The following is a 42,196-nucleotide window of genomic DNA, read 5'->3' on the forward strand; positions in this document are numbered from 1 at the left end:
GGTTCATCACCTGCCGGATCACCCGCACATGATCGAGAGAAATCGCCCCCTCATCGAGAGCTTGAGCCGCACAGGGCAGGACCGGCGCCGCATCGGTATCGTCGCCGACGCGGTGCCACACCGCGAGGTCTTCCGCCGCACGCCACCGGTTGATCGCATCCGCGTGCGAGATGTGCAGGACCGCTTGCAGATACAGGGCCGGGCTACCGGACCCGTTGCGGGCGGGCAGGGACCGGGCACACGCTTGCACGATCAGATCCCGCATGACCGAGGACAGTTTGCGGGTGCTGGTTTCGATCTGCTGCATCAACTCGACAATGTCGGTGTCCGACACCGGAATCAACGACAACGCGGTGAGAGAATCGACCGCCGCGGCCAGTGCTTGCGCACCGGTCGCGATTGCGGTTTCTGCCCCTGATTCCATGCCTCTATTCTACTCCCGGAAAACAGGCCCGGAAAGGCGAATTCCGTTGTGATATAAGCCTATTCAGAATCCTCGGGTTTTATCTTTGTTCTTGTTTTGCTTCTTCTTGTCCAGGCGTCTTTCGTCTTTACCGCTCACCCCGTCGACCGTTATCGACCACGGCGATGAATCGGGTCAGGTCCTCGGTCAACGTCTCTACGGCGTCGGCTGCTCCTCCGTCGTCGTGGTGGTGGAGCCAGTCGGCGACCAGTTCGAACATTCCTCCGATGGTGGCCAGGCACAGCGCTAGGCCCTGGCGTTCGGTGAGTGAATCCTGCTGTGGCCATTGATGGTTGAGAAAGGCGGCGGCCCAGCGGCGGTTACTGCGGCGTTTGGCCTCTACCGCCGGTGAGATTCCGCCTGCTTCGCCGAATGTCACTTTGGCCAGGCGCGCGTCGTCGGCGATGGCGTGGACGAAGGCTTCGGTGATTGCCTGCAGGCGTTCGGGCCAGTCCTGGTCGGCGGTGTCGGCGGCGATTGCAGCGACACGCTGCTGGATCTGTGCCGTGATCTGTTCCAGGAGCGCGGTGTACAGCGCCTCCTTGCTGTCGAAGTGGTCGTAGAAGCCTTTGGTGCCGACGTAGGCCTGCTGACAGATCTGCTCGATCGATGTTCCCGAATAGCTTTGCTGGGCAAAGAGTTCGGTGGCGGCGGCGAGCAGTTGCCGGCGCCTTTGCGCGCTGCGCTCGTCCGCGTCGAGGCCGCGGATCCGGCGCCGCACGGGGGTCCGGTCTGGCGCCGCGGCCGGTTTGCTGCGGGTCATGCCATGACGATAGCCGGGAGTGTTTCAGAAAGACATCTTGTTGACAACAGGATGCCGTGTTGTAATCGTCGTCACGTCGATGAGGAAGGGAACAGACGTGGCTATCAATGGGGATCGCCGGCGGAGGGGGTGGCGGCGGTTTACCGCGGCCGCGCTCTCGACGGCAATGACGGCATCCATCGCGGTGCTGCTGGGGGGCGCGGCCACGACACCGGCCGCCGCACAACCGGAACCGGTGAATGTGGACCAGTTCTACAGTGCGCCCGACGGTTTCGAATCGACCGCACCGGGCACGATTCTGCGCTCGCGCCCGGTGCAGCTGGCGGTGCTCACCGTACTGCCGGTGCATATCCGGTCCTGGCAATTGCTCTACCGCACAACCGATTTGAATGGTCAGCCCGCCGTGGCGGCCACCACCGTCGCGATTCCGGAAGGCGCCGATACCTCGCACGGCCGCCCGCTGGTCTCGCATCAGTTCTTCTACGACAGCACCTCGCCGAACTGCGCACCGTCGTATGTATTGCAGCAGGGCGGCGGACTGCCCGCACTGGAGGGCATCCACTCCACAGTCGAGTACCTGGAGCTGGCGGCGTCCATCAGCCAGGGCTATGCCATCAATGTTCCCGACTACGAAGGGATTTACGGGCATCTCGCGGTCGCCAAGGAACCCGGCTACATGATTCTGGACAGCGTGCGTGCGGCGGAGAGCTTCTCCCCGCTCGGCCTGGACGGCGTCAATACCCCTGTCGCACTGTGGGGTTACTCCGGCGGCGGCATGGGCAGCGGTTGGGCGGCGGAGATGCAGCCGACCTACGCACCCGAGCTGAATATCAAGGGCATCGCCATGGGCGCACCCGTCTCGGACGTGGAATCGCTTCTGCACGTGAATGGTTCGATGTTCGCCGCCCTGATCGGCGTCGGCATCGCATCACTGCGCAATGCCTACCCGAAGTTCGCGGACGCCGTCGATCGCTATATGACACCGGAGGGCCGGGCGATCATGGATCGCACCGCCAACCAGTGCCTGCCGCGCAATGCGCTCACCCTCATGTTCACCGACTACCAGCGCATGCTGACCATCCCCATCGCCGACTTCCTGGCGCTGCCGGAGGTCAAGGAGGTCTTCGATTCGACCGTGCTGGGCAGTAATCCGCCCACCGCACCGACCATGGTCTATCAGGGCGTCTACGACGAGGCCGTGCCCTGGTACACCAACGACCGCATGGTGCAGCGGTGGTGTGACGGCGGCACCTCGGTCTACTACAAGCGCGATCACCTCAGCGAACACCTGACCCTGACCACCCTCGGCATGGCCGATGCCTTCAACTGGATCAAGAGCCGGCTCGCGCCCGGCGCACCCGATCCGGTCGGCTGCCGCACCGACAATGTCGTCACCATGCTCGGCAGCCTCGACGCCCTCGCCACCCAAACCGAAATCAGCCTGAACGCCACCTTCGGCGCACTGGGCTGGCCCATCGGCCCGCAGGAGCGATGAATTACCGGGCGGTCTCTCGTCTGCACAGGTATCGACCATCGTCCGATCAGGAGCACCGTCATGCAGAAGATCGTCACCAACCTGTGGTTCGACACCGAGGCCGAAGAGGCCGCCCAGTTCTACTGCTCGCTGTTCGAAGATTCCAAGATCATCGAAATCCAGCCGTACACCGAGGCCGGGCCGGGCGAAGCGGGCAGCACGCTGCTCGTCGAATTCCAGCTCAACGGCCAGCAGTTCACCGCCATCAACGGCGGCGGCGACTTCCACTACACGCACGCCATGTCCCTCCTGGTGAACTGCGATGACCAGGAGGAAGTGGATCGGCTGTGGGCGGCCCTGCTCACCGATGGCGGCCAGGAGGTCCAATGCGGCTGGATCAATGACAAATACGGCGTGCCATGGCAGATCTTCCCGGTCGAGGCGACGGAATTCATCGCCGGTCCCGACCGGGAAGCCCGTACCCGCGCCACCCGCGCCCTCTACACGATGAAGAAGATCGAGGTCGCGAAGCTGCGCGACGCCTATGCGGGCAAAACTGTGTGATTATCCGAGTCCGCGCACTCCGGCAACCCGGTAAGGTCGGCCACGGTAATCATGCCAACGGGGGCTCGCACCAGCGGGCTGAGAGGACGGCTAGCCCATTCGGGCGGAGCAGGGCCGTCGACCGTATGAACCTGACCGGGTAATGCCGGCGTAGGGAGGATTCTCATGTCATCGAAGTCTGTCGCGCGCAAGGGCGGTTCCGCCGTAGTCGACACCGTGACAACCGGGCCCATTCAGGGCAGCGTCAAGCATTACGAGCAGGTCGAGGCCGATGGCACGACGCTGCAGATTCCGGTGCGGCGCATCAACCTCACCAATGGCGAGAAGTTCGACGTCTACGACACCTCGGGGCCGTACACCGACGACACCGCCGTCATCGACCTGGAAGCCGGGCTACCCAAGGTGCGCGACACCTGGACCAAGCCCGATGTGCCGGGTCCGCGCACCCAGCTGGCCTGGGCGCGCGCGGGCATCATCACCCCGGAGATGCATTTCATCGCAGCCCGCGAAGGCGTCTCCCCGGAACTGGTGCGCGACGAGGTCGCGGCCGGTCGCGCCGTGATCCCGGCCAACCACAATCACCCCGAGTCCGAGCCGATGGTCATCGGCAAGAAGTTCCTGGTGAAGATCAATGCCAATATCGGCAACTCGGCCGTGAGTTCCTCCATTGCCGAGGAGGTCGAGAAGATGGTGTGGGCCACCCGCTGGGGCGCCGACAACATCATGGATCTGTCCACCGGCAAGAACATTCACGAAACCCGCGAGTGGATTCTGCGCAACTCCCCCGTCCCGGTCGGCACTGTGCCGATCTACCAGGCGCTGGAGAAGGTGAACGGCGATCCCACCCAGCTGACCTGGGAGCTGTACCGCGACACCGTCATCGAGCAGGCCGAGCAGGGCGTCGACTACATGACCGTGCACGCGGGCGTGCTGCTGCGCTACGTGCCGCTCACCGCCAAGCGTGTCACCGGCATCGTCTCGCGCGGCGGCTCCATCATGGCGGCGTGGTGTCTGGCGCATCATCAGGAATCGTTCCTGTACACCAACTTCCGGGAACTCTGCGAGATCCTGGCCAAGTACGACATCACCTTCTCGCTCGGTGACGGCCTGCGCCCGGGTTCGGTCGCGGACGCCAATGACGAGGCCCAGTTCGCCGAACTGCGCACCCTCGGCGAGCTCACCAAAATCGCCAAATCCTATGGCGTGCAGGTGATGATCGAAGGTCCCGGCCACGTCCCCATGCACAAGATCGTGGAGAACGTGCGGCTGGAGGAGGAACTCTGCGAAGAGGCGCCCTTCTACACCCTCGGCCCGCTGGCGACCGATATCGCGCCCGCCTACGACCACATCACCTCCGCTATCGGCGCGGCCATCATCGCCCAGGCCGGCACCGCCATGCTCTGCTACGTCACGCCCAAGGAGCACCTGGGCCTGCCCAACCGGGACGACGTCAAGGTCGGCGTGATCACCTACAAGATCGCCGCCCATGCCGCCGATCTGTCCAAGCAGCACCCGCACGCTCAGGATCGCGACGATGCACTTTCCAAGGCGCGCTTCGAATTCCGCTGGCACGACCAGTTCGCGCTCTCCCTGGACCCCGATACGGCCCGGGAGTACCACGACGAGACGATGCCCGCGGAGCCCGCCAAGACCGCGCACTTCTGCTCCATGTGCGGGCCGAAGTTCTGCTCCATGCGCATTTCCGCGGATGTCCGCGAATACGCCGCGAAGCAGGGGCTCACCGATGTGGCGGCCATCGAGGCGGGCATGGCCGAGAAGTCGGCCGAGTTCGCTTCGACGGGTAATCAGGTCTACCTGCCGGTCGTCTCCTGAGAAACACGTAATACGCACTGGGCGTGCACTACTCGGAGTCCGTCCGAGTAGTGCACGCTCGGTTCGTTTGTGCCGGAGCGATATTCACCGACGTTGTTATGCCACAACCTATTTCTTATCGGCGGTGAGCGTTCCCCCGATGGCCCAGCTGTCGGTGGGGACCTCCTGGATCCACACCTGCACGGCTTCGGCGGGAATCTGCAGGGCGTCGACGAAGGCGTCGGTAATGCGGCGCACCAGATCACGCTTCAGTTCGACGGTGCGGGGACCCTGCTGAATGGTGACGATAGGCATGACTGTTCTCCTCTTGCGCAGTGGTGAATTCGACTGGCCCCGTCCGATTTCCGGTTCTTCCGGCGGCCTGAGAACAGTTCACCGCAACGCGAGGCCGCAACCAATGGGCAGTACGCGAACGCAGTGATAAGCAATCCTTATCGCTCTGCGCCGTCCGCCTGTTCACTCTCGGAGAGCAGCTCTACCAGCAGATTCAGGTGCGGCGACACCGTTCCCGCCCGCACCGCGAGACCGATGGGCAGCGCCATGGCGGCATCGTCGAAGGGCCGGAACACCACACGCGGGTTGTGCACCAGCCGCGCATTGGAGGCATAGACCACGGTCCACATGGGTGCGCCGGTGCCGACAGCCGCGAGCGTGTCCTGCAGGTTGCCGGCGGCCGGAGCGGGCGTCGGCTCGAAACCGGCCCGCTGGCACGCGGACAGCACCAGATCCACCAGGACCGGATTATTACGCCGCTCGGTCAGACGCAAGGGCAGCGCGGCCAGATCGGTGATCCGCAGCCGCTCCTGGGCCGCCAGCGGATGCCGGGCGGGCAATGCCACCACCAGCGGATCATCCCATGCGGGAAGGAAATCCAGCTCCGGACTGTCCTGCGGGGACCGTACGAACGCCGCGTCCAGCCGCCCGTCCGCCACCTGCTTGACGCGCTCCTGCACCGGCAATGCCACCAACTCGATCTGCACCTGTGGCGCGCGCTCGGCGAACCCGTCCAGCACGGCGGCCAGTCGCTCCCCGAGTCCGGTCACCGTCCCGATCCGGAACACAGCCGCCCGCCCGCCGGCCAGGTCCGCCACCGAAGCCCGCGCCTGATCGGCCGCGGCCAGCACTGCGCGCGCCCCCGGCAGGAAGCGCGACCCGGCCTCGGTCAACCGCACCCGGCGCGGAGAGCGTTCCAGCAGTTGCACTTTCAGATCCCGCTCCAGCCGCTGCACCTGCTGACTGACCGCCGGCTGCGCGATATGCAGCCGCTCGGCGGCCCGCCCGAAGTGCAATTCCTCGGCCACCGTCACGAAGTACCGCAACTGACGCAGTTCCATCTACTGCGCCTGAATCGAACTCACGTCGACGGGAAGCTTCGGGCTGCCGTCGCCCGGCCCCATCTTCTCGTCCGTCCCACCGCCCGCTACCTTGTCCAGGACCGTGAGCCCGGCCGCGTCGATGGTCCCGAAAACGGTGTACGAGGGCGGCAATTGCGAATCGCCGTAGACGAGGAAGAACTGACTGCCGTTGGTGCCCGGCCCGGCATTCGCCATGGCGAGCGTGCCGCGCGGATACAGCACTGGTGCGGATGCCGCCGCGGCATCGGTCGAGCCGAAGGTGTCCGTCGGATACTCGTCATCGAATTCGTATCCGGGACCGCCCATTCCGGTACCTGTCGGATCACCGCACTGCAGCACCTTCAAGTCGTCGGCGGTGGTCAACCGGTGGCAGTGCGTGCCGTCGAAGTAGTGCTGCGCCGCCAGACTGCTGAAACTATTGACGGTGCAGGGTGATTCGGCGCTGTTGAGACTCAGCCCGACGCTCCCCTGCCCGGTCGCCATCACATACTGCGTCACCGAAGAACTCGAATTCGCTGGAACACCATCGGTTTTCGGCAATTGCGCCTGCCCCTGCTGCGCCGCCGCCTTCGTCCGGTAGACACAACTCACCGCAGCGGGTTTCGTTCCGGGAGCCGGTAGTGCGCCTGCCGCCGGTGCGGCCGGTGCGGTAGTGGAATCAGGGGCCGACGCGGCGGCCGACGTCGTCATGGGCAGGGCGGTGCCCGTCTCCTCGGACTTCTTCGAATAGACGACCGCTGCGACCACGAGCACAACAAGGGCCACGACCACCGCGGGAATGACCACCAGCAGCCACCTCGGCACCCTTCGGCGCGGCGGGCCCGGCGGCGGATATCCCGGACCGGGGCCGTACACCGGCGGACCGGGCGGGTAGGCGCCCGGCGGCAGCGCGGGATACGCGTCCCGTGCCGGATGAACCGGTTGCTGCTGTGGCGGCATCCCCGCCGGATCCTGATTCATGCTGTCCTCTCACCTGCGCTACCCGCCGCACCTTACCCAGGTGCTGTTACCAGCCGGTTCTGAAGAGGGATCGCGCTGCTACTCGGGTGAGTAGAAGGTGCCGCCACCGGCAATGTGCGGGAAATTGGTGTCGATGGTGACCTGGACGCGGCCGGGACCGGTGGGCAGGGTTTCGGGGACCCAGAGCGCATCGGTGGGGCCGAACGGAGTGTCGTCACCGAGCGGGACCGGCGGGAAGGTGCCGCTCGCTCCGCTGTCGAGGTTCTTCCAGCTGAGGGTCGCGGTCGCGCCGCAACCGCCGGTCAGAACAGGGAGATAGGTGAAATCGGCTCGCACCCAGACGGTTTGCTTGCCGTAGAAGGTGTTCTGCGGGTCGTGAAACGCCAGGATCTGACCGGCGCAGGGGAAGGCCCCACCGCCGATCGTATAGGCGGGCGTGAAGGTGGTGACGGGATCGGCCTGGGCCGGTGCGGCAACGGCGAGCAGCGCTCCGGCAGCGAACGGCACGGCAAGCAATGAGCGGAACCAGCGCATCGAAACTCCTGTGGTCGATAACGGGGTACGGCTTATGTGTCGAAGACGAGATCGCAAACGCTACGCGGGACTAAGGATCCAGGCGGCGAGTCGCCGGAATCAGCGGCCGGCCGGTTGCCAGCGGTGTGCGAATTCATTCGGGGCCGGGGGCGGGCCCGGGAGGTCTCCGGCGCCGGTCAGGCCGTCGATGAGCAGTGCCAGGACGCGGCGGCGCAGCTGGGCGGCGCGATGCGGGTCGGGAAGTGTGATGGCAGCACAGGATTCGAGAATCAGGCCCAGATCCGGGGTGGTGACATCCTTGCGCAGTCTTCCGGATTCGCGTGCGCGGCGCAGGATCTCGTCGTTCAACTCGGCAGAGCGCATCACATCCGGGAGGATCGACTCGTCGGGGGTGAAGGTGCCGGCCAAATGTGTGGTCAGCGAGTGCACATCGGCGTCGACCACACGTTCCAGGAAGCCGACGAAACCGTGCCAGCCATCCGAATCTGCCAGTGCCGCTTCGGCTTCGGTGTTGTAGCGGCGTAGCCCGTCGTAGCAGAGGGTGCGGAGCAGGTCCTCCTTACTGGGGTAGCGGCGGTACAGAGCGCTGATGCCGACCCCCGCCCGCTCGGCGACCGCGGAGATCGGGGCCTTGGGTTCGGCGAGGAAGACATCGCGGGCGGCAGCCAGGATGAGCTCGTCATTACGAGCGGCCTGCGCCTTGCGGCCGGGCAGGGCGCGCCGAGCTGGGACTTCGACTGATTCGGGCATAAATCGAGAATACCACTTGAACGGAATGATCCGTTCCGATATGGTTTGAAACAGAACGAAACATTCCGTTCCAACAAGGAGAATCTCATGACCGCCATCCGCCCCTTCCGCATCGACGTCCCCCAGGCCCAGCTCGACGATCTGGCCGATCGACTGCACCGGGCGCTGTGGCCGAACGAGCTCCCCGGCGTCGCCGACTCCTACGGCGTCCCCAATGACCGCATTCGCGGCCTGGCCGAGTACTGGGCGCAGAGCTTCGACTGGCGGGCCCTGGAGGCGAAGCTGAATGCCTACCCGCAGTTCACCACCGAGATCGAGGGCGAGGACATTCACTTCCTGCACATTCGCTCCGAGCGCCCGGATGCCACGCCGGTCATCCTGACCCACGGCTGGCCGGGCTCGATCCTGGAATACCTGGATGTCATCGCGCCGCTCACCGCGCCCGAATCCGCCGACGATCCGGCCTTCCACGTGGTCATTCCGTCGCTGCCCGGCTTCGGCTTCTCCGGCCCGACCCGCAGCACCGGCTGGAACCGCTTCCGCACCGCCCGCGCCTGGGTGGAACTCATGAATCGCCTGGGCTACCAGCGATTCGGCACCATCGGCAATGACGGCGGCTCGTTCGTCGCACCCGAAATGGGTCGCCTCGCCCCCGAGCAGGTCATCGGAGTCCATGTGACACAGCTGTTCTCGTTCCCTTCCGGCGATCCGGCCGAGATGGCGGACCTGTCCGAGGAAGACCTGGCCGGACTGCAGCAGCTGCAGTGGTTCTACGAGAACAAGATGGCCTTCAGCTCACTGCACGGCCAGCAGCCGCAGACCCTGGCCTTCGCGCTCGCGGATTCACCGGTGGGGCTTCTGGCTTGGAACGCACAGCTTTTCGGCGAGGGACTCGATCCCGAATTCGTGATCGGCAATGTGGCCATCTACTGGCTGACCGGCACCGCGGGGTCCTCGATCCGCTTCTACTACGAGGACCAGCACGCCACCGAGCAGCCTGCCGAACCGACCACCACACCGACCGCGCTGGCCATGTTCAAGGGCGATTTCCAGTCCATCCGGCGCTTCGCCGACCGCGATCACAAAAACATCGTGAGCTGGCACGCCTACGACGTGAGCGCGGCGGATTCGACCGGCGCCAATGATGCGGCCGGGCACTACGCCGCACACGAGGCGCCCGAGGTGCTGGTCGCCGATATCCGGCAGTTCTTCGCCCAGCTGAGCTGAAACTCGCAGCAGCGGCCCGCATTCCGACATCGGAGTGCGGGCGCTGACGCGTTTCAGGCGTGCTCGTGCGCAGGTCCCCAGGACGGGAAGGGATCGCGGAAACCGAGCCACGCCTGCCGCCCGGATTCCATTTCGGCGTCGGTGAGCAGTGCGGAGTACAACAGGTCCCGCACATGCGGGCGATCCAGTTTCACCCCGATGAAAACGATCTCCTGACCGGGCTGCATCTCCAGGGCGGACCAGTACGCCCCCGCCTCGAAGGTCAGATTGGGGCCGGCCTGCGACCAGATGGCCGCCATATCGGGCCGGCTGGCGAGCCAGAAGAAGCCCTTGCTGCGCAACAGCCGATGCAGTTGCGCCAGCGCCGCGTCCAGGCGTTCGGGATGGAACGGCCGATCGGCGGTGAAGGTAATGCTGCTGATCCCGTATTCCTCGGCCTCCGGGGTGTGCCCGCCCGCGAGTTCGGAGTCCCAGCCCTCGAATTGGGCGGCGATATCGGGGTTGTAGAGGCCGGTGCCGAGCACCTCGGTCAGCTCCACCACACCGTGCGTGGCATGCACGATGCGCGCGGCCGGATTGAGCCGCCGGATCGTAGCCTCCACGGTGCCAACGGCTTTCGCGCTCACCAGATCGGTCTTGTTGAGCACCAGCACATTCGCGAACTCGACCTGATCCACCAGCAGATCGGCAATGGTGCGCGCATCCCCTTCGCCCGCTTGCAGATTCCGCTCCGCGAGCGCCTGCCCCTGCACCACCTCGGCGAGGAAGGTGGAGGCGTCGACCACGGTCACCATGGTGTCGAGCCGGGCCAGCTCGCCGAGCGTGAAGCCGTCCTCGAATTCCCATTCGAAGGTGGCGGCCACCGGCATGGGTTCGGAGATGCCGGTGGATTCGATAATCAGCTGATCGAAGCGGCCCTCGCGGGCCAGCTGACCTACCGATTCGATGAGGTCCTCGCGCAGCGTGCAGCAGATGCAGCCATTGGTGAGTTCGACGAGCTTCTCCTGCGTGCGGTCCAGATGCCCCTGGCCGGCGATCAGGGCCGCGTCGATATTCACCTCGCTCATGTCATTGACGATGACCGCCACCCGGCGGCCCTCGCGATTGGCGAGGATGTGGTTGAGCAGGGTCGTCTTACCCGCGCCGAGGAAGCCGGAGAGCACGGTCACGGGCAGCTTGGCGGGTTCTCGGTCTGAAGTCATCAGGTAATGATAATGGTTTTCATTAGCAGGTGTCAGGGTGGGGTCGCCCCACGCGCGGCGGCGAGAAAAGTAGGGTCTGTGTCGTGAAACTCCTGCCGCTCTCCCCCAACGGGCAGACACCCGTCCGCGCGCTCACCATCGCGGGCACCGACTCCGGCGGCGGCGCCGGCATCCAGGCCGACTCCCGCACCATGGCGCTCTGCGGCGTGCACGCGTGTGTGGCGGTCGCCGCGGTCACCGTGCAGAACACGCTGGGCGTCAGCGGTTTCCACGAGATACCGCCGCAGATCGTGGCCGGCCAGGTGCGCACCGTGGTGAGCGATATCGGGATCGGCGCCGCCAAGACCGGCATGCTGGCCTCCACCGCCATTATCGAAGCGGTCGCCCAGGTGTGCCAGGAAGTCGGCATCGGCCGCAACGGCACCATTCCGCTCGTGGTGGATCCGGTCGCGGCTTCCATGCACGGCGACCCGCTGCTACACGCCGAAGCATTGGACGCGCTGCGGCACACGCTCATTCCGCTCGCCACTCTCGTCACCCCCAATCTCGACGAGGTGCGGCTGCTCACCGGCATCGAGGTCGTCGACGAGACCACCGCCCGCAAGGCCGCCGAGGCTCTGCACGCCCTCGGCGCGCAGTGGGCCATCGTCAAGGGCGGGCACCTGCGCACCTCCGACATGAGCACCGATCTGCTCTTCGACGGCGATACCTTCCACGAACTCCGCGCCCCGCGCCTGGCCACCGGCAATGACCACGGCGGCGGCGACACCCTGGCGGCCTCGGTGACCTGTGCACTCGCGCACGGCTATTCGGTGCCGGACGCGGTGGCCTTCGGCAAGGAGTGGACCTTCCACTGCCTCGAGGCCTCGTACGATCTGGGCGCCGGCCACGGGCCCGTCTCCCCGCTGTGGCGGCTGCACACCGGCCCGCAATAGCCCCGGACTGTCGGTGCCCGCGGGCATACTCGATGGCATGGGAGAAATGGAATCGGCTGGGACAGAGCAAAATCGCGCGAACACCTCGTACGACGATCCAGAAGCCCCGTGGAACCGGAAGTTCACGGAGGAGGAGTTCGCCGGTTGGAACAACGGCGTCATCGCGGAGTTCCGGACCAATGACGGCAAGGTCGGCGGCGACTACAAGGAAGCCACCCTCCTGCTGCTCACCACCACCGGAGCGAAAAGCGGTAAGCAGCACGTGGTTCCGCTGGGTGCCGCGTACCGCGACACAACGCTGTACCTGAGCTCGTTCATCGAGGGCCGCTACCCGGCGTGGGTCCACAATATCCGGGCGACTCCGCAGGTCACGGTCGAATTGGGCGATAAGACCTATCAGGCCACCGGACGCGTCCTCGAAGGCGCGGAGTACAACGAGTTCGCCGCGTGGATCACCGTGCACAATCCGTTCCTGGCCGCGCATCAGGCCAAGGTCGAGCGTCCGGTGCCACTGGTGGTGCTGATCCTCGGCGACGAGGTCTGAACGGGTCTGGGCCGCCGGTACCTGAGGCTCAACAGCTGGGGCGTGAGATCACTACAGCGAATGTGTCGCAAACTCATCGGACACTTCGATTTCCGGGCCACTTTCGGCGGCTTCCTGCTGTTCACCTGCACGCACACGGTATTTTTGTGGCCCATGCTCGGACTACCGGCCGGTCCGATGCCGACCGCGATAGCTGATCAATAGCACGACGTCGCGAACAAACAGCAACGTGCTCCCAGGAACTTCCCAGCTGTGCCGCAGTCCTGGCCCAGCGTGGTCGGCGAGCGTAGTGATCATGTCGGAGACCGTGACCGCCGTCCGGGCGGCAGCACCAGTAGAGTCCTTGACCACGCCCGTAGTGGATGTGGTCATTCCTGTCTACAACGAGGAAGCCGACCTCGGGCCGTGTGTGCTGCGGCTGCACGCGTTTCTCAATGACAATTTCCCGTTCACGGCGCGAATCACCATCGCCGACAACGCATCCACCGATTCCACCCTGCAGGTGGCGAAGCAGCTCGCCGCCCGGCTCGAAGGGGTGCAGGTCGTGCACCTCGATCGCAAGGGCCGCGGCCGGGCACTGCGGGAAGTCTGGCAGGGCTCCGATGCACAGGTTGTCGCGTACATGGACGTCGACCTCTCGACCGATCTGAACGCATTGCTGCCGCTGGTGGCGCCGCTGGTGTCCGGACATTCGGATCTGGCCATCGGCACCCGGCTCGCCGCCTCCTCTCGGGTGGTCCGCGGACCCAAGCGCGAATTCATCTCGCGCTGCTACAACCTCATCCTGCGCACCTCGCTGCAGGCCAAGTTCTCCGATGCGCAGTGCGGCTTCAAGGCCATGCGCTCCCAGGTGGCCCGCATGGTGCTGCCGCTGGTGGAGGACGGCGAATGGTTCTTCGACACCGAACTACTGGTGCTGGCCGAGCGCATCGGACTACGCATCCACGAGGTACCGGTGGACTGGATCGACGATCCCGACAGCAGCGTCGACATCATCGACACCGCCCGCAAGGATCTGCAGGGCGTCTGGCGAGTCGGCCGGGCGCTGGGCAGCGGCCGCCTGCCCATCAATGAACTGCGTACCGCCATCGGCCGGGAACCGCTCATGGAGGGCGTGCCGCTGGGCATGGTCGGACAGCTGGTGCGGTTCGGCATCGTCGGCATCGGCTCGACTCTCGCCTACATACTGCTCTACGTACTGCTGCAATCGTTCACGGGTGCACAGGTCGCCAATTTCCTGGCGCTGCTCATCACCGCCGTCGCGAACACCGCGGCCAACCGCACCTTCACCTTCGGTGTGCGCGGCGCCACCCAGGCGGTATCGCACCAACTGCAGGGCCTGCTGCTCTTCGGCATCGGCCTGTTCCTCACCAGCGGATCGCTCTTCGCCCTGCACCATTGGGCTCCGGACTCCGCCGTGCACCTGGAACTGGCAGTGCTGGTCATCGCCAACCTGCTGGCCACGCTGATCCGATTCGTGGGCTTGCGCTGGGTGTTTCGTCAGGCCGGAGCCTCGCCGCACCGGACGGTGACAGGGATCCGCGCGTGACGGCGACACTGGCCGATCCCCGGCCGATTGCCCCCGACCTGCCCCCGACACAGGCGCACGCCCGGCGCTGGGAGTACCCGGCGCTGGCGGCGCTGCTGATCGGCACCGCGATCGCCTACCTGCAGAACCTGTCCATCAACGGCTGGGCGAATTCGTTCTATGCCGCTGCGGTGCAGGCGGGTTCGGTGTCCTGGAAGGCCTTCTTCTTCGGCTCCTCCGATGGCGCGAACTCCATCACGGTGGACAAGACTCCGCTGTCGCTGTGGCCGATGGAAATCTCGGTGCGGATCTTCGGACTGCACTACTGGAGCGTCCTGCTGCCGCAGGCGCTCATCGGCGTGGCCTCGGTGGCGCTGCTGTGGGCGACCGTACGCCGGAGCTTCGGCCCGGTCGCCGGGCTGCTGGCCGGACTGGTCCTGGCCGCGACTCCCGTTGCGGCACTGATGTTCCGGTTCAATAATCCGGACGCACTGCTGGTGCTGCTCATGGTCGGCGGCACCTGGGCCATGACCCGGGCGGTGGAGGACGGGCGCTGGCGCTGGCTGCTTTCCGCCGGTGTATTCCTGGGCCTCGGCTTCCTGACCAAACAGCTGCAAGTGCTGCTGGTGGTGCCGCCGCTGGCGCTGGCCTATCTCATCGCCGGACCGCCCAAGCTCGGCAAGCGCATCGCGCAACTGTTCACCGCGGGCGCGGCCATGGTGGCGGGCGCGGGCTGGTGGCTGGTCATCGCGGAACTGTGGCCGGACGACGATCACCCGTACTTCGGTGGCTCCCAGCACAATTCGATTCTCGAACTGACCTTCGGCTACAACGGCCTCGGCCGCCTCAACGGCGATGAGACCGGTAGCACCGGAGGCGGGGGCGGAGGCGCGGGCGGGCACGGCATGTGGGGCGAGACGGGCATTACCCGCCTGTTCCAGCCCGCACAGGGCGGGCAGATCGCCTGGCTCATTCCCGCGGCCCTCGTGCTGCTGATCGCCGGACTCGTCCTGCGTGGCAAGCTCGCTCGCACCGATCAGAAACGTGCCGCACTGATCATGTGGGGCGGCTGGCTGCTCACCACCGGGCTGGTCTTCAGCTTCATGAAGGGCATTTTCCACCAGTACTACACGGTGGCATTGGCCCCGGCGGTGGCGGCTTTGATCGGCATCGGCGTAGTGCAGCTCTGGGGTGAGCGCGAAAAGCTCTGGGTGCGTGCGACATTGGCGCTGGCACTCGGCCTGACCATTGCGACGTCGTGGATGCTGCTGTCCCGCACCGAATCCTTCCAGCCCTGGTTGCGCTGGACCGTGCTGATCGCCGGAATCATCTTCACGGCAGCACTTCTGATCCGGCTGCCGCGCAAGCTCGAGCTGATCGCGGCGAGTGCCGCGGTACTCATCGGCCTTGCCGGACCGCTCGCCTACACGGTGGATACCCTCGCGACCGGACATGAGGGACCGATCCCCAGCGCCGGACCGGCTGTGCGTGGCGGCTTCGGCGGCTTCGGCGGACCGCGGCAGGGTGGCGGCGGCAATCACGGCCCGAACACGGGTGGTGGCAATCAGCGCACCAATGCCGGACCGGGCGCAGGCCAGGGAGCCGGCGCGGGCCAGGCACCGGGCGCGGGTCAAGGTCCGGGGGCAGCAGCCTGGGGCGGCGGCGACAACCGCATGGGTGGCGCGGCAGGCGGTCTCATGATGGCCAGCAAGCCGAGTGCGCAGGTCACCACCCTGCTATCGGCGAACGGCGACTCCTACACCTGGGTGGCCGCGGCCATCGGCTCCAATAGCGCCGCCGGATTCCAGCTGGCCACCCAATTGCCGGTCATGCCGATCGGCGGGTTCAACGGCAGCGATCCGTCGCCGACACTGCACCAGTTCCAGCAGGATGTCGCGGGCGGCGAGATCCACTACTTCATCAGCAGTGGTGACGGTGGCGGCGGTGGCGGTCGCGGCGGTACCGCCGGAACCGGTGGCAGCAATGTGAGTTCCGAAATCTCCAAGTGGGTGCAGGCGAACTTCACCGCACAGCAGGTCGACGGGATCACCCTCTACGACCTGACCGCACCGAAGACCGCGACACCGCAGTAAAAACCTCGCAGCCGGGCACAGCCCGGTAGCCAGGGGACAGCAGAACGCCCGTCGCCGCAGTAGCGGGACGGGCGTTTTGTTGTCTATCGCCAGTGACGTATTACCACCGGTGAGGCATCCGAATCAGGCGAGGCCCCACGCGTGCAGCAGATACGTGATGTTGGACGCGATGCTGGTGACCAGATTCGCGAGATTCAGTGCGGCAGAGCCGAGATCGATGATGGGCACAACATTGTCCTTCGAGGATCGGGTTCAGAATTGTCCCCAAAGGTATGCCACTGGACAAGCGCCCAACAATGATGCAATTCACGTATCGCCGCAGTTCAGGGGAGATTCCCACCACCTGCGACCGGTAGTAGTGGCGGCAGTCACCGCACGAAGGACTCCGCCATCCCGGCAGTCATCCCGGCACAGCAACCCGTCATCCCGGCGCGCTTTTGGCCGGGATCTACCCCTGAGTTGCGACCAGCATGCGTGGATCCCGGCCGAAAGCATGCCGGGATGACGAGGGGGTGGACCGTGCGGTCAGCTCTGGGTGGCGGCGAGTGCGGTGTGGAGCGTGGCGGCCCACTGTTGGACGATTTCCTTGCGGCGCAGGGAGTCGTCGGTCAGTACATCGGCGAGTCCGAGGCCGCGAGCGAGGTCGAGGGTGGCCTGAACCAGGTGGTGCGCAACGGGATCGGAGTCGTCGACGCCGAGGGCCTCCACCGCCATGCGGTGCGAGACGCGGCCGAAGCGGGCCTCCAGGGGCACTATGCGTTCGCGCAGGGCGGGATCGGCGGCGGCGTGCGTCCACACCTGCAGGGCGGCTTTGAACAGCGGGGTGGTGAAGCCCTCGACCAGCGCGGTCACCACGGCCTCGGTGCGTCCCACGCCCGCGGCCACCTCACCGATGGCCTTGGAATCGGCCAGGGACTGGGCCATGCGCGTGTCGAACATGTACTCGAGGGCGGCGGTGATCAGCTCCTCCCGGGTCGGGAAGTGATGCTGCGCCGCGCCCCGCGACACCCCGGCGCGTTCGGCGACCACGGCAACCGTCGCCGCTGCCCAGCCGGTCTCGGCCAGGCAGTCGATGGTCGCTTCCAGCAGCCGCTGCCGGGTGGCCCGGCTGCGGTCCTGCTTGGGTTCGTGGGGTGTAGCCATGGTGGCTATTCTGCCCAGCTCGGCGGGCGGCGCTCGAAGAAGGCCGTCATGCCTTCGATGACCTCGGCGGTGCCGAAGAAGCTGCCGGAGCGCTTGGCCAGGGTGTCGGCGTGGCGGTCGAACTCGCCGAGCGTGGCCGCGGTGGTGAGCCGCTTGCTCTCGGCCAGTCCCTGCGGGGAACCCTTGAGTAGCGCGCTGACCAGCCCGTTCACCTCGTCGACCGGATCGTCGGCGGCAACGGTGATGAGGCCGGTGCGTTCGGCTTCCGCGGCGTCGAAGGTCTCGCCGGTCTGGAAGTAGCGGGCGGCGGCACGGGAGGTCATGCGCGGCAGCAACGTCAGCGAAATCACGAAGGGGGCCAGCCCCAGCCGTGCCTCGGTGAGCGCGAAACTGCTGCCGCGACCCGCCACCGCGATATCGCAGGCGGCGACGATGCCCATGCCGCCGGCACGCACATTGCCGTCGATCCGGGCGATCACCGGCTTCGGCAGTTCCAGGATGCGGCGCAGCACCTGCACCATCCAGCCGGTCCGGATGCCGGCTGCCGCCGACGGATCGGCGTCGATGGCCTCGCGCAGATCCGCACCGGCACAGAAGGTATTGCCGGTGTGAGTGAGCACCACCCCGCGCACCTCGGTGTCCTCGGCCGCGCGGCCGAGCCCCTGCAACAGCTCGGTCACCAGCCGGGACGAGAGCGCATTGCGATTGTGCGGGGAATCGAGGGTGAGCACGGCGAACCCGTCCTGCACCTCGTAGCGCACGAACGGTGCGTCGGGGGTGGTGTCACTCATCAGATCTCCTGGCTTCTCGAATATCGTTGCGGCTCAGTACGACCGGGGCAGTCCGAGCGAGTGCTGCGCGACGAAGTTGAGGATCATTTCGCGACTGACCGGGGCGACCCGGGCAATGCGCGAGGCGGCGAGCATGCCCGCCAGACCCACATCGGAGGTCAGGCCCGCCCCGCCGTGCGTCTGGATGGACTGATCGAGTGCCTTGATACTGGCTTCTGCCGCAGCGTATTTCGACATATTGGCCGCCTCGGCCGCCCCGAATTCGTCACCGGCGTCGTAGAGGTGCGCGGCCTTCTGCATCATGAGCTTGGCCAGCTCCAGCTCGATCTTCACCTGGGCCAGCGGGTGCGAAATACCCTGGTGCGCACCGATCGGCACGCCCTTCCACACCGCACGCTCCTTGGCGTAGGCGACGGCCTGATCGATGGCGTAGCGGCCCATGCCCACGGCCATGGCCGCACCCATGATGCGCTCGGGATTGAGCCCGGCGAACAGCTGCGCGATGGCGGCGTCCTCCTTGCCGACCAGCGCGGTGGCGGGCAGGCGCACATCATCGAGGAAGAGCGTGAACTGATTGTCCGGCTCGATAATGTCCATCTCCTGCTTCGTCTTCACGAAGCCGGGGGCATCGGTCGGGACGATGAACAGGGCGGGCTGCAGATTGCCGGTCTTGGCATTCTCGCTGCGAGCCACGATGAGCACGGCCTCGGCCTGATCCACACCGGAGATGAAGATCTTGCGGCCGCTGAGGATCCAGTCCTCACCGTCCCGGCGCGCGGTGGTGGTGATCTTGTGCGAATTGGAACCCGCATCCGGCTCGGTAATGCCGAAGACCATCTTGCCGGAGCCGTCGGCCAGCTTGGTCAGCCATTCCCGCTTCTGCGCCTCGGTGCCGTACTTGGTGATGATGGTGCCGCAGATGGCCGGGGACACCACCATGAGCAGCAGGCCGCAGCCGCGCGCGGCCAGTTCCTCCTGCACCAGCGCCAGCTCGTAGATGCCCGCGCCGCCACCGCCGTACTCCTCCGGCAGATTCACGCCGAGGAAGCCGAGCTTGCCTGCCTCGTCCCACAATTCGTCGAACGGCTCACCCTTGCGGGCCTTGGGTCCGGCGTAATCGCGGAAGTTGTACTTCGCGGCCAGCTGAGCTACCGCAGCGCGCAGCGCCTTCTGTTCATCGGTCTCGACGAAACTCATTGCCTACTCCTGATCTTCGCTGTCGGCCTGGACCACGGCGAGTACGGTGCCGACCTCGACCTGCTGGCCGGTGGTGACGTTCAATTCGGTGAGAATGCCGGCGACGGGGGCGGCGATGGTGTGCTCCATCTTCATTGCCTCCAGCCACAGAATCGGCTGGCCCTTCTCGACCCGGCTGCCCGCTTCCGCGGCGACGCGAATGACCGCGCCCGGCATGGGCGCGAGCAGTGAGCCCTCGGCCACCTGATCGGCCGGATCCTCGAAACGCGGCAGGCGGCGCACCGCCACCGGGCCGAGCGGGGAATCGACGGCGACCAGATCGCCGTAGCGGGCGATCTCGAAACGGCGGCGGACCGGGCCGCGCTCCCCCGGCACCTGCAGCACCACGAGATCCGGTGTGGCTTCCAGCAATTCGAGGCCCGGATGCCCGTCCACCTCGAGGCCGGCGCGGGTGAGGCGGTAGCGCACCTCGTGCTTGCCTGTCAGGCGGCTCTCGTACGATTTGGATTGGGACTGCGACGGCAGATTGCGCCAGCCGCTCGGCACGCCCCGAACCACCCGTGCCGCTTGCCGATTCGCGGCGGCATCGGCCAGGGCTGCCGCCACGACGGACAGCGCCTCATCGGCCTCCGAGACCAGCGGTGCGGACAGGACGTCCAGACCGTGGGTGGCGAAGAAGGCGGTATCGGTGTCCCCGGCCAGGAAGGCCGGATGCCGCAGCACCCGCACCAGCAGATCGCGGTTGGTGACCAGACCGTGAATCTTGGCCCGCTGCAAGGCCGATGCCAGCAGGTGCGCGGCTTCGTCGCGAGTATCGGCGTACGAGATGACCTTCGACAGCATGGGGTCGTAGTGCACGCCGACCACGGAACCGTCCACCACGCCGGTGTCCAGGCGCACGCCCGGTTCGGTCAGCACCGTGAATTCGCCTATGGTGCCGGGGATTTCGAGCTTGTGAACCGGACCGCTCTGCGGCTGCCAGTCGTGCGCAGGATCCTCGGCGTAGAGCCGCACCTCGATGGAGTGACCGCGCATGGCCGGCTGCTGCGCCGGCAGCGGACGACCGGCCGCCACCTGCAATTGCAGGCGCACCAGATCGAGTCCGGTGACCTGTTCGGTGACCGGATGTTCCACCTGCAGACGGGTATTCATCTCCAGGAAGAAGAAGTCGCCCTTCTCGTCGGCCAGGAATTCGACGGTGCCCGCACCCTCGTAACCGATGGCCTCGGTCGCCAGCCGGGCCGCCTCGAACAGCCGGGCCCGCATCCCGTCGATCTTCTCGACCAGCGGGGACGGGGCTTCCTCGACGACCTTCTGGTGGCGGCGCTGGATGGAGCATTCGCGCTCGCTGACGGCCCACACGGTGCCCTGTGTATCGGCCATGACCTGGACCTCGATATGACGGCCGGTCTCCAGATAGCGCTCACAGAACACGGTCGGATCGCCGAAGGCCGACGCCGCCTCGCGCCGTGCGCCTTCCAGCTGCTCGGTCAGTTCGGCCAGGTCGCGCACCACGCGCATACCGCGACCGCCGCCACCCGATGAAGCCTTGATGAGCACCGGCAGCATATCCGCGGTGACCTCGGCCGGATCGAGCTCGGCGAGCACCGGGACACCGGCGGCATCCATCATCTTCTTGGACTCGACCTTGGAGCCCATCTGCTCGATGGCCGCGACCGGCGGGCCGATCCAGGTCAGGCCCGCTGCCAGCACGGCGCGCGCGAATTCGGCGTTCTCGGAAAGGAATCCGTAGCCGGGGTGGATGGCGTCGGCGCCGGCGGCCAGGGCGGCCTCGATGATCAGGTCACTGCGCAGGTAGGTCTCCGCCGGAGTATTGCCCGGCAGCCGGATGGCCGCATCGGCCTCGGCCACATGCGGCGCGGCGGCATCGGCATCCGAATACACCGCGGTAGTTGCGATTCCCATGCGACGACAGGTGGCGAATACCCGGCGCGCTATCTCGCCGCGATTGGCGACCAGAACGTTCGTAATGTCCATGCCGCTGCTCACATTCGGAAGACGCCGAAGCCCTCGGCGCCCTTGATCGGGGCATTGTGGATGGCGGACAAGGCCATTCCCAATACCGTGCGGGTATCGCGGGGGTCGATGACGCCGTCGTCGTACAGGCGGCCCGACATGAACATGGGCAGCGATTCGGCCTCGATCTGCGCCTCGATCATGGCGCGGATACCGGCATCGGCCTCTTCGTCGAAGGGGATGCCGCGCGCCTCATTGGCGGCCCGGCCCACGATGGAGATGACACCGGCCAGCTGTGCACCGCCCATGACGGCGGATTTCGCACTGGGCCAGGCGAAGACGAAGCGCGGATCGTAGGCGCGGCCGCACATGCCGTAGTGGCCCGCGCCGTAGGACGCGCCCATGAGCAGCGAAATATGCGGCACCTTCGAATTCGACACCGCATTGATCATCATCGCGCCGTGCTTGATGATGCCCTTCTGCTCGTACTCCTTGCCGACCATGTAGCCGGTGGTGTTGTGCAGGAACAGCAGTGGGGTGTTCTTCTGATTGGCCAGCTGGATGAACTGCGCCGCCTTCTGCGCCTCTTCGGAGAAGAGCACGCCGCGGGCATTGGCCAGAATGCCGACCGGATAGCCGTACAGCTCGGCCCAGCCGGTGACGAGGCTCGAACCGTAGAGCGGCTTGAACTCGTCGAAATCGGAGCCGTCCACCACGCGGGCGATGACCTCGCGGGGGTCGAACGGAATCTTGAGGTCGGACGGGACGATGCCGACCAGCTCCTCCTGGCTGTACAGCGGCTCGATCACCTCGGTAAGCGCGCGCGGGACCGGGCCCTTCTTCTCCCAGTTCAACCGGCGAATAATGGAGCGGCCCAGGCGAATCGCGTCCTGCTCGTCGACGGCCAGGTAATCCGCCAGACCCGAGACGCGAGCGTGCATTTCGGCGCCGCCCAGCGATTCGTCGTCGGACTCCTCACCGGTCGCCATCTTCACCAGCGGCGGGCCGCCCAGAAACACCTTGGAGCGATCCTTGATCATCACGGTGTAGTCGGACATGCCGGGGATGTACGCGCCACCGGCAGTCGAGTTACCGAAAACCAGTGCGATGGTGGGTATTCCAGCCGCCGAGAGCCGGGTCAGGTCGCGGAACATGCGACCGCCAGGGACGAAGACCTCTTTCTGCGTAGGCAGATCCGCGCCACCGGACTCCACCAGGCCGATGACCGGCAGCCGGTTCTCCAGCGCGATATCGTTCATCCGCAGGTTCTTTCGAAGCGTCCACGGGTTCGAGGTGCCGCCGCGCACGGTCGGATCGGGCGCGACGATCATGCATTCGACGCCCTCGACAATGCCGATGCCCGCGATCACGCTGGCGCCGACATGGAAGTCGCTGCCCCACGCGGCGAGTGGCGCCAGCTCCAGGAAAGGCGAATCCTCGTCGAGCAGCAGTTCGATGCGCTCGCGCGCGGTCAGCTTGCCGCGCTTGCGATGCCGCGCCATCTTGTCCGGCCCGCCGCCCGCGATGTTCTTGTCGTACTCGGCCCCGACCTCATCGAGTTTGGCCGTCATGGCCTCGGCGGCGGCCTGATAGTCCGCCGACTTCGGATCTACGGAGGTGCGCAGAATACTCAAGACTGGAACCCCAATCGCTTTGCCGCCAGGGCGGTCAGGATCTCGTTGGTGCCGCCGCCGATGCCGAGAATTCGCACATCGCGGTACTGGCGCTCGACCTCGGACTCACGCATGTAGCCGAGCCCGCCGAACAGCTGCACGGCCTGGTGGGCCACCCATTCGGCGGTCTCCACCGCGGTGTTCTTGGCGAAGCACACCTCGGCGATCAGATCGGTCTCACCGCTCGCGGCCCGCTCGGCCACATGCCGGGAGTAGACCCGGGCGACATCGATGCGACGCGCCATCTCCGACAGCGTGTTCTGCACGGCCTGCCGACTGATGAGCGGGCGGCCGAAGGTCTCCCGATCGCGGCACCAGGCCAGCGTGAGGTCCAGGCAGCGCTGCGCGTGCGCGTAGGACTGGGTGGCCAGGCCGACCCGCTCGCTCACGAAAGCATTGGCGATCTGGGCGAATCCGGAGTTCTCCGGGCCGACCAGATTCGACACGGGCACGCGCACATCCACATACGACAGTTCCGCCGTATCGGAGCACAGCCAGCCCATCTTCTCCAGCTTTCGGCTGACCGTGAAGCCGGGCGTGCCCTTCTCCACCACCAGCAGCGAAACACCGGCCGCGCCTTTGCCTCCCGTGCGGACGGCCGTCACCACGTAGTCGGCGCGCACACCGGAGGTGATGAAGGTCTTCGCGCCGTTGACGATGTATTCGTCGCCGTCGCGGACCGCGGTGGTGGTGAGGTGCCCGACATCGGAGCCACCGCCGGGCTCGGTAATGGCCAGCGAGCCGATCAGCTCACCCGCGAGGGTCGGCTTCACCCAGCGCTCGATGTGCTCGGCGTTGCCCGAGGCGATAATGTGCGGCACCGCGATACCGCAGGTGAACAGCGAGGCGAACAAGCCGCCCGAGCCACCGGCGTAATGCATTTCCTCGCACACGATCGCGGCGTCGATGGGATCACCGCTGGAACCGCCCGCGGACTCCGGAAACTGGATGCCGAGCAGGCCCAGCGCACCGGCCTTCTTATGCAGTTCACGCGGGAGCGCACCGTCCCGCTCCCAGTCGTTCAGGTACGGCAGCACCTCACGCTCGGTGAATCCGCGCACGGTGGCACGTAATTCGCGCCGCTCGGGGGTTTCCCACTGGTTCACATAGCTCATGCTGTGCCCTTTCGGCATGCTCGGGGGCCCTGCGTGGTTACGCAGGCAAGCGCAGGGAGGTGGAGCGGCTCCTTCGGGCCCTGACCGCTCATGCCAGCAGCTCCACAGGTATCTCGATGTGCCGGGCTCGCAGCCATTCCCCGAGCCCCTTGGCCTGCGGATCGAAGCGGGCCTGATAGGCCACGCCCGCGCCGAGCAGGCCCTCGACAATGAAATTGATCGCGCGCAGATTCGGCAGCACGTGCCGGGTGATCGGCAGTTTCGCGGTTTCCGGCAGCAGCACGCGCAGCTCGTCGACGGTGAGCGTGTGCACCAGCCAGCGCCACTGCTCATCGGTGCGCACCCAGACGCCGATATTGGCATTGCCGCCCTTGTCACCACTGCGCGCCAGCGCGAAGGTGCCGAGCGGGACACGGCGGGTCTCGCCCTGCGGAAGTAGCTGCGGCAGTGCCGGTTCCGGCACCTCGGCCAATTCCAGGGTCTCCCCCGCCGGTGGAATGTCTACCGTGCTGCCATCGGGCAGGACCGCGATATGCGGAACTTCCTTCGCATCCACGTATCCCGGGGTGAACACGCCGTACGGCGCGCCGTTGCCGGGCAGCGTGGTCATCGAGAAGCCCGCATAGCTGGCCAGGGCCAATTCCACTGCCACACTGGAGAAGCCGCGGCCGACCTTGTTCGGGTCCGGATCGCGCACCACGCAGCGCAGCAGGGCGCTGGCCTGCTCCTCGGTCTCGGCATCGGGGCGATCCAGGCGGGCGAGCGTCCAGTCCAGCTCCGCCGGTCGCACGGGCAGCCACGATTCCAGCTGCCGTTGCACCAGTGCGACTTTCGCCTCGATATCGAGGCCGGTGACGATGAATTCCATCTCGTTGCGGAAACCGCCGATGGTGTTCAGCGACACCTTGGTGCGCGACGGCGGCGCTTCACCGGTCACACCGCTGATGAGGACCCGATCCGGGCCCTCCTGCGTGAGCGCGATGCTGTCCAGCCGGGTGGTGACATCCGGTCCGGCGTAGCGCGCGCTCTGGATCTCGTACATGAGCTGCGCTTGCACCGTGTCCACGGTGACCGCGCCGCCGGTGCCCGCGTGCTTGGTGATCACCGTGCTGCCGTCGCGGCGCACCTCGGCAATCGGGAAGCCGGGGCGCATCAGATCGGCGATCTCGGTGAAGAAGGCGAAATTGCCTCCGGTGGCCTGTGTTCCGCATTCGATGACGTGTCCGGCCACCACGGCACCGGCGAGCGCGTCGTAATCGCCACGCCCCCAGCCGAAGTGGGCGGCGGCGGGGCCGACCACCAGCGCGGCGTCGGTGACACGGCCGGTCACGACGATATCCGCGCCCGCGTTCAGGCATTCGGCGATGCCCCAGCCACCGAGGTAGGCATTGGCCGTGAGCGGCGCACCCAGCCCCAGTCCGGCGGCACGCGGCAGCAGATCGTCACCGGCCACATACGCGACTTTCGGTGCCAGACCGAGCTTTTCGGCCGCTTCCCGCACCCGCTGCGCCAGGCCCGCCGGATTCAGGCCACCGGCATTGGCGACAATGCGCACGCCCGATTCGAGGGCCAGCCCGAGACTGTTCTCCAGCTGCCGCACGAAGGTTTTGGCATAACCCAGGTTCGCGTCCTTCATGCGATCGCGTCCCAGGATCAGCATGGTGAGTTCGGCGAGGTAGTCGCCGGTGAGCACATCGAGCTGCCCGCCCTCGAGCATCTCGCGCATGGCGCTCATCCGGTCCCCGTAGAAGCCGGAGCAGTTGCCGATCCGAATGAGGTCCGGGTCGTCGCCGAGCTGACTCATTACTGGGCCTCCCTGTACACCCGCGCATCTTCGCGGCAGTCGGTTACAGGGTCACATCGCCTCAGAAAAAAATCAAGCCTGCGTGCTTGTTAATTCACGAGCCGCTTCGCACCGGGCCGGCCGGACCAGGCAAACTGGGTCGGGTGTCCTCAGATGTCAGCGTGATCGTGCTGCTAGCCCTGGCCGGCTTCCTGCTCGGCGGGGCCTATTCGACCTGGAAGACCCTCCGCCCACTCGCCATCGCACTCGGCGTGGCCGGAGTGCTGGCGGTCGGGGGCGCGATCCTCTACGTGATTTAGCTAATAGTTAGCTACTCGCCGTCCAGCCGGAAGATGCGCAGATCCTCGGGCACGCCGCTGAGCGGGGCCGCGAAGAAACTGCGGCGATAGGGCTTCACACCGAAACCCAATTCCTCGAGCGTCTCGGCGTGCAGGGAATCCAGGGTGGCCGCCGACATCATGGTGTTGCCGTTTCCACCGGCCTCCATGACCCGTGCGGCGATCGTGACGTCCAAACCCAGCCAGTCCCCGCCGATCTCCCGCGGCGTGCCCGTGTGCAGGCCCATCCGCATCTGCGGGCGATAACCGCCGACGGTGACCCCGGTCAGGTTCTCCTTGGCCGCCACCGCGGCCCGTACGGCCCGGTCGGCGGACGGGAAGACCGCCATCAGGCCGTCACCCATGCGCTTGATGACCGTGCCGCCGCGATCGGCGATGGGCGGCTCGATGGCCTTGGCGACCCGGCGCAGCAGCTCCAGAGTCTGTTCGTCACCGGCGGTCAGGGACCAACTGGAGAAGGCCACCAGATCGGTGAACATGATGGTGATCTCCTGCGTGCCGCGACCCTTGCCGACCCGTTCCAGCATGGCCTGCCAGACCTGCAGCGCACCCAGCCCCAATTCGCGTGCGGCGCTGGGCGAATCACCGACCAGCTTGTCCGCGGCGCGGGCGACCGCGCGCGCACCGCCGGGACCGGACACCGACAGCGGATCGCCGAAGGCGGGATCGCCTGGGAGGTTCTCGCGGGCCTTGCGGATGGCGCCGATGAGGTCACCGCGCGCATTGGCCGCGGAAACCAGTCCCGACAGCTGGCCGGGGAAACGCCGGCGACCGGGAGCATCGTCGGGCTCGTCGCTGTCGTCGACCGTTTCGGTCGGGACCAGCGGGATGACCAGGTCGGGGTCGATGCGGGGGGCGCGCGCATCACGCGCGCGAGCACCGTTCGCCTCACGCGACCGGTTGCGATCGGTGCCCAATCCTTCCGAACGGGAGGCGTCGGATGCGCGTTCGCCGTCGTCGGAGGGTCGTTCGCTCACGCCCAGAGCGTATCTCAGCGCTTGATCTCCGGATGGATGAATGATTGCCACCTGCACACCTTCCGATCGGTCTGAGCGGCCACATCGTTGGGCCCGCCGATGTATGGAGTGTTTTGGTTGCTGGGACGATGCTACCGAGCCCGGTATTCGATGGCCAGCCGCATTCGAACGGAATGACGGTATTCACACACTGTTCTTCCGCACACATGACATCGGCCCGATACGGACTGGTTCCGTATCGGGCCGATGGTCGCCGCCGAGCCGGGCAGTGGCCGGCGGCATCCCCGGGCAGGGTCTATGCGTCGCGCTTGTTCACCATGAACAGTGCCGCGCCGAAAATGATCGCGACGAAGGCCGCGAAGTACAGCAGGCTCCCCCACGGGCCCCAATGCCAATCGGTGCTGCCGCCGTCCGACACCGAATAGAAGTGCGACGCGTTGGCGAAGGGCATGAACGCGCCCACATTCCGGCCGAAACTGCCGAAGGCGCTCAGCAGCGACTCGATTACGGTGGGCCACAGGATGATCAGCGAAATGGCGGCGGCCGTCTGCCGGACCAGTACGCCGATACCGACCGCGAGCAGCACCGCGAGGAAGGCATAGATGGCCGGGCCGTAGATCGCCCGCGCATTGGCCGAGGACGACAGTTCCAGCGCGGAACCGCCGCTGGAACCGGTGATGATCTTGGCCAGGCCGAAGGCCAGCAGCGTCAGCACACCGATGAGCACCGCGCCGTACACGCCGATCATGAGTGCCTTGGTGGTGAGCACTTTGTCCCGGGCCGGAGTGGCCAGGAAGGTGGACTTGATGGTGCCGAACCGGTATTCACTGGTCACCGCCAGTGACGCCAGAATCATCAGCACCAGCACGCCGAAGCCGCTCACGCCGCCGACGACGTTCGTCACACTGAGCGGCGGCGAGTCGGCCTTCGGATTGCGATTGACCGCCGCGATCAGGGCGGCGAAGCCGAGACCGAGCGCCACGATAATGGCCGAGCACCACCACGGCGACCGGGTCGAGGTGAGCTTGATACGTTCCGCTGCGAGCACGCCCATCAGAGCGCCCCTCCCATCACCTGGTCGAAACCTTCGCCGTGGTACTCCACCGCGCTGCCTGTCATCCGCATGAACGCCTCTTCCAGCGAGGCGCGCTGCGGCGACAACTCGTAGAGCGTGATGTCGTTGGCGCCGGCCAGTTTTCCGACCGCGTCGGAGGTGGCGCCGGTGACGATCAGGGCGGCGCCGGCGGCGTCCGCACCCTCCTCGCGCACCGTCATACCGCCCGAGGTGAGCACGCTGCGCAATTGATCCAGCTGCGGACTACGCACGCGCACAGACTGTTCCGAGGCGCGCTCGATGAAATCCTTGGTGGAGACGTCGGCCATGAGCTTGCCCCGGCCGATCACGATGAGTTGCTCCGCGGTCTGCGCCATTTCGGACAGCAGATGGCTCGACACCAGCACGGTGCGGCCCTCGGTCGCGAGTCGCTGCATGAAACGCCGAATCCACAGAATGCCTTCGGGATCCAGGCCGTTCACCGGCTCGTCGAACAGCAGCACCTTCGGATCGCCGAGCAGGGCGCCGGCCAGGCCGAGTCGCTGCGACATGCCGAGCGAGAAACCGCCCGCATTGCGATTGGCGACCTCCGCGAGACCGACCAGCCGCAGCACCTCCTCGACCCGCGAGGCCGGAATGTCATTGGATGCCGCCATCCAGCGCAGATGCGAACGCGCCGAACGGTTCGGATGCACCCACTTGGCATCCAGCAGCGCACCGACCTCTTCCAGCGGGCGCTTCAGAGCTCGATACGGCTTACCGTTGATGAGCGCCGTACCGGACGTCGGATCGTCCAACCCCAGGATCATCCGCATGGTGGTCGACTTGCCCGCCCCGTTCGGGCCGAGAAAGCCGGTCACCAGACCCGGACGCACGGTGAACGTAAGATCCGACACCGCAACGGTCTGCCCGTAATGTTTGGTCAGGCCCCTCAGTTCGATCATGCTGCCCAGTCTTCCCGAAGAAGTGGCCGGGCACTATCGACCCGAGGTCGCGCGTCGCATCCCCCTCGAGGATGACCTGGTCCCGAGCTCCCCCGAGGATCATCCCCCGCGACGGCACCCGACGGCAACGCAATTCCGGCAGGTCATATCGCGGGTGAGGACGCCTGCGCCCAGAAGCGCTTCGGGATGCGGCCAGCCTCGCGGGCGAGCAGGCCGCCCTGCACGGCATGCGCCATGGCGGCGGCCATCATCGCGGGCCGGCGGGCGCGCGTGACGGCCGTGGCCAGCAGCACCGCGGAACAGCCGAGTTCCATGGCCAGCGCGGCATCACTGGCGGTACCGATGCCCGCGTCCAGAATGATCGGGACGCCCGCGGCGGCGACGATCATCTCGATATTGTGCGGATTGCCGATGCCCAGACCGGTGCCGATGGGCGAGCCCAGCGGCATGACGGCGGCACAGCCGATGTCCTCGAGCCGGCGGGCCAGCACCGGATCATCGGTGGTGTAGGGCAGCACGGTGAAACCGTCGTCCACCAATTGCTCTGCGGCACTGACCAGTTCGATGGCGTCCGGGAGCAGCGTGCGCTCGTCGGCGATCACCTCGAGCTTCACCCAGTCGGTGCCGAGTGCCTCGCGGCCGAGCTGTGCGGTGAGCACCGCCTCGGCGGCGGTGCGACAGCCCGCGGTATTGGGCAGCGGCGCAATCTGCAAGCGCTTCAACAGATCCAGCACTCCGGTACCGCCCGCGGCATCCACCCGGCGCATGGCGACCGTGGTCAGTTCGGTGCCCGAGGCGATCAGCGCCTCCTCCAGCACTGTGAGGTTCTCGGCGCCGCCGGTACCCATGATCAGGCGGGAGCCGAATTCCCGGCCCGCGATCACCAGCGGCGTGATCGGGCTAGCCACCCTGCACCGCCGTCAAAACCTCGATCTCCCAGCCACGTTCGACCTGCTGATCCCAATTGGATTTGGGGAACAGGGCGCCGTCCACCGCCACCGCGACGCCCTGGGACGGCAGGTTCAGCCGCTCCAGTAGCTCGCGCACCGTGGGCGCCTCGGCGAACGAGTGATCCTCACCGTTCACTGTGACGCCGATCGGGATAACAGTCATCGAATTCCTCCTGGAGAAATCGGGGCATCGGTGCGGGTGGGCCGGGTTTCGGCCGGGCCTGGACGGGCGAAACGACCGGGGTCGGCGGCCGCGGCCTCGGGGAGCTCGGTATCGGCGAGCAACGCGAGTACCGCGTCGACGGTGACGGGCGTACCGAGAATTCCATTGCGGCCGTGGCCGGTTGCGGCGATCACGCGGTTGTCCAGGTAGCCGATGAGGGGGACGCTGTCCGGGGAACCCGGACGGGAACCCGCTGCGGCTTCGGCGAATTCGTATTCACCGATGCCCGGGAGAATCGCCTCGGCATCGGTGATGAGGTCGCGTACCCCGGCGACCGTCACGGCGGTATCGAAACCCTGCTCGTATTGGGTTGCGCCCAAGACGATTCCGTCACTGCGCGGGACCAGGTAGATGGGGCGGCCGTGCACGCGCGCCCGGATCACGCCCTGCGGCGGGGTGGGTGCGCTCGGCCGGCGGCGCAGGCGCAGGATCTCGCCCTTCACCGGACGGACGGGGAGGCCCGGCCACAGGGTGGCGGCGGCAGCGCCCGCGGCGAGCACGATCCGATCGTGCGGGAGGTCCGCCAGGGCCGTCACCTGTTCGGCGCGAAATTCGACTCCGGCGGCGATGCAGGCCGCGCGTAAGGCAGTCACCAGGGCGCGGTTGTCCACGGCCGGTTCGGACGTCGAGAGCAGACCGGCGCGAACCGTGCGGGCGAGGCCGGGTTCGGCTTCTCGAACACCGGCCCGATCCAGCAGTTGCAGCGCATGACCGTGCGAATTGACCCAGTCGGCGATGGTGCGCAGATCGGCCGCGTCGGCGGCATCGAGGGCGACGCTGAGGGTGCGGGTCGCGGTGAACAGGTCCGCACCCGTGCGGGCCCGCAGGCGCGCGGCGAAATCAGGCCAGCGCGCGAGCGAGGCGGCCCCGAATTCGAGGGCGCCGTCCTCGCCGGGCCAGCCCTCGGAGAGGGGCGCGAGCATGCCGCCCGCGACCCAGGAGGCGCCGGTCCCGTGTGCCGGATCCAGCAGCGTGACCGTCCAGCCCGATTCGGCGGTGCGCCAGGCCACCGAGAGCCCGATCACACCTCCGCCCACGACGGCCAGAGTCCGCATCTGGTTCCACCTCACTACCCGGACATACCGGGAACTGCAATTGCATCTGTAAGCACATCCGATGTAAACGCCTGTTCACGTATAACCGACCGCGAGGCATTCCACATGCCCACGGTAGCGCGACTACGGTCTGGGACGTGCAGCCCTCCCACCCCGGCCGCCCTGCGGCACCGCGCGAACGTCTGGCCGACGCGCGCCTGTATTTGTGCACCGACGCCCGGCGGGAAAAGGGCGATTTGGCCGCCTTTGCCGATGCCGCGCTCGCCGGTGGCGTCGACATCATCCAGCTTCGAGACAAGGGTTCGCCCGGGGAGCAGCAGTTCGGCTCGCTCGAGGCGAAGGCCGAACTCGGCATCCTGGCAGAACTGAAGGCGGCCGCCCGCCGCCACGGGGCGCTCGTCGCCGTGAACGACCGCGCCGATATCGCGCTCGCCGCCGGAGCCGATGTCCTGCACCTCGGCCAGGCTGATCTACCGCCCTGGTACGCCCGCCGCATTCTCGGCCCCGATGTGGTCATCGGGCGCTCGACCCATAATCGCGCCCAGGCCGGGCTGGCCGCTGTCGACGAACATATCGACTATTTCGCCACCGGCCCGGTGTACGCCACCCCGACCAAGCCTGGACGCCAGCCCTCGGGGCTGGACCTCGTTCGCTCCACCGCCGAATCGCACACCACCCGCCCCTGGTTCGCCATCGGCGGCATCGACGACGCGCGACTACCCGAGGTACTCGCCGCCGGTGCGACCCGAATCGTGGTGGTACGCGCCATTACCGCCGCCGCCGACCCCGAAGCCGCCGCCCGCGCGCTCAAGCAGCGCATCCTCGACAACCTCGACCGCTGAGGACCACCCCGTCGCCCCGGCATGCTTGTGGCCGGGACCCACACAGCGGATGGATCGGCTGCTCGCTGTGGATTCCGGCCACAAGCGCGCCGGAATGACGGAAGAATTCAGCCGGCAGACAACGGGTCCAGGCGGATCGGGACGCCATTGAGGTTCGACATGCCCGCGAGGCGTTCGACATCGGCGATGTCGGTCGACATCAGGTCGTTGACATTGGCGCCGCCCGCCGCGTTCGCGCGCTGCCAGCCGCCGTTGTGGCCCCAGCCGTGCGGGATGGCCACCGCACCCTCGGTCATGTCTTCGGTCAGGCGAGCGGTCACCTCGATAGAGCCGTGGGCGGAGGTCACCAGGCAGCGGGCGCCGTCCGAGATGCCTGCCACGGCAGCGTCTTTTGGGTTGATGCGGGCGGCGTGGGTGCGGTCGCCGCGCATGAGCAGCTCGGAATTGTGCATCCAGGAGTTGTGGGATTTCAGCTCCCGCATGCCGATCACGCGGAGCGGGTAGGCCGGGTCCACCTGGGGAGTCTCGAGGGCGCGGAGTTCGGCGAGAATCTCCTGCGGAGCCAGGTGTACCCGATTGTCCTTGTGCTGCACTATTTCCCGGAGCACACCCGTGGTGACAGCATCGGACAGCACCAGGCCGTGCGGGTGGCGGCGGAGCATGCGGAGGCTGAGGCCGCCGCGGCGCAGGCCGAACCAGTCGCCGTACGGACCGGTGCGGATGGCCAGATCGGCCAGGAGCTTCGGGGTGGGACGGGCGGAGCGGCCGCCGGGCAGGCCGCGCAGGCGGCTCAGCAGGCCACCGGCGGCGGCGGGACCGACCACGAAGGGCTGCACGCCGATTCGGGTGGCGATATCGTCGATGATGCGCCATTCCTCACGGGCCTCGCCATACGGCTCCAGGACCCGCTCGGTGTACTGGGTGTACGGGGTGGGAGACAGCGCCGTGAACGGCAGCGGAATGTCGTCGCGCTCCAGGAAAGTGGTGGCGGGGAGGATGTAGTCCGCCATTCGATTGGTGTCGTTCAGGTAGAGGTCGATCGAGACGAACAGGTCGAGTTGTGCCAGGGCGGAAGACAATTCGCGGCCGTTGGGGACCGAGGACACGGGATTGCCGGCCGAGGTGAACAGCGCGCGCAGCTGACCGGGGCCCGGAGTGGTGATCTCCCGGGCCATGATGGCGGCCGGGAAGGTGCCCAGCACATCCGGGAAATCGCCTATGCGGGAACGGTTCTTGCCGTAGCCGATGAGGCCGAGGCGGGCATTGAGCTTGGAGACGGCCACCAGTTCCTTACCGAATACCGAGCCGCCGGGCGCATCCAGATTGCCGGTCACCAGCGCCAGCGCATCGATGAGGAAGGCGACGAGGGTGGCGTGCCGGCCCAGGCAGGTGCCGGTGCGGCCGTAGACGGCGGCCCTGCCGGCGCGGGCCAGATCGCCGGCCAGGGTACGCACCCGGTCCGGTTCCAGGCCGGTCACGACGGCGGTCGCTTCCGGGGTGAATCGGCCGACCGCATCACGTAATTCGCGCACTCCGGCGGCTTGGCGGCGCAGGGCCTGCGCATCGGCCAGTCCCTCCGTGAAAATGACCTGGAGCAGGGCGGCGAGCAGCCAGGCATCGCCGTCCGGCCGCACGCCGACGTGCTCGAACAGGCGCGCGGTCTCCGTCCGGCGCGGATCGACCACCACGACCCGGCCGCCGCGTTTGGTGATGGCCGTGAGCTTCTCCCGGATACGCGGCATGCTCATCGCACTCCCGTGCGAGACAACGGGATTCGCGCCGAGCATGAGAAGGAAGTCGGTGCGGTCCAGATCCGGGACGGGCACCGAGGTGAGCGAACCGTACAGCAGCTCACTGGCAACGAAGCGATTGTTGATGTCCTGCGAGCCCGCCGAATACACGTGCCGCAGACCGGCCGCCAGCTGAAAACCGACCAGCCACAGCGTATGTGAATAGGAGAAGGTGGACGGATTCCCGAAATACCAACCGAGACTTTCCCGTCCATGCGCGCCGATGACGGTGCGCAGCCGGGCGCCGATATCGTCGAGCGCCTCCGCCCACGAGACCCGCTCGAAACCGGCAGTACCCGATTCACTGCCCGCCGTGGTCACCCTCCGCATCGGATACAGCACCCGATCCGGATCGTTCTGAATCTCGGTGAACGCGATGCCCTTCGGGCACGCATTGCCCCGCGATAGCGGGTGCTCCTTATCGGCACGCAGCCGCACCAGTTTCCCGTCCTCGACGGTGGCGATCAGCCCGCAGAGTGGTTCACAGATCCGGCAGTATGTGGGAATCTCACGCTGGCTCACGCCTCAAGACAACACCTGAGCCAGCGTGAGGAACAACACATTTCCGGCCATATCGGCCACATCGGAGCCCGTCTCGGCCGCGCCGATCCGTGCTGTGCGGGCATCACCGTTGCCGCCGGAGCACAGCCACAGGAACTCCGCGTCGGACAGTTCCAGGGTGCGTGGCAATGCGGCCGCCACCGCTGCCGGATCATCCACCCCGTCCAGGCTCACCCGGGTCGGGGTGGCACGCAGCAGCGGCCAGGCGGCGGCGAAACCGGGATGCAGGGGCCGGGCGTCCACCTCGTCCTCGGGCACCCATGCCAATTCGGTGGATTCGAGATTGACCTGCGTGCGCAACCGGGTGACCGCGTCGGCAATGACCGTGGTGTATGTCCAGCCGCTGTCCGCGACGGCGGTGACCCGCGAGGCCCGCACCCGGATGGACCCGGCGGTGATGCCGGCCTCCTCCTCGGCCTCCCGGACGGCCGCGTGCACGGTGGTCTCATGGCTGTCGCGGGCACCGCCGGGCAGCGCCCAGGTGCCGCCCTGATGGCTCCAGGCCGCGCGATGCTGCAGCAGTACCGCCGATCCCCCGTCCACGAGCGGGGCGCGCAGCAACAGTCCGGCAGCACCGAAGCGTCCCCATTGACGGGTGCCATCGGGACTTTCGGCCCAGCCGTCGCCGTCACCACGCATACTTCGCAATCCCATCTTCGGACCGCACCGCGATAACTGCCGGGTGTTCCCGCGTCACGGCACAGGTACGTCCACAATAAGCTCATTCGACAGCAACAAGTCGATCGTCCGGTTTCGGTCAGTGGGAGGTGAATATGGTTCGCAACGAGGAACTGCGGCTCGACGAGCTGTCGCCGCGGGCCGCGGCCGCCGCCGTCCGGGAACGATTCTCGTCGACCGATATGCGGACATTCGCACACTCCTCACCGGCGAAATTGATCGCGGTGGGGTTGGTCTTGCTGGGCATGTGCCTGGCCGCCGGCGTGGTCACGGCCAGTGCCGTCAACAACCGCCAGCACGCACTCGATTCGCTTTTGGATCAGTCCGAGCCGGACGCCTATTCGGCGCAGCGGCTCTATACCTCGCTGTCGGTGGCCGACGCCTCCGCCGGCACCGCGTTCATCTCCGGCGGGCTGGAACCGAAACCGGTGCGGGACAGGTACAACCAGGCGATCGGCGAGGCGGCGGCGGAGCTGGTGACGCAGTCCGATCGCAGCGGCGGGGATACCGACACCGATCTGCGCGCCGGGATAGCCACCGGGTTGCCTGTGTACAGCGGACTGGTGGAGACGGCACGCACCGACAATCGCAACAGATTGCCCGTCGGCGCGGCCTATCTGAGCGAGGCGTCCAACCTCATGCAGTCGACCATGCTGCCGATGGCGCAGGAACTGCAGGAGCATCGCGCCGCCGCCATCACCGCGACCCAGCACCATCATGTGCAGCCGCCGTGGCCGGCGATCATCCTGCCGCTGCTGGCGGTCGCGGCTCTCGTCACCTCACAGCTGTTCCTGTTCCGGCGCTGGAATCGGGTGCTCAATCCCGGACTGCTGCTGGCCACCACCATTATGGTGGCGCTGCTGGGCTGGACGGTGCTCGCGGGCTTCATCTCCGCGGTCTCCACCACCCACTCCCGCGACGACGGCAGCGTCCCCACCGCGGCACTCACCGAGAGCCGCATTCTCGCGCAGCAGGCCCGCGCCGCCGAAACCCTGAAGCTGGTGCGCCGCGACACCAGCGCCGAATACGACAACACCTTCGACCAGGCCACCACTAAACTGAGCGGCATTCTGGCCGGTTATTCGAAGGACGCACCGGGCGCGAGCGAGGTGAAGACCGCGAGCGACGCCCTGAGTCATTGGCGCGCCGCGCACCAGCGCATGAACGACGCACTCTCCCGAGGCGACTTCATCGGCGCGGGCGCGGTCGCCACCGGACCCGGCGCGAACGAGGCCACCGCCCAGGTGGACACCCTCGACCATGCCCTCGGCGACGGCATTACCGACAGCCGGAACACGTTGCGCACCAACGCCTCCCATGCCGCTCGTACCCTCGATCTGCTGGCGCCCGGCGCGCTGGTGCTGAGCACCGCGGCGGCCGTACTGGTGGCGGCCGGCCTGTGGCCGCGACTGCGGGAGTACCGATGAGGCGGCGGCGCGCACCTTCGGGCGGCCGTCCTGCCGCCCGGGCGACCTGGCGACCGGCGGTGGCCGCGCTGACCCTGTGCACCGTCGCGCTGGCCACGGGCTGTGCCGAGAACTCCGCTCCCGCACCGCAATTGCCACGGGTGCCCAGCTATGTCGAACCGCCGCTGCCCTCGGGAGCCACGGTCGCGCCGGCCAATGCGGCCGCACCACCGGCACCGGTGAATTGCGGTGACCCGACCGCGAGTCTGCGGCCCACCGGCGCCCGGACCGGGCCAGATCTCGATGCCATCCGCAGTCGGGGGCGGCTGCTGGTCGGGCTCGATCCGGGCAGCAATCTGTTCAGCTTCCGCGATCCGACCACCGGGGCACTCGCCGGATTCGATGTGGAGATCGCCAGGGAAGTGGCGCGGGATCTGCTCGGCAGTCCGGATCTCATCGAGTACCGCATCCTCGGTTCCGCCGAACGGGAACGCGCGCTGCAGGAGCACACCGTCGATATCGTGGTGAAGACGATGACCATCAATTGTGATCGGCGGCAACGGGTTACGTTCTCCACCTCCTATCTGCAGGCGCATCAGCGGGTGCTGACCGTGCGCGATTCCGGCGTCACCGGGCTCGCGGATCTGGCGGGCAAACGAGTGTGCGTGGTGCCCGGCACCACCTCCCTCGATCTGGTCCGCGCCCAGCAGCCCGCCGCCTCCATCGTCACCGTGCCCAGCTGGGCCGACTGCCTGGTGGTGCTGCAGCAGCGCCAGGCCGATGCCATCAGCACCGATGACACCCTGCTCGCCGGATTGTCCGAGCAGGACCCGCAGACCGAGGTGGTCGGCCCCGACCTCAGCACCGAGCAGTACGGCATCGGCATCTCCAAGGGCTCCGACGATCTGGTCCGCGCCGTCAACGCGACGCTGGAGCGCATTCGCGGTGACGGCACCTGGAACCGTCTCTATCAGCGCTGGCTCGCAAGCGAACTCGGCGATGCCGCGGTCCCGCCACCGCCCAGGTATCAGGACTGAGATGAGCGAACCGAACGATATCGGTGAGCCGACCCGGGCCTCGCAGCGCGCGGGCGAGGAGGCGCCACCGACCCAGGCCACCGAACGCTTGGACGGCGGCGGTCCGGCGACCCGCTCCACCGAACGGCTGAGCGATAATGGCGCCGCAGCGCCCGCAGAGCCGGAACCGACTGTGGTGGAGGGAAATTCGGCAGAGGTCCGGACACCCACCCGGCCTTCGCAGCGCACGGCGCGCATGTCGCGGCAGCGGCCGGTGGTGCGGCGGCTCGGGGCCGGACTGGTACCCATTCCGGCGGTCACGCCGGTGGATCCGGAACAGGCGGTGCTCGCCGATCCGGAGGTGTCCGAGGGACGCCGATTCTGCTGGCGTTGCGGCAAACCCGTGGGACGGGCGAGCGCGACGCATCCCGCGCATGCCGCGGGCACGTGCGAAACCTGCGGGGCGCCTTATGATTTCCGGCCGTCGCTGCACCAGGGCGATGTGGTGACGGGCCAGTACGAGATCCAGGGCTGTATCGCGCACGGCGGCCTGGGCTGGATCTATCTCGCCATCGACCGGAATGTGAGCGACCGGTGGGTGGTGCTCAAGGGCCTGTTGCACTCCGGTGACGCCGAGGCGCAGGCGGTGGCGGTCGCCGAACGGCAGTTCCTGGCCGAGGTCGCGCATCCGAGCATTGTGAAGATCCACAATTTTGTGGAACATCCGGGGCCGGACGGATCGCCCATCGGCTACATCGTCATGGAGTACGTGGGCGGGCATTCCCTGCGCGATCTGCTCGATCAGCATGTGCGGCCCGAACGCATGCCGGTGGCCGAGGCCATCGCCTATGTGCTGGAAACCCTTCCGGCACTGGAGTATCTGCACTCCGGCGGGCTGGCCTACAACGATCTCAAACCCGACAATGTCATGGTCACCTCCGAGCGGGTGGAACTCATCGACCTGGGTGCGGTGGCGCAGTTCGAGGCGTACGGAAACCTGTACGGCACCAGGGGTTATCAGGCGCCGGAGGTCGGGCAGACCGGGCCGACCGTGGCCTCCGACATCTACACGGTGGGCCGCACACTGGCCGTGCTCACGCTGAATCTGCCGATGGAGAAGGGCGCCTACGTCGACGGCATCCCGGACCCGAAGGATCAGCCGGTACTGGCCCGCCACGAGTTCTTCCATCGACTGCTGCTGCGCGCCACCGATCCGGACCCGGACCGCCGATTCGGGTCGGCCCGGCTGCTCGGCAGTCAGCTCATGGGTGTGCTGCGGGAAATCCTCGCCGTCGAACTCGGCAATGAACATCCGCAGCTCTCCACCCTGTTCAGCCCGCCCCGCACCAGTTTCGGGACCGGGGAGTTCGTCGCCCAGACCGACGGCATCATCGACGGCATCGCCCGCAGCACGCTGCTGCGGGCGCGCGATGTGGTGGCCGCGCTGCCCGTGCCCATCATCGATCCCGCCGACCCGTCCGCACCGCTGCTGGCCGGCGCCGCGCATCCGGAACCCCGGCACGCCCTGGACGAACTGCGGCACTCCCGTCAGCGAGCGGCGGCCGAACCGGGCGGTGCGCCGGACACTTTCGAGATGGAGGTGACGCTGGCCGAGGCACGCGCGCATCTCGATCTGTTCGAGCCCGGCGCCGCCCGCCTGGTGCTGCAACGCCTCACCGGCACGCCGGAGGCCGCGGATTGGCGCACCGACTGGTATCTCGGCATGACCGAACTGCTGGAACAGGACTACGAACGCGCCTTCGCCCGCTTCGACTCGGTGCTGCAGGCCGTTCCGGGCGAGATCGCGCCCAAGCTGGCCCTGGCCGCTACCTCGGAACTCACACTGCAGCACTGGGATTCGCCCGAGCCGGAGGAGTGGCGGGCCTTCGCCGAGAACTATTACGCCACGGTCTGGCGCACCGACCGGGGTGTGGTCAGCGCCGCCTTCGGCCTGGCCCGGCAACTCGCGGCCGCCGGCGATATCAGCGCCGCGGTGCACGCCCTCGACGAAGTCCCGCCCGCCTCCCGGCACTATGCCGAAGCGCGGATGACCGCCGTGCTCATGCTTTTGACCTCGGCTCCCGTCGAGGAACTCGACGAATCCACGCTGTATGTGGCCGCCGCCCGGGTGCAGGCGCTGCCGGCCGGCGAAGGCCGCGCGGCCCAATTGCGCGTCCTGGTACTGGGGACCGCCCTGGGATGGCTACAGGCCGGTCGCATTCCGAACACATCGGACACCAAGATCTTCAGTGCACCGTTCACCGAACGAGAACTGCGGCGCGGCATCGAAACCGGCCTGCGCGGCCTGGCCCGTTCGGCTCCCGGCCGCAGCCACCGCTACGCGTTGATCGACCTGGCCAATGCGGTGCGCGCCAAATCCTGGATCTGAACGGGGACCGGAAGGTCCCCGTGTCGCGCTGCGGTGATCCTCGGGGCAGCCGAGGAGTCGGCGGTTCTGGCGAGGGAAGGTCAGTTCCTACCGCAGCTGTGCGTGTGCGACACGGGTTCCGGTGGCGCCGGAGGAACCGGACCCGAGTACCACTGTGTCAGTGGGATCGTGAGGTTTTCGTGAAGGATCACAGCATGAAGTTCAGCCGACCAGGCGCGCGGCTGCGCGGGCGATGGCCAGCTCCTCATTGGTGGGCACGACCAGCACCGCCACCTCGGCGCCCTCGGGTGAGATGTACTGGGCGGACCGGTCTTTCGCGGTATTGCGCTCCGGGTCGACGCTGATGCCGAAGCGCCCGAGATCGGCCAGGGCCGCCGCGCGCACCTTCGCATCGTTCTCACCGACGCCCGCGGTGAAGGTGATGGCATCCACCCGGCCGAGCTCCACCAGGTACGCACCGATATAGCGGCGGAGCCGGTGGATGTAGACGTCGAAGGCGAGTTGCGCTGCGGCATCACCGGTTTCGATGAGGCGGCCGAGTTCGCGGAAGTCGTTCACCCCCGAGAGGCCCTTGATCCCGGATTGCCGGTTGAGCAGGGCATCCACATCGTCGACATTCATATCGGCGGTGCGGATCAGGTGGAAGATGATGCCGGGATCGAGATCACCCGAGCGAGTGCCCATGACCAGGCCCTCGAGCGGGGTCAGGCCCATGGTGGTATCGACGGCCTTGCCACCGCGAATGGCGGAGGCGGAGGCGCCGTTACCGAGGTGCAGCACAATCTGATTGAGCTCACCTCGGTCGCGACCGAGGAATTGGGCGACCTGACCCGAGACGTACTCGTGCGAGGTGCCGTGGAAGCCGTAACGCCGCACACCATGTGCGGCAGCGATTTTCGCGTCGATGGCATAGGTCTTGGCGGCGGCGGGCAGGCCGTGGAAGAAGGCGGTGTCGAACACCGCAACCTGCGGCACGTCCGGCAGCAGCTTGCGAGCACTCTCGATGCCGACCACATTGGCCGGATTATGCAGCGGTGCAAGGGAAGACAGATTGGCAATGGCCTCGACCACCTCATCGGTGATGAGCGTCGGCTCGTAGAACACCTCACCGCCGTGCACCACCCGGTGCCCGACCGCGCGCAAACCCTCGTCGGCCAGGTCGTGCCCGCTCTCGGCGAAGATGTCGAAGACCAGCCGCAGTCCGGCGGCGTGATCGCCCACTTCCCCGTCGTGCTCGAAAGTCTTTCCGTCACTCTGATGTTCGATGCTGGGCGAGCCCGCGGCGACCGGTTCGCCGATGCGCTGCACCACGCCGGAGGCGACCACATCCGCCGATTCCGGGTCCAGCAGTTGGTATTTGATGGACGAGGATCCCGAATTGATCACCAGGACCTTCACAGTGCCTCCTGCTGAGCCTGAATGGCGGTGATCGCAACGGTATTGACGATGTCGGCGACCAGCGCACCACGCGAGAGGTCGTTGACCGGCTTGCGCAGACCCTGCAGCACCGGGCCGATGGCCACAGCGCCCGCGCTGCGCTGCACCGCCTTGTAGGTGTTGTTGCCGGTATTGAGGTCCGGGAAGATGAAGACCGTCGCCTGCCCGGCCACCACCGAATCCGGCAGTTTGGTGCGCGCCACGGTCGGTTCGATGGCGGCGTCGTACTGAATCGGGCCCTCCACCAGCAACTCCGGCGAACGCTCGTGCACCAGCTTGGTGGCGGTCCGCACCTTCTCCACATCGGCGCCGGAGCCGGATTCGCCGGTCGAGTACGACAGCATGGCCACCCGCGGCTCGATGCCGAACTGGGCGGCGGTCTTCGCCGAGGAGATGGCGATATCGGCCAGCTGATCCGAGGTCGGATCCGGCACCACCGCGCAGTCGCCGTACGCGAGCACCCGGTCCGCCAGGCACATGAGGAAGACACTCGACACGGTGGAGACGCCCGGTGTGGTCTTGATGATCTCGAACGCCGGGCGAATGGTGTGCGCGGTGGTGTGCGCGGCGCCGGACACCATGCCGTCGGCGACACCCATATGCACCATCAT

The 42,196-nt window shown here is 67.0% G+C and carries 38 protein-coding genes and 1 riboswitch; of the genes, 13 read left to right on the top strand and 25 right to left on the bottom strand.

Translation table 11 applies throughout. The features are described from left to right. Positions 1-424 (bottom strand): DUF222 domain-containing protein (locus JWN03_RS44380; protein WP_297628831.1); only part of this gene is annotated, 424 nt, incomplete at its 3' end. Between the two features lie 127 nt (positions 425-551). Further along, positions 552-1,226: a TetR/AcrR family transcriptional regulator gene (locus JWN03_RS44385; protein ID WP_297628833.1), complete on the bottom strand. Its 675-nt coding sequence runs from the start codon at positions 1,224-1,226 to the stop codon at positions 552-554. A 97-nt stretch (positions 1,227-1,323) separates the two neighbouring features. Here JWN03_RS44385 and JWN03_RS44390 point away from each other — a divergent pair, with 97 nt between their 5' ends. The 3 genes from JWN03_RS44390 to thiC all read left to right on the top strand — a co-directional run bounded on the left by JWN03_RS44390 (position 1,324) and on the right by thiC (position 5,097). Continuing rightward, a complete protein-coding gene (locus JWN03_RS44390; protein WP_297628835.1) occupies positions 1,324-2,721 on the top strand; it encodes a lipase family protein in 1,398 nt (465 codons plus the stop codon). Between the two features lie 60 nt (positions 2,722-2,781). Next, on the top strand, positions 2,782-3,264 hold the full coding sequence (locus JWN03_RS44395; RefSeq protein WP_297628836.1) for a VOC family protein: 483 nt from the start codon (positions 2,782-2,784) through the stop codon (positions 3,262-3,264). A 47-nt stretch (positions 3,265-3,311) separates the two neighbouring features. After that, positions 3,312-3,438, top strand: a riboswitch (TPP riboswitch). Further along, entirely contained in the window at positions 3,430-5,097 is a 1,668-nt protein-coding gene (thiC, locus tag JWN03_RS44400; RefSeq protein ID WP_297628837.1) for a phosphomethylpyrimidine synthase ThiC, read from the top strand. Its footprint overlaps the riboswitch before it by 9 nt. Positions 5,098-5,205: 108 nt before the next feature. Here thiC and dmpI read toward each other — a convergent pair whose 3' ends face one another. The 5 genes from dmpI to JWN03_RS44425 form a co-directional block, all read right to left on the bottom strand. Continuing rightward, entirely contained in the window at positions 5,206-5,391 is a 186-nt protein-coding gene (gene dmpI / locus JWN03_RS44405; protein WP_297628838.1) for a 4-oxalocrotonate tautomerase DmpI, read from the bottom strand. A gap of 137 nt (positions 5,392-5,528) precedes the next feature. Continuing rightward, entirely contained in the window at positions 5,529-6,431 is a 903-nt protein-coding gene (locus JWN03_RS44410; RefSeq protein WP_297628839.1) for a LysR substrate-binding domain-containing protein, read from the bottom strand. Then, a complete protein-coding gene (locus tag JWN03_RS44415; RefSeq protein ID WP_297628840.1) occupies positions 6,432-7,412 on the bottom strand; it encodes a peptidylprolyl isomerase in 981 nt (326 codons plus the stop codon). It lies immediately after the preceding gene. Positions 7,413-7,490: 78 nt separating this feature from the next. After that, a complete protein-coding gene (locus JWN03_RS44420; protein ID WP_297628841.1) occupies positions 7,491-7,946 on the bottom strand; it encodes a hypothetical protein in 456 nt (151 codons plus the stop codon). A 99-nt stretch (positions 7,947-8,045) separates the two neighbouring features. Next, the gene (locus JWN03_RS44425; RefSeq protein ID WP_297628842.1) at positions 8,046-8,696 is read right to left on the bottom strand and encodes a TetR/AcrR family transcriptional regulator; all 651 of its coding nucleotides are present in this window, start codon (positions 8,694-8,696) and stop codon (positions 8,046-8,048) included. A gap of 87 nt (positions 8,697-8,783) precedes the next feature. On the opposite strand from JWN03_RS44425, the gene JWN03_RS44430 reads away from it, so the two are divergent. Continuing rightward, positions 8,784-9,923: an epoxide hydrolase family protein gene (locus tag JWN03_RS44430; protein WP_297628843.1), complete on the top strand. Its 1,140-nt coding sequence runs from the start codon at positions 8,784-8,786 to the stop codon at positions 9,921-9,923. Between the two features lie 53 nt (positions 9,924-9,976). Here the strand turns inward: JWN03_RS44430 and JWN03_RS44435 are convergent, their stop codons facing one another. Next, on the bottom strand, positions 9,977-11,125 hold the full coding sequence (locus JWN03_RS44435) for a GTP-binding protein (protein ID WP_297628844.1): 1,149 nt from the start codon (positions 11,123-11,125) through the stop codon (positions 9,977-9,979). An 83-nt stretch (positions 11,126-11,208) separates the two neighbouring features. On the opposite strand from JWN03_RS44435, the gene thiD reads away from it, so the two are divergent. From thiD to JWN03_RS44455, 4 genes are all read left to right on the top strand, one after another. After that, on the top strand, positions 11,209-12,060 hold the full coding sequence (gene thiD, locus JWN03_RS44440) for a bifunctional hydroxymethylpyrimidine kinase/phosphomethylpyrimidine kinase (protein ID WP_297628845.1): 852 nt from the start codon (positions 11,209-11,211) through the stop codon (positions 12,058-12,060). 37 nt (positions 12,061-12,097) lie between these two features. Continuing rightward, complete coding sequence (locus tag JWN03_RS44445; protein ID WP_297628846.1) at positions 12,098-12,604, top strand: nitroreductase/quinone reductase family protein; 507 nt, start codon at positions 12,098-12,100, stop codon at positions 12,602-12,604. Positions 12,605-12,899: 295 nt separating this feature from the next. Beyond that, complete coding sequence (locus JWN03_RS44450; protein ID WP_441343179.1) at positions 12,900-14,153, top strand: glycosyltransferase; 1,254 nt, start codon at positions 12,900-12,902, stop codon at positions 14,151-14,153. Continuing rightward, a complete protein-coding gene (locus tag JWN03_RS44455) occupies positions 14,150-16,225 on the top strand; it encodes a glycosyltransferase family 39 protein (RefSeq protein WP_297628847.1) in 2,076 nt (691 codons plus the stop codon). The genes JWN03_RS44450 and JWN03_RS44455 overlap by 4 nt, the downstream gene beginning before the upstream one ends. A gap of 525 nt (positions 16,226-16,750) precedes the next feature. Here the strand turns inward: JWN03_RS44455 and JWN03_RS44460 are convergent. The 7 genes from JWN03_RS44460 to JWN03_RS44490 all read right to left on the bottom strand — a co-directional run bounded on the left by JWN03_RS44460 (position 16,751) and on the right by JWN03_RS44490 (position 25,925). Beyond that, a complete protein-coding gene (locus tag JWN03_RS44460) occupies positions 16,751-17,368 on the bottom strand; it encodes a TetR/AcrR family transcriptional regulator (RefSeq protein WP_297628848.1) in 618 nt (205 codons plus the stop codon). Positions 17,369-17,373: 5 nt separating this feature from the next. Further along, complete coding sequence (locus JWN03_RS44465) at positions 17,374-18,159, bottom strand: enoyl-CoA hydratase family protein (protein ID WP_297628849.1); 786 nt, start codon at positions 18,157-18,159, stop codon at positions 17,374-17,376. A 33-nt stretch (positions 18,160-18,192) separates the two neighbouring features. Further along, complete coding sequence (locus JWN03_RS44470; RefSeq protein WP_297628850.1) at positions 18,193-19,356, bottom strand: acyl-CoA dehydrogenase family protein; 1,164 nt, start codon at positions 19,354-19,356, stop codon at positions 18,193-18,195. Positions 19,357-19,359: 3 nt separating this feature from the next. Next, positions 19,360-21,354: an acetyl/propionyl/methylcrotonyl-CoA carboxylase subunit alpha gene (locus JWN03_RS44475; RefSeq protein WP_297628851.1), complete on the bottom strand. Its 1,995-nt coding sequence runs from the start codon at positions 21,352-21,354 to the stop codon at positions 19,360-19,362. Positions 21,355-21,362: 8 nt separating this feature from the next. Further along, a complete protein-coding gene (locus tag JWN03_RS44480) occupies positions 21,363-22,967 on the bottom strand; it encodes an acyl-CoA carboxylase subunit beta (RefSeq protein WP_297628852.1) in 1,605 nt (534 codons plus the stop codon). After that, positions 22,964-24,112, bottom strand: coding sequence for an acyl-CoA dehydrogenase family protein (locus JWN03_RS44485; RefSeq protein ID WP_297628868.1), 1,149 nt, complete (start codon positions 24,110-24,112; stop codon positions 22,964-22,966). The genes JWN03_RS44480 and JWN03_RS44485 overlap by 4 nt, the downstream gene beginning before the upstream one ends. A 97-nt stretch (positions 24,113-24,209) precedes the next feature. Further along, positions 24,210-25,925, bottom strand: a complete 1,716-nt coding sequence (locus JWN03_RS44490) for an acyclic terpene utilization AtuA family protein (RefSeq protein ID WP_297628853.1) — start codon at positions 25,923-25,925, stop codon at positions 24,210-24,212. A gap of 143 nt (positions 25,926-26,068) precedes the next feature. Here JWN03_RS44490 and JWN03_RS44495 point away from each other — a divergent pair, with 143 nt between their 5' ends. Then, entirely contained in the window at positions 26,069-26,224 is a 156-nt protein-coding gene (locus JWN03_RS44495; protein ID WP_297628854.1) for a hypothetical protein, read from the top strand. Positions 26,225-26,235: 11 nt separating this feature from the next. Here JWN03_RS44495 and JWN03_RS44500 read toward each other — a convergent pair whose 3' ends face one another. From JWN03_RS44500 to thiO, 6 genes are all read right to left on the bottom strand, one after another. Beyond that, positions 26,236-27,003 carry an adenylate/guanylate cyclase domain-containing protein gene (locus JWN03_RS44500; protein ID WP_441343180.1) on the bottom strand — a complete coding sequence of 256 codons (768 nt, stop codon included), beginning with the start codon at positions 27,001-27,003 and terminating at the stop codon, positions 26,236-26,238. Positions 27,004-27,535: 532 nt separating this feature from the next. Continuing rightward, on the bottom strand, positions 27,536-28,294 hold the full coding sequence (locus tag JWN03_RS44505; protein ID WP_297628855.1) for an ABC transporter permease: 759 nt from the start codon (positions 28,292-28,294) through the stop codon (positions 27,536-27,538). Next, positions 28,294-29,238, bottom strand: coding sequence for an ABC transporter ATP-binding protein (locus JWN03_RS44510; protein ID WP_297628856.1), 945 nt, complete (start codon positions 29,236-29,238; stop codon positions 28,294-28,296). The genes JWN03_RS44505 and JWN03_RS44510 overlap by 1 nt, the downstream gene beginning before the upstream one ends. 143 nt (positions 29,239-29,381) lie before the next feature. After that, on the bottom strand, positions 29,382-30,146 hold the full coding sequence (locus JWN03_RS44515; protein ID WP_297628857.1) for a thiazole synthase: 765 nt from the start codon (positions 30,144-30,146) through the stop codon (positions 29,382-29,384). Then, positions 30,139-30,351, bottom strand: coding sequence for a sulfur carrier protein ThiS (thiS, locus tag JWN03_RS44520; protein ID WP_297628858.1), 213 nt, complete (start codon positions 30,349-30,351; stop codon positions 30,139-30,141). The genes JWN03_RS44515 and thiS overlap by 8 nt, the downstream gene beginning before the upstream one ends. After that, a complete protein-coding gene (gene thiO / locus JWN03_RS44525; protein WP_297628859.1) occupies positions 30,348-31,466 on the bottom strand; it encodes a glycine oxidase ThiO in 1,119 nt (372 codons plus the stop codon). The genes thiS and thiO overlap by 4 nt, the downstream gene beginning before the upstream one ends. Before the next feature lie 137 nt (positions 31,467-31,603). Here thiO and thiE point away from each other — a divergent pair, with 137 nt between their 5' ends. Further along, positions 31,604-32,308, top strand: coding sequence for a thiamine phosphate synthase (gene thiE / locus JWN03_RS44530; protein WP_297628860.1), 705 nt, complete (start codon positions 31,604-31,606; stop codon positions 32,306-32,308). Positions 32,309-32,415: 107 nt separating this feature from the next. Here the strand turns inward: thiE and JWN03_RS44535 are convergent, their stop codons facing one another. Both JWN03_RS44535 and JWN03_RS44540 read right to left on the bottom strand, forming a co-directional pair. Continuing rightward, complete coding sequence (locus JWN03_RS44535; RefSeq protein ID WP_297628861.1) at positions 32,416-34,620, bottom strand: molybdopterin-containing oxidoreductase family protein; 2,205 nt, start codon at positions 34,618-34,620, stop codon at positions 32,416-32,418. A 3-nt stretch (positions 34,621-34,623) separates the two neighbouring features. Next, complete coding sequence (locus tag JWN03_RS44540) at positions 34,624-35,298, bottom strand: NUDIX domain-containing protein (RefSeq protein WP_297628870.1); 675 nt, start codon at positions 35,296-35,298, stop codon at positions 34,624-34,626. Between the two features lie 134 nt (positions 35,299-35,432). Here JWN03_RS44540 and JWN03_RS44545 point away from each other — a divergent pair, with 134 nt between their 5' ends. From JWN03_RS44545 to JWN03_RS44555, 3 genes are read left to right on the top strand one after another with little or no spacing between them, the layout of a single operon-like run. Next, positions 35,433-36,764: a hypothetical protein gene (locus JWN03_RS44545; protein ID WP_297628862.1), complete on the top strand. Its 1,332-nt coding sequence runs from the start codon at positions 35,433-35,435 to the stop codon at positions 36,762-36,764. Beyond that, a complete protein-coding gene (locus tag JWN03_RS44550) occupies positions 36,761-37,780 on the top strand; it encodes a glutamate ABC transporter substrate-binding protein (RefSeq protein WP_297628863.1) in 1,020 nt (339 codons plus the stop codon). The genes JWN03_RS44545 and JWN03_RS44550 overlap by 4 nt, the downstream gene beginning before the upstream one ends. 1 nt (position 37,781) lies before the next feature. After that, positions 37,782-40,148 carry a serine/threonine-protein kinase gene (locus JWN03_RS44555; protein ID WP_297628864.1) on the top strand — a complete coding sequence of 789 codons (2,367 nt, stop codon included), beginning with the start codon at positions 37,782-37,784 and terminating at the stop codon, positions 40,146-40,148. Positions 40,149-40,349: 201 nt separating this feature from the next. Here the strand turns inward: JWN03_RS44555 and JWN03_RS44560 are convergent, their stop codons facing one another. Further along, positions 40,350-41,546, bottom strand: coding sequence for an acetate kinase (locus JWN03_RS44560; RefSeq protein ID WP_297628865.1), 1,197 nt, complete (start codon positions 41,544-41,546; stop codon positions 40,350-40,352). Further along, the coding region (gene pta / locus JWN03_RS44565) for a phosphate acetyltransferase (protein WP_297628866.1) at positions 41,543-42,196 on the bottom strand (654 nt) is incomplete at its 5' end. The genes JWN03_RS44560 and pta, both read right to left, overlap by 4 nt.

This window comes from Nocardia sp. (genome assembly GCF_025465275.1).
Classification (GTDB): domain Bacteria; phylum Actinomycetota; class Actinomycetes; order Mycobacteriales; family Mycobacteriaceae; genus Nocardia.

Excerpts from the sequence above, each read along its gene's own strand:
- JWN03_RS44435 (WP_297628844.1), bottom strand. The coding sequence starts at position 11,125 with ATGACTTCAGACCGAGAACCCGCCAAGCTGCCCGTGACCGTGCTCTCC.
- JWN03_RS44415 (WP_297628840.1), bottom strand. The coding sequence starts at position 7,412 with ATGAATCAGGATCCGGCGGGGATGCCGCCACAGCAGCAACCGGTTCAT.
- JWN03_RS44490 (WP_297628853.1), bottom strand. The coding sequence starts at position 25,925 with ATGAGTCAGCTCGGCGACGACCCGGACCTCATTCGGATCGGCAACTGC.
- JWN03_RS44445 (WP_297628846.1), top strand. The coding sequence starts at position 12,098 with ATGGGAGAAATGGAATCGGCTGGGACAGAGCAAAATCGCGCGAACACC.
- JWN03_RS44510 (WP_297628856.1), bottom strand. The coding sequence starts at position 29,238 with ATGATCGAACTGAGGGGCCTGACCAAACATTACGGGCAGACCGTTGCG.
- thiS (WP_297628858.1), bottom strand. The coding sequence starts at position 30,351 with ATGACTGTTATCCCGATCGGCGTCACAGTGAACGGTGAGGATCACTCG.
- thiC (WP_297628837.1), top strand. The coding sequence starts at position 3,430 with ATGTCATCGAAGTCTGTCGCGCGCAAGGGCGGTTCCGCCGTAGTCGAC.
- JWN03_RS44460 (WP_297628848.1), bottom strand. The coding sequence starts at position 17,368 with ATGGCTACACCCCACGAACCCAAGCAGGACCGCAGCCGGGCCACCCGG.
- JWN03_RS44465 (WP_297628849.1), bottom strand. The coding sequence starts at position 18,159 with ATGAGTGACACCACCCCCGACGCACCGTTCGTGCGCTACGAGGTGCAG.
- JWN03_RS44410 (WP_297628839.1), bottom strand. The coding sequence starts at position 6,431 with ATGGAACTGCGTCAGTTGCGGTACTTCGTGACGGTGGCCGAGGAATTG.
- JWN03_RS44550 (WP_297628863.1), top strand. The coding sequence starts at position 36,761 with ATGAGGCGGCGGCGCGCACCTTCGGGCGGCCGTCCTGCCGCCCGGGCG.
- JWN03_RS44395 (WP_297628836.1), top strand. The coding sequence starts at position 2,782 with ATGCAGAAGATCGTCACCAACCTGTGGTTCGACACCGAGGCCGAAGAG.
- JWN03_RS44470 (WP_297628850.1), bottom strand. The coding sequence starts at position 19,356 with ATGAGTTTCGTCGAGACCGATGAACAGAAGGCGCTGCGCGCTGCGGTA.
- JWN03_RS44555 (WP_297628864.1), top strand. The coding sequence starts at position 37,782 with ATGAGCGAACCGAACGATATCGGTGAGCCGACCCGGGCCTCGCAGCGC.
- JWN03_RS44540 (WP_297628870.1), bottom strand. The coding sequence starts at position 35,298 with ATGCGTGGTGACGGCGACGGCTGGGCCGAAAGTCCCGATGGCACCCGT.
- JWN03_RS44505 (WP_297628855.1), bottom strand. The coding sequence starts at position 28,294 with ATGGGCGTGCTCGCAGCGGAACGTATCAAGCTCACCTCGACCCGGTCG.
- JWN03_RS44475 (WP_297628851.1), bottom strand. The coding sequence starts at position 21,354 with ATGGACATTACGAACGTTCTGGTCGCCAATCGCGGCGAGATAGCGCGC.
- JWN03_RS44430 (WP_297628843.1), top strand. The coding sequence starts at position 8,784 with ATGACCGCCATCCGCCCCTTCCGCATCGACGTCCCCCAGGCCCAGCTC.
- JWN03_RS44450 (WP_441343179.1), top strand. The coding sequence starts at position 12,900 with ATGTCGGAGACCGTGACCGCCGTCCGGGCGGCAGCACCAGTAGAGTCC.
- JWN03_RS44545 (WP_297628862.1), top strand. The coding sequence starts at position 35,433 with ATGGTTCGCAACGAGGAACTGCGGCTCGACGAGCTGTCGCCGCGGGCC.
- thiO (WP_297628859.1), bottom strand. The coding sequence starts at position 31,466 with ATGCGGACTCTGGCCGTCGTGGGCGGAGGTGTGATCGGGCTCTCGGTG.
- JWN03_RS44385 (WP_297628833.1), bottom strand. The coding sequence starts at position 1,226 with ATGACCCGCAGCAAACCGGCCGCGGCGCCAGACCGGACCCCCGTGCGG.
- JWN03_RS44425 (WP_297628842.1), bottom strand. The coding sequence starts at position 8,696 with ATGCCCGAATCAGTCGAAGTCCCAGCTCGGCGCGCCCTGCCCGGCCGC.
- dmpI (WP_297628838.1), bottom strand. The coding sequence starts at position 5,391 with ATGCCTATCGTCACCATTCAGCAGGGTCCCCGCACCGTCGAACTGAAG.
- JWN03_RS44420 (WP_297628841.1), bottom strand. The coding sequence starts at position 7,946 with ATGCGCTGGTTCCGCTCATTGCTTGCCGTGCCGTTCGCTGCCGGAGCG.